General features: G+C 58.7%; 60 protein-coding genes (2 of these 60 only partly in view). 27 read left to right on the top strand and 33 right to left on the bottom strand.

Translation table 11 applies throughout. From position 1 onward, the window contains the following. Positions 1-603, top strand: the 3' portion of a protein-coding gene (locus CR254_RS06460) for a J domain-containing protein (protein WP_097929032.1). The gene continues 57 nt to the left of window position 1, outside the view; the window shows 603 of its 660 coding nt (coding positions 58-660); the start codon falls outside the window, past its left edge; it ends in the stop codon at positions 601-603. Between the two features lie 75 nt (positions 604-678). On the opposite strand, the gene CR254_RS06455 is transcribed toward CR254_RS06460, so the two are convergent. Then, positions 679-1,971 (bottom strand): adenylosuccinate synthase, encoded by a 1,293-nt coding sequence (locus CR254_RS06455; protein WP_097929031.1) that lies wholly within the window; start codon positions 1,969-1,971, stop codon positions 679-681. A 115-nt stretch (positions 1,972-2,086) separates the two neighbouring features. On the opposite strand from CR254_RS06455, the gene CR254_RS06450 reads away from it, so the two are divergent. The 3 genes from CR254_RS06450 to CR254_RS18300 all read left to right on the top strand — a co-directional run bounded on the left by CR254_RS06450 (position 2,087) and on the right by CR254_RS18300 (position 4,315). Continuing rightward, positions 2,087-3,550: a DNA recombination protein RmuC gene (locus CR254_RS06450; protein ID WP_180955909.1), complete on the top strand. Its 1,464-nt coding sequence runs from the start codon at positions 2,087-2,089 to the stop codon at positions 3,548-3,550. A gap of 137 nt (positions 3,551-3,687) precedes the next feature. Further along, positions 3,688-4,125 carry an FKBP-type peptidyl-prolyl cis-trans isomerase gene (locus CR254_RS06445; protein ID WP_097929029.1) on the top strand — a complete coding sequence of 146 codons (438 nt, stop codon included), beginning with the start codon at positions 3,688-3,690 and terminating at the stop codon, positions 4,123-4,125. 64 nt (positions 4,126-4,189) lie between these two features. Further along, positions 4,190-4,315, top strand: a complete 126-nt coding sequence (locus CR254_RS18300) for a hypothetical protein (RefSeq protein ID WP_281252976.1) — start codon at positions 4,190-4,192, stop codon at positions 4,313-4,315. 86 nt (positions 4,316-4,401) lie between these two features. Here CR254_RS18300 and serA read toward each other — a convergent pair whose 3' ends face one another. From serA to CR254_RS18015, 3 genes are all read right to left on the bottom strand, one after another. After that, positions 4,402-5,994, bottom strand: a complete 1,593-nt coding sequence (gene serA, locus CR254_RS06440; protein WP_097929028.1) for a phosphoglycerate dehydrogenase — start codon at positions 5,992-5,994, stop codon at positions 4,402-4,404. Between the two features lie 84 nt (positions 5,995-6,078). Further along, positions 6,079-7,245 (bottom strand): phosphoserine transaminase, encoded by a 1,167-nt coding sequence (locus CR254_RS06435; protein ID WP_097929027.1) that lies wholly within the window; start codon positions 7,243-7,245, stop codon positions 6,079-6,081. A 177-nt stretch (positions 7,246-7,422) separates the two neighbouring features. Next, the gene (locus CR254_RS18015; protein WP_180955908.1) at positions 7,423-7,596 is read right to left on the bottom strand and encodes a hypothetical protein; all 174 of its coding nucleotides are present in this window, start codon (positions 7,594-7,596) and stop codon (positions 7,423-7,425) included. Between the two features lie 67 nt (positions 7,597-7,663). Between CR254_RS18015 and soxR the strand changes: the two genes are divergently transcribed. Beyond that, positions 7,664-8,110: a redox-sensitive transcriptional activator SoxR gene (soxR, locus tag CR254_RS06430; protein ID WP_219617992.1), complete on the top strand. Its 447-nt coding sequence runs from the start codon at positions 7,664-7,666 to the stop codon at positions 8,108-8,110. Between the two features lie 86 nt (positions 8,111-8,196). Here soxR and CR254_RS06425 read toward each other — a convergent pair whose 3' ends face one another. Then, entirely contained in the window at positions 8,197-8,409 is a 213-nt protein-coding gene (locus CR254_RS06425) for a DUF1127 domain-containing protein (RefSeq protein ID WP_097929025.1), read from the bottom strand. A gap of 101 nt (positions 8,410-8,510) precedes the next feature. Here CR254_RS06425 and CR254_RS06420 point away from each other — a divergent pair, with 101 nt between their 5' ends. From CR254_RS06420 to CR254_RS06410, 3 genes are read left to right on the top strand one after another with little or no spacing between them, the layout of a single operon-like run. Then, on the top strand, positions 8,511-9,917 hold the full coding sequence (locus CR254_RS06420) for an aminotransferase-like domain-containing protein (protein WP_097929024.1): 1,407 nt from the start codon (positions 8,511-8,513) through the stop codon (positions 9,915-9,917). Continuing rightward, positions 9,914-10,822, top strand: a complete 909-nt coding sequence (locus CR254_RS06415) for a DMT family transporter (RefSeq protein ID WP_097929023.1) — start codon at positions 9,914-9,916, stop codon at positions 10,820-10,822. The genes CR254_RS06420 and CR254_RS06415 overlap by 4 nt, the downstream gene beginning before the upstream one ends. Next, positions 10,819-12,126, top strand: a complete 1,308-nt coding sequence (locus CR254_RS06410) for an MATE family efflux transporter (RefSeq protein WP_097929022.1) — start codon at positions 10,819-10,821, stop codon at positions 12,124-12,126. The genes CR254_RS06415 and CR254_RS06410 overlap by 4 nt, the downstream gene beginning before the upstream one ends. Here CR254_RS06410 and CR254_RS06405 read toward each other — a convergent pair. From CR254_RS06405 to CR254_RS06395, 3 genes are all read right to left on the bottom strand, one after another. Continuing rightward, on the bottom strand, positions 12,093-12,998 hold the full coding sequence (locus tag CR254_RS06405; protein WP_219617991.1) for a DMT family transporter: 906 nt from the start codon (positions 12,996-12,998) through the stop codon (positions 12,093-12,095). The two genes, CR254_RS06410 and CR254_RS06405, sit on opposite strands and share 34 nt — an antisense overlap. Before the next feature lie 77 nt (positions 12,999-13,075). Next, on the bottom strand, positions 13,076-13,582 hold the full coding sequence (locus CR254_RS06400; RefSeq protein ID WP_097929020.1) for a PaaI family thioesterase: 507 nt from the start codon (positions 13,580-13,582) through the stop codon (positions 13,076-13,078). Continuing rightward, on the bottom strand, positions 13,579-14,028 hold the full coding sequence (locus CR254_RS06395) for a PaaI family thioesterase (RefSeq protein ID WP_425440249.1): 450 nt from the start codon (positions 14,026-14,028) through the stop codon (positions 13,579-13,581). The genes CR254_RS06400 and CR254_RS06395 overlap by 4 nt, the downstream gene beginning before the upstream one ends. A gap of 184 nt (positions 14,029-14,212) precedes the next feature. On the opposite strand from CR254_RS06395, the gene CR254_RS06390 reads away from it, so the two are divergent. After that, a complete protein-coding gene (locus CR254_RS06390; RefSeq protein ID WP_097929018.1) occupies positions 14,213-14,587 on the top strand; it encodes a MerR family transcriptional regulator in 375 nt (124 codons plus the stop codon). Between the two features lie 4 nt (positions 14,588-14,591). Here the strand turns inward: CR254_RS06390 and CR254_RS06385 are convergent, their stop codons facing one another. Both CR254_RS06385 and CR254_RS06380 read right to left on the bottom strand, forming a co-directional pair. Further along, complete coding sequence (locus CR254_RS06385; protein WP_097929017.1) at positions 14,592-15,404, bottom strand: glutamate racemase; 813 nt, start codon at positions 15,402-15,404, stop codon at positions 14,592-14,594. Continuing rightward, positions 15,401-16,315 (bottom strand): LysR substrate-binding domain-containing protein, encoded by a 915-nt coding sequence (locus CR254_RS06380; RefSeq protein WP_097929016.1) that lies wholly within the window; start codon positions 16,313-16,315, stop codon positions 15,401-15,403. Before CR254_RS06380 ends, CR254_RS06385 begins: the two co-directional genes overlap by 4 nt. 89 nt (positions 16,316-16,404) lie before the next feature. Here CR254_RS06380 and CR254_RS18010 point away from each other — a divergent pair, with 89 nt between their 5' ends. The 10 genes from CR254_RS18010 to CR254_RS06335 all read left to right on the top strand — a co-directional run bounded on the left by CR254_RS18010 (position 16,405) and on the right by CR254_RS06335 (position 25,679). Next, the gene (locus tag CR254_RS18010) at positions 16,405-16,548 is read left to right on the top strand and encodes a hypothetical protein (protein WP_180955907.1); all 144 of its coding nucleotides are present in this window, start codon (positions 16,405-16,407) and stop codon (positions 16,546-16,548) included. Between the two features lie 117 nt (positions 16,549-16,665). Next, positions 16,666-17,064 (top strand): MerR family transcriptional regulator, encoded by a 399-nt coding sequence (locus CR254_RS06375; RefSeq protein ID WP_245851461.1) that lies wholly within the window; start codon positions 16,666-16,668, stop codon positions 17,062-17,064. Between the two features lie 60 nt (positions 17,065-17,124). Next, positions 17,125-18,897 carry an acyl-CoA dehydrogenase C-terminal domain-containing protein gene (locus CR254_RS06370; protein WP_097929015.1) on the top strand — a complete coding sequence of 591 codons (1,773 nt, stop codon included), beginning with the start codon at positions 17,125-17,127 and terminating at the stop codon, positions 18,895-18,897. Positions 18,898-18,987: 90 nt separating this feature from the next. Beyond that, positions 18,988-20,142: an acyl-CoA dehydrogenase family protein gene (locus CR254_RS06365; RefSeq protein WP_097929014.1), complete on the top strand. Its 1,155-nt coding sequence runs from the start codon at positions 18,988-18,990 to the stop codon at positions 20,140-20,142. Between the two features lie 129 nt (positions 20,143-20,271). Further along, positions 20,272-20,910 (top strand): glutathione S-transferase family protein, encoded by a 639-nt coding sequence (locus tag CR254_RS06360; protein ID WP_097929013.1) that lies wholly within the window; start codon positions 20,272-20,274, stop codon positions 20,908-20,910. Between the two features lie 34 nt (positions 20,911-20,944). Continuing rightward, on the top strand, positions 20,945-21,286 hold the full coding sequence (locus CR254_RS06355) for a hypothetical protein (protein ID WP_097929012.1): 342 nt from the start codon (positions 20,945-20,947) through the stop codon (positions 21,284-21,286). Positions 21,287-21,301: 15 nt separating this feature from the next. Next, on the top strand, positions 21,302-22,513 hold the full coding sequence (locus tag CR254_RS06350) for an acetyl-CoA C-acetyltransferase (RefSeq protein ID WP_097929011.1): 1,212 nt from the start codon (positions 21,302-21,304) through the stop codon (positions 22,511-22,513). Between the two features lie 3 nt (positions 22,514-22,516). Next, positions 22,517-22,960, top strand: coding sequence for a DUF6841 family protein (locus CR254_RS06345; protein ID WP_097929010.1), 444 nt, complete (start codon positions 22,517-22,519; stop codon positions 22,958-22,960). Positions 22,961-22,998: 38 nt separating this feature from the next. After that, entirely contained in the window at positions 22,999-25,206 is a 2,208-nt protein-coding gene (locus CR254_RS06340) for a 3-hydroxyacyl-CoA dehydrogenase NAD-binding domain-containing protein (RefSeq protein ID WP_097929009.1), read from the top strand. Between the two features lie 71 nt (positions 25,207-25,277). Further along, on the top strand, positions 25,278-25,679 hold the full coding sequence (locus CR254_RS06335; protein ID WP_097929008.1) for a GNAT family N-acetyltransferase: 402 nt from the start codon (positions 25,278-25,280) through the stop codon (positions 25,677-25,679). A gap of 93 nt (positions 25,680-25,772) precedes the next feature. Here the strand turns inward: CR254_RS06335 and CR254_RS06330 are convergent, their stop codons facing one another. Beyond that, a complete protein-coding gene (locus tag CR254_RS06330) occupies positions 25,773-26,555 on the bottom strand; it encodes an alpha/beta fold hydrolase (RefSeq protein ID WP_097929007.1) in 783 nt (260 codons plus the stop codon). A 111-nt stretch (positions 26,556-26,666) separates the two neighbouring features. Here CR254_RS06330 and CR254_RS06325 point away from each other — a divergent pair, with 111 nt between their 5' ends. Continuing rightward, positions 26,667-28,469, top strand: coding sequence for a 5'-nucleotidase C-terminal domain-containing protein (locus CR254_RS06325; RefSeq protein WP_097929006.1), 1,803 nt, complete (start codon positions 26,667-26,669; stop codon positions 28,467-28,469). Here CR254_RS06325 and CR254_RS06320 read toward each other — a convergent pair. From CR254_RS06320 to CR254_RS06265, 12 genes are all read right to left on the bottom strand, one after another. Further along, the gene (locus CR254_RS06320) at positions 28,466-29,668 is read right to left on the bottom strand and encodes a pyridoxal-phosphate-dependent aminotransferase family protein (protein ID WP_097929005.1); all 1,203 of its coding nucleotides are present in this window, start codon (positions 29,666-29,668) and stop codon (positions 28,466-28,468) included. The two genes, CR254_RS06325 and CR254_RS06320, sit on opposite strands and share 4 nt — an antisense overlap. A gap of 105 nt (positions 29,669-29,773) precedes the next feature. Continuing rightward, positions 29,774-30,925: a succinyl-diaminopimelate desuccinylase gene (gene dapE / locus CR254_RS06315; RefSeq protein ID WP_097929004.1), complete on the bottom strand. Its 1,152-nt coding sequence runs from the start codon at positions 30,923-30,925 to the stop codon at positions 29,774-29,776. A gap of 42 nt (positions 30,926-30,967) precedes the next feature. Beyond that, complete coding sequence (locus CR254_RS06310) at positions 30,968-31,426, bottom strand: M14 family metallopeptidase (RefSeq protein ID WP_097929003.1); 459 nt, start codon at positions 31,424-31,426, stop codon at positions 30,968-30,970. Beyond that, on the bottom strand, positions 31,423-32,082 hold the full coding sequence (locus tag CR254_RS06305; protein ID WP_097929002.1) for an HAD hydrolase-like protein: 660 nt from the start codon (positions 32,080-32,082) through the stop codon (positions 31,423-31,425). The genes CR254_RS06310 and CR254_RS06305 overlap by 4 nt, the downstream gene beginning before the upstream one ends. A 71-nt stretch (positions 32,083-32,153) precedes the next feature. Next, the gene (locus CR254_RS06300; RefSeq protein WP_097929001.1) at positions 32,154-33,200 is read right to left on the bottom strand and encodes an aldo/keto reductase; all 1,047 of its coding nucleotides are present in this window, start codon (positions 33,198-33,200) and stop codon (positions 32,154-32,156) included. An 18-nt stretch (positions 33,201-33,218) separates the two neighbouring features. Further along, complete coding sequence (locus CR254_RS06295; RefSeq protein WP_097929000.1) at positions 33,219-34,106, bottom strand: NAD-dependent epimerase/dehydratase family protein; 888 nt, start codon at positions 34,104-34,106, stop codon at positions 33,219-33,221. A 7-nt stretch (positions 34,107-34,113) separates the two neighbouring features. Further along, positions 34,114-34,437 (bottom strand): DUF8846 family protein, encoded by a 324-nt coding sequence (locus CR254_RS06290; RefSeq protein WP_097928999.1) that lies wholly within the window; start codon positions 34,435-34,437, stop codon positions 34,114-34,116. A gap of 32 nt (positions 34,438-34,469) precedes the next feature. Then, positions 34,470-35,291, bottom strand: coding sequence for a 2,3,4,5-tetrahydropyridine-2,6-dicarboxylate N-succinyltransferase (gene dapD, locus CR254_RS06285; protein WP_097928998.1), 822 nt, complete (start codon positions 35,289-35,291; stop codon positions 34,470-34,472). A 60-nt stretch (positions 35,292-35,351) separates the two neighbouring features. After that, on the bottom strand, positions 35,352-36,224 hold the full coding sequence (locus tag CR254_RS06280) for an esterase-like activity of phytase family protein (RefSeq protein WP_180955906.1): 873 nt from the start codon (positions 36,222-36,224) through the stop codon (positions 35,352-35,354). Then, entirely contained in the window at positions 36,221-37,099 is an 879-nt protein-coding gene (gene mepA / locus CR254_RS06275; RefSeq protein WP_097928996.1) for a penicillin-insensitive murein endopeptidase, read from the bottom strand. Before mepA ends, CR254_RS06280 begins: the two co-directional genes overlap by 4 nt. Beyond that, on the bottom strand, positions 37,096-38,433 hold the full coding sequence (locus tag CR254_RS06270; RefSeq protein ID WP_425440248.1) for an MFS transporter: 1,338 nt from the start codon (positions 38,431-38,433) through the stop codon (positions 37,096-37,098). The genes mepA and CR254_RS06270 overlap by 4 nt, the downstream gene beginning before the upstream one ends. 65 nt (positions 38,434-38,498) lie before the next feature. Next, entirely contained in the window at positions 38,499-39,029 is a 531-nt protein-coding gene (locus CR254_RS06265; RefSeq protein WP_097928994.1) for a thioesterase family protein, read from the bottom strand. Between the two features lie 122 nt (positions 39,030-39,151). Here CR254_RS06265 and CR254_RS06260 point away from each other — a divergent pair, with 122 nt between their 5' ends. Further along, the gene (locus CR254_RS06260; RefSeq protein WP_097928993.1) at positions 39,152-39,436 is read left to right on the top strand and encodes a YggT family protein; all 285 of its coding nucleotides are present in this window, start codon (positions 39,152-39,154) and stop codon (positions 39,434-39,436) included. Here the strand turns inward: CR254_RS06260 and CR254_RS06255 are convergent. Further along, positions 39,433-40,050 (bottom strand): VOC family protein, encoded by a 618-nt coding sequence (locus tag CR254_RS06255; protein WP_097928992.1) that lies wholly within the window; start codon positions 40,048-40,050, stop codon positions 39,433-39,435. The two genes, CR254_RS06260 and CR254_RS06255, sit on opposite strands and share 4 nt — an antisense overlap. Positions 40,051-40,198: 148 nt before the next feature. Between CR254_RS06255 and CR254_RS06250 the strand changes: the two genes are divergently transcribed. The 3 genes from CR254_RS06250 to CR254_RS06240 are packed head-to-tail and all read left to right on the top strand — an operon-like array spanning position 40,199 to position 42,368. Continuing rightward, positions 40,199-40,531, top strand: coding sequence for a rhodanese-like domain-containing protein (locus CR254_RS06250; RefSeq protein ID WP_097928991.1), 333 nt, complete (start codon positions 40,199-40,201; stop codon positions 40,529-40,531). Beyond that, positions 40,528-41,745 carry a chromate efflux transporter gene (gene chrA / locus CR254_RS06245; RefSeq protein WP_097928990.1) on the top strand — a complete coding sequence of 406 codons (1,218 nt, stop codon included), beginning with the start codon at positions 40,528-40,530 and terminating at the stop codon, positions 41,743-41,745. The genes CR254_RS06250 and chrA overlap by 4 nt, the downstream gene beginning before the upstream one ends. Positions 41,746-41,804: 59 nt before the next feature. Beyond that, on the top strand, positions 41,805-42,368 hold the full coding sequence (locus CR254_RS06240) for a deaminase (protein WP_097928989.1): 564 nt from the start codon (positions 41,805-41,807) through the stop codon (positions 42,366-42,368). Here CR254_RS06240 and msrA read toward each other — a convergent pair. Next, complete coding sequence (gene msrA / locus CR254_RS06235; protein ID WP_097928988.1) at positions 42,361-42,960, bottom strand: peptide-methionine (S)-S-oxide reductase MsrA; 600 nt, start codon at positions 42,958-42,960, stop codon at positions 42,361-42,363. The genes CR254_RS06240 and msrA overlap by 8 nt on opposite strands. A gap of 151 nt (positions 42,961-43,111) precedes the next feature. Between msrA and CR254_RS06230 the strand changes: the two genes are divergently transcribed. After that, positions 43,112-43,387: a hypothetical protein gene (locus CR254_RS06230; protein WP_097928987.1), complete on the top strand. Its 276-nt coding sequence runs from the start codon at positions 43,112-43,114 to the stop codon at positions 43,385-43,387. Further along, positions 43,384-45,144, top strand: coding sequence for a methyl-accepting chemotaxis protein (locus tag CR254_RS06225; RefSeq protein WP_180955905.1), 1,761 nt, complete (start codon positions 43,384-43,386; stop codon positions 45,142-45,144). Before CR254_RS06230 ends, CR254_RS06225 begins: the two co-directional genes overlap by 4 nt. Positions 45,145-45,146: 2 nt before the next feature. Here CR254_RS06225 and CR254_RS06220 read toward each other — a convergent pair whose 3' ends face one another. The 8 genes from CR254_RS06220 to CR254_RS06185 all read right to left on the bottom strand — a co-directional run bounded on the left by CR254_RS06220 (position 45,147) and on the right by CR254_RS06185 (position 55,714). Next, the gene (locus CR254_RS06220; protein WP_097928985.1) at positions 45,147-46,364 is read right to left on the bottom strand and encodes an argininosuccinate synthase; all 1,218 of its coding nucleotides are present in this window, start codon (positions 46,362-46,364) and stop codon (positions 45,147-45,149) included. A 451-nt stretch (positions 46,365-46,815) separates the two neighbouring features. After that, positions 46,816-47,931, bottom strand: coding sequence for a pyridoxal phosphate-dependent aminotransferase (locus CR254_RS06215; protein ID WP_097928984.1), 1,116 nt, complete (start codon positions 47,929-47,931; stop codon positions 46,816-46,818). Continuing rightward, positions 47,928-48,485 carry a hypothetical protein gene (locus CR254_RS06210; RefSeq protein WP_097928983.1) on the bottom strand — a complete coding sequence of 186 codons (558 nt, stop codon included), beginning with the start codon at positions 48,483-48,485 and terminating at the stop codon, positions 47,928-47,930. The genes CR254_RS06215 and CR254_RS06210 overlap by 4 nt, the downstream gene beginning before the upstream one ends. Beyond that, complete coding sequence (locus CR254_RS06205; protein WP_097928982.1) at positions 48,482-51,337, bottom strand: valine--tRNA ligase; 2,856 nt, start codon at positions 51,335-51,337, stop codon at positions 48,482-48,484. Before CR254_RS06205 ends, CR254_RS06210 begins: the two co-directional genes overlap by 4 nt. A gap of 63 nt (positions 51,338-51,400) precedes the next feature. After that, positions 51,401-52,135 (bottom strand): hypothetical protein, encoded by a 735-nt coding sequence (locus CR254_RS06200; RefSeq protein WP_097928981.1) that lies wholly within the window; start codon positions 52,133-52,135, stop codon positions 51,401-51,403. A gap of 12 nt (positions 52,136-52,147) precedes the next feature. Further along, positions 52,148-53,554, bottom strand: a complete 1,407-nt coding sequence (locus tag CR254_RS06195; protein WP_097928980.1) for a TolC family outer membrane protein — start codon at positions 53,552-53,554, stop codon at positions 52,148-52,150. A 75-nt stretch (positions 53,555-53,629) separates the two neighbouring features. Beyond that, positions 53,630-54,283 carry a protein-L-isoaspartate O-methyltransferase family protein gene (locus CR254_RS06190; protein WP_097928979.1) on the bottom strand — a complete coding sequence of 218 codons (654 nt, stop codon included), beginning with the start codon at positions 54,281-54,283 and terminating at the stop codon, positions 53,630-53,632. Between the two features lie 387 nt (positions 54,284-54,670). Next, positions 54,671-55,714, bottom strand: coding sequence for a phospholipase D-like domain-containing protein (locus CR254_RS06185; protein WP_245851458.1), 1,044 nt, complete (start codon positions 55,712-55,714; stop codon positions 54,671-54,673). Here CR254_RS06185 and CR254_RS18195 point away from each other — a divergent pair. After that, a protein-coding gene (locus tag CR254_RS18195) for a hypothetical protein (RefSeq protein WP_245851455.1) crosses the window boundary here: on the top strand, positions 55,688-55,734 show its start. It continues 502 nt past the right edge of the window; only the first 47 of its 549 coding nucleotides appear in the window; the start codon lies at positions 55,688-55,690; its stop codon lies off the right edge, out of view. The two genes, CR254_RS06185 and CR254_RS18195, sit on opposite strands and share 27 nt — an antisense overlap.

Below are 55,734 nucleotides of genomic sequence, written 5' to 3'. Positions count from 1 at the left end.
CGTGCTAAATCGCGCGGCCAGTCCGGTGCCGTAACCTCATCAACCAAACAGTGCGACCATGAGGGCTGCAATGAACGCGGCCTGTATCGTGCACCTAAGTCACGGGACAAACTCGAAGATTTCTACTGGTTTTGTAAGGAGCACATCCGCGCCTATAACCAGAAATGGAATTTCTTCGAGTATCATTCCGAGGAAGAATTCGACGAACAGCTTGAGAAGGATCGCGTTGGCGAACGCCCGACGTGGTCATTCAAAACCGGTGCGGAGAAGGCAAAAACCTCATCCCATACGGAGGGCCGCGCATGGGCACGCTTCGGATTCGATGATCCGATGCAGGTTCTGGGTGAAAACGCGACAATGAACCCCGCCAGCGCCCCCAACCGCCCGCGCAAGCGTAAGCTGCCCCCGACAGAGCGTAAGGCCCTGACCATCCTCGCGGCGGAGGATACGCTGACCAAATCGGAATTGCGTAAGGTTTACAAAAGCCTCGTCAAGGATCTGCACCCCGACATGAATGGCGGAAAGCGCGACGACGAGGATAAGTTGCAGGAGGTCGTTTGGGCGTGGGATCAGATCAAGGGATCGCGATCCTTCCCCGATTAACGGGTTCTCAATCTCTACAACGTAAAAGGGGCACCGAACGGCGCCCCTTTTTTATGTCTGATTGTTCGGTAGAACTCAGTCCTCGAACGGGTCCGTGACCAAGATCGTGTCTTCCCGCTCAGGCGAGGTGGACAGCAACGCAACCGGACAACCGATCAGCTCCTCGATACGGCGCACATATTTAATCGCTTCAGCGGGCAATTCGGCCCAAGTGCGCGCACCAACCGTGGACCCCTGCCAACCCGGCATGGTTTCGTAAATCGGCTCAACACGTGCCTGCTGCGCGGCGGCAGTTGGCAGATGGTCCAGAACTTCACCGTCCAGCTTGTAGCCGGTACAGATTTTCAGCTCCTCCAGCCCGTCCAGCACGTCCAGCTTGGTCAAGGCAATCCCCTTAACGCCGCTTGTCGTGCAGGTCTGACGCACCAGAACGGAATCGAACCAGCCACAACGGCGGTCGCGGCCAGTGACTGTACCCTTTTCACGCCCAACGGTCGCCAGATGCACACCAACGGCATCATCCAGCTCACACGGGAATGGTCCCGCACCAACGCGCGTGGTGTAAGCCTTTACGATCCCTAGAACAAATCCAACCGATCCCGGCCCCATGCCCGAACCCGTCGCAGCCATTCCGGCCAGTGTGTTCGACGAGGTAACATAGGGGTAGGTTCCGAAATCAACGTCGAGCAATGCGCCCTGCGCACCCTCAAACAGGATCCGGTTGCCCGCCTTGCGCTTCTCCGCCAGCACTTTCCAGACTGGAGCGGCGAATTGCAGGATGCTTGGTGCGATTTCAAGCAGCTTTGCCTTCAACGCGGCGCGATCAATCGCCTCCGCGCCCAGACCCTTACGCAACGCATCGTGATGCGCCAGCAGACGGTCCAAACGATCGTCGAGCGTTGTTTCATCCGCAAGATCAGCAACGCGGATCGAGCGGCGGCCAACCTTATCCTCATATGCTGGTCCGATACCGCGACCGGTCGTGCCGATTTTGGACTTTCCGGCAGCTTCTTCGCGCATCTGATCTAGGTCTTGATGCACGGGCAGGATCAGTGGAGTGTTCTCAGCAATCATCAGGTTATGCGGACCAACGGTCACGCCCTGCCCTGCGATCTTCTCGATTTCGGACATCAGGGACCATGGGTCCAGAACAACGCCGTTACCGATCACGCCCAGCTTTCCATCGCGCAAAATGCCCGAGGGCAGCAGCGACAGTTTGTAGACCGTGCCGTCAATGACGAGCGTATGGCCGGCATTGTGCCCACCCTGAAAGCGCACGATCACGTCTGCTCGCTCACTGAGCCAGTCCACGATCTTGCCCTTGCCCTCATCGCCCCATTGGGCGCCTACGACGACGACATTGGCCATATCATTCTCCTTGGCTGTTACGGACGCGGTATAGCCTTCATATCTGCGGTGTGAAACCATAAATAGCGAGTGTCATTGGCGGATGTTCCCTGTACGGTCCTGTTCAGGAGGCCAAATGGACCAGATTCACGAAATGCTCGCGCAATATCCTGTCTTGCAGGAATGGTATGTTGTTGCTCTGATCGCTCTGATTTCGGGCTGGTTGCTGCGGGGACTGTTCAGCATACGCGCCCTGCGCAGTGAAATATCCACTTTGCGCACCGATGCAGAATCACATCGCGCCGCGGCACAGGATGCCGCCCAAGCGCAAACCGAACTGGCGCGAATGCAAGAACGCGCGACGCTAGCGCAGGACTATAAGGACCGCCTGCTCGACACGACGGATGAGTTGCGCGACGCCGAGCGCCTGATCGCAACCCTGAATTCCGAGCTGAAATCCGAGAAGCAAAACCACGTCGCACGGGTTGAGGAATTGCGCGGTGCGCAGGAAATGCTGGAACGCCGCTTTGACGAACTGGCCCGTAAAGCATTGGACGGAAACGCCGAACGCTTCCTGACATCCGTGACGGAACGATTTGAGAAGCATAAACAGGCCGCCGATGCCGATCTGGGCGCCCGGCAAAAGGGGATTGAGACCCTGCTCGGCCCTATCCGCGAAAACCTGACAAAGTTTGAACGTCAGACGCAAGAACTGGAAAAGGCGCGTGAGGGGGCCTATCAGCAAATCCGCCAGCAGGTCGTCAGCCTCGCCCAAGGGCAGGAAAAGCTGACCAGCGAAACCCATCGCTTGGTGAGCGCCCTGCGTGCGCCAAAGACTCGCGGAAACTGGGGTGAATTCCAACTGCGCCAAGTGGTTGAGATGGCAGGCATGGTCGATCACGTCGACTTCCACATGGAAAAATCCGTCAACGTGGACGGGCAACGCCAACGGCCAGATGCCACGATCAACATGCCCGGTGGCAAGAAGCTGGTGATCGACGCGAAAACTTCGCTCGACGCCTATCTAACTGCTGCGGGCATGGATGATGGGCCTGAGAAGCAGACCACCCTCGGCAATCACGCACGGCAATTGCGCACACAGATGAGGGGGTTAGCCGCGAAAAGCTATTTCGATGCCATCGCGGGCTCCCCCGATTTCGTCATTATGTTCATTCCGGGCGAGGCATTTTATTCCGCCGCGCTCAGCGAAGATCCGTCGCTGTTCGAGGATGCAATCGCCAACAAGGTGATTATCGCAACCCCCACCACATTGATCGCGTTGATGAAATCAGTGGCCTATGGCTGGCAGCAGGATCGGATGAGCGCAAATGCGCAGGAGGCAACAGATCTCGCGCGCGAGTTGTACAAGCGCCTATCAGGCTTGGCCGGTAAGTTGGAGAAGCTGGGCAGCTCAATCTCAAACACCGTGCGCGACTATAATGGCACGATTGCCACAGTTGAAACGCGGGTGCTCAGCCAAGCGCGCAAGTTTGAAAACCTGTCCATCGCTCCGCAGGGTGAAACGCTGGGCGACTTGCCAATTGTTGATACAGAAGTCCGCTCCCTAGATGGCCGGAAATACGCGGATGATACGGAATAATCCGATTTTCAGGGGTTTTTCGGCCAAAAGAAGCACCTAGCTGCGGTTTACAAATGGCACTCATCCGTTAGACACGCCAACGCAACCGGCCCCTTTACTCCCTTTGGTAAGGCGGCAAAAAAGCAGGAGGTCACGACATGACCACAGCAACAGCAGGCGATATCGTCTCGATCCACTACACCGGCACCCTTGCCGATGGTACGCAGTTCGACAGCTCCGAGGGCCGCGATCCGTTGAGCTTCACACTGGGCTCCGGTCAGATCATCAAAGGTCTGGACGACGCAATCACCGGTCTGGAAGAGGGTGCAGAATCCACCGTCACCATTCCAGCCGCAGATGCATATGGCGATCACGATCCAGCGCAAATCCAGCAGGTCGCCCGCGACACGATCCCTGCGGAAATCCCGCTGGAGGTTGGTTTGCAATTGCAGGCGCAAACCCAGCAGGGTGGCACAATTGGTCTGATCGTTACCGATATTCAGGACGGCATGGTCACACTGGATGCGAACCATCCGCTGGCCGGTAAAGAGCTTACCTTCAACTTTAACTTAATTTCGGTCGGCCGCCCCGAGTAAGGGAACTGAATCGTTCCCCCCTGCGTTCTTGTAACTAACGGAATGCAAATGTGGGAGCAAAATCATGGACGGGATCATTTTTCTGGCCGTCGCGATTGTGGCCGCAGCTTTGGTTATCTTTGCTGTCACCGCCCGTAAAGAATTGGATGACAACGTCGATTCCGACGATCACTCTAATAATAATAAATAAGGGACCCCCGATATATTCGGGGGTCCCTTTTATTCCACACAGGTTTGTCCAAATGGCCCCGCACGAGACGGGGCCTTTTTATTGGATCAAAAAACCAGCGCTTTAGCCTGCGTAACCTGTGGCAGCGCGCGGATTTCAGCCAGCGTCTCATCTGACAGCTTCTCATCCACACCCAGCAGCGCAATCGCCTCGCCTTCCTTCTGGGACCGGCCCAGTGCGAAGGTCGCGATATTTACGCCCAGATCACCCAGCTTCATACCCAGTGCGCCGATATAACCCGGCGTATCGTTGTTGGTTGTGTACAGCATGAACTGCTGCGGCTCTGCCTCCAGCCCGATGCCCTTAATCTGGATGAAACGAGGTTTACCGTCGGAGAAGACAGCACCAGCAACCGAGCGGGTTTGCTTTTCCGTCGTCACAACAACGCGAATGTAGGAGCCATATGCGCCCTGCTCATCCTTGCGCGTTTCCGCGATTTTCACGCCACGCTCACGCGCAACGATCGGGGCGGAAACCATGTTAACGCCACCCTCACCGACCAGAGGCTTCATCAGCGATGCAGTCAACGCGCTGGTCAGCGGCTTTAGATTCAGATCGCCAACCTTGCCGACATACTCAATCTCAATCTCTTTGATTGCGTTCTCGGTCACCTGACCCGCGAAGCCACCCAGCATTTCAGCCAGAGCGATCCAGGGCTTCAGAACCGGTGCTTCCTCAGCCGTGACGGATGGGGCGTTGATTGCGTTCGAGATGGCGCCCTTCATCAGGTAATCGGACATCTGCTCCGCAACCTGAAGCGCCACGTTTTCCTGAGCCTCGGACGTTGCAGCGCCAAGGTGCGGTGTGCAAACGACATTCGGTGCTGTGAACAGTGGGTTATCCGTTGCGGGCTCCTGCGCGAAGACGTCAAAGGCAGCGCCAGCCAGATGACCGTCATGCAGTGCCTGCGCGACTGCGGCCTCGTCAACCAGACCACCGCGGGCACAGTTCACAAGGTAAGCCCCCTTTTTCATCAGCTTAACGCGCTCGGCGCTCAGCAAGTTCGCGGTTTTTTCGGTTTTGGGCAGGTGCAAGGTCACGAAATCAGCGAGGGGCAGCAACTCCTCGATTGTATCAACCTTGGTCACGCCCAGCTTTTCAGCGCGCTCTGTGGACAGGAACGGGTCGAAAGCGACAACCTTCATCCGCAGACCCAGTGCGCGATCCGCGACGATCGAACCGATATTGCCGCAGCCGATCAGGCCCAGAGTTTTGCGGGTGATTTCGGTGCCCATAAACTTGGATTTTTCCCACTTACCAGCGCGGGTCGAGGCATCAGCCTCGGGGATTTGACGAGCAACAGCGAACATCATCGCAATGGCGTGCTCTGCCGTGGTGATCGAGTTGCCGAACGGCGTGTTCATCACAACAACACCACGTGCCGAAGCTGCGGCGATGTCTACGTTATCAACACCGATACCGGCGCGGCCAATAACCTTGAGGTTGTCCGCCTTGGCGATCAGATCAGCCGTGGCTTTGGTCGCCGAACGAATGGCCAGACCGTCATATTGACCGATGATTTCAGCCAGCTTTGCCGGATCCTTGCCCAACGAAGGCTGAAAATCGACCTCAACGCCGTTATCCTTGAAGATCTGAACGGCGGCTTCCGAGAGTTTGTCGGAGATAAGTACTTTAGGCATTTGGGTAATCCTGTAGCGGTCGCCTGCCCTATATGGGGCGGCGTGAATGAGAGGATGCCCCCGGCGCGTGGCCGGGGCGCGAGATCACATGTCAGCTTTGGCAGTCGCAAAGGCCCAGTCGAGCCAAGGGGTTAGCGCGGTAACATCGGCTGTATCCACCGTGGCACCACACCAAATGCGCAGACCCGCAGGCGCGTCGCGATAGCCGTTAATGTCGAGGGCGGCATTTTCAGCCTCCAACATCTTGACCATCTTTTTGACGAAGGCCTTTTGCCCCGCATCATCCAGCGCCGCGATATCAGCATCCACAATTTTCAGGCAAACCGAGGTATTGGACCGCTCCGCCGCATTTGGCACGAGGTTCTCGACCCAATCCGTCGCATCAACCCAGGTCTGGATCGCTGCGGCGTTGTCATCTGCGCGTGCCTTGGATGCTGTCAGGCCACCGATTTCGGTGATCCAGTCCAGCGCGTCCTCGGCATCGGCAACGGCCCACATGGACGGCGTGTTGATCGTTGCACCGGTAAAGATGCCGTCGATCAGTTTTCCGCCCTTGGTCATGCGGAAGATTTTCGGCAGCGGGCGTGGCGGTGTGTAACTCTCCAACCGCTCAACAGCGCGGGGCGACAGGAACAGAACGCCGTGCGCGCCCTCACCACCCAGAACCTTTTGCCACGAGAATGTCAGCACATCGACCTTGGCCCAATCAACATCCTGCGCGAAGACAGCGGAGGTTGCGTCCACGAAGGTCAGTCCCTGACGATCATCGGCGATCCAGTCGAAATTCGGGATGCGCGCGCCGGATGTCGTGCCGTTTTGCGTGAAGCAAATATCGGCATCCATGCGCACAGTGCTAAGGTCGGGCAGCGTGCCGTAATCAGCCTCGATCACGCGGCAATCGTCCAAACCGAGCTGTTTCGTGGCGTCAGTCGCCCAGCCCTTGCCGAAGCTTTCCCAGACCAGCATGTCCACGGGGCGTGCGCCCAGCATGGACCACATCGCCATTTCATAGGCACCCGTGTCGGATGCGGGCACGATGCCAACCTTGTAATCAGACGGAACGCCGAGCAGTTCGGCGGTTTTATCGATAACGGATTTGATCTGAGCCTTGGCACCAGCGGCGCGGTGCGAGCGCCCTAGAAAGGCGCGTTCAGCGACCGAAGCGGCGGACCAGCCGGGGCGCTTGGGACAAGGACCAGACGAGAATTCAGGGCGCGCAGGCTTAACCTGCGGCTGGATAGCGAAGCTCATGGACGGCTCCTTCGTCAGGGTGAAATTCCTGAGTACACCGCCGCTCACCCTTAGTCCGGCTGTGCACCCACAGACCGGATATGCGGCGGCGGCGGCGGCGTCAATCGGGCAAATGAGGGGTTTAGGACAAAAAGAACCCCGACTCAGCTGCGACTGTTTCCGATCCGAAACCGACACTCAGAAACGACGTAGCCCTCTCCTTGGCGCACTGGGGCGTATTCCGATATCGCGCTGGATGTGGTCGCTGAGAGTATCAGAGCAGTTGCGCGCCTGACCACAAAACAGGTCGTACAGGAACTTTCGTCCTGCGCGGCGCAAACGATTTCGGTCAATCAGGGGGTGGCGGGACATGGCGTTCTCCTTGCCTTGTTTTCGATTCGCTGCCACTATCGAACCTCAAGCTAACTTGAGGTCAAGCATGGCAAAGGTCCCCATCGAATTAAGCGTTGGCCAACTGTCAAAGCGCAGCGGGCTGCCCGTCTCCACCCTGCATTACTACGAGGCGGAGGGTCTGATTGCCGCCAATCGCACCGCCGCCAATCATCGCCGATATCCCCGCGCTGTGCTGCGACGGGTCGCGATTATTAAAGCGGCGCAACGATTGGGTTTACCGTTGAGCGCGATACGACAGGCAATGGCCACCCTGCCCGATGGTCGCACCCCCAATGCGCGGGATTGGGAGGCGATGTCGCAAATCTGGCGTGACGAATTAAACGAGCGCATTGCCCGCCTAACCGTGCTGCGTGACGATCTGGGCCGCTGCATCGGCTGCGGCTGCCTGTCCGTGGATCGCTGTCCGTTGATAAATGACGGTGATAAATTGGGGGATGAGGGCGCGGGTCCGCGAACGCTCGACCCGTTGTGAGGCATTTTACATAAAAAAAGCCCCCGATAAATCGGGGGCTAGTCAAAACCAACCGTCGGGAAGAGGATTGGTTATCATCGTGTGAGTTAGTCCCAGAAGGGACGCTCCGCCTCGCGCTGCGCGTTCCATTCCGTAACACCGATATCGCGCAACAGATGCGCATCAAGGTGTTTCAGGTGACGCCGACTGCGCGAACGACGGGTCCAGATCGCCACAAGCGCCACGTAACCGCGACGCGGTGCGCCTGCGATGCTGGTGCGAACGCTACCGGCAAAATTCGTGAGTGTGAGATCGGACATAGCTGCCTCCATTTGTATCAATACAATATGCGGTTTGTGCCTCCTTAGGTCACGAGGTACAGGTACAAACACACGCCAAGCTTTTCCACCGGAGTTTTGTTATGGGTACAAGATTTGACACAAGCTGGGTTCCCGACTTCAACACAGATGCCGGCCCCAAATATCGCGCACTTTCAGGCGCTATTGAGGATGCAATCCGCTCGGGCGCGCTTGCCTCTGGCGCGAAACTGCCGCCGGTCAGGGAATTGGCGTGGGAAATTGGTGTAACCCCTGGAACTGTGGCCCGCGCCTACCGTGAGGCAACCGAGGCTGGTGCCCTGCGCGCCACCGTGGGTCAGGGTACATTTGTGCGGGAACGTCGTGAGACGGGTACATTTATCCCCCTGCATCCGTTAACTAATTTACCGGCAGAGGGGCAGGTTGACCTGCGCAACTCGCGTTCCCCTATGGTCGGACAGGAGCACATGATTAATGAGGCGATCACCCGCGTCATCTCTCGTGGCTCCGTCGTTCTGGATGATTATACCCGTGCGACAAATGACTACTCGACACGCACTGCACTGGCGAATTGGCTGGGTAAGGGCGGTGTGGTCGCGGATGAGGATTCCATTGTACCAACCTATGGCGCCCAGCAGGCTGTATTGGTGGCAATGATGGCTTGTACCTCTGGCCCGCACCCGGTTGTAGCCGTGTCTGACCTGATCTATCCGGGTTTTCAGCAGGCGGCAAAGCTGGCGGGCATCACTTTGTACCCCATCAAATCTGATGAACACGGCTTGTGTATCAATGCATTAGCCGAGGCGTGCCGTGTTGCCCGCCCGCAGGCCATGCTGGTCACGCCGAACCTGCACAACCCCACCTTGGTCACGATGCCGGAAAGCCGCCGCGCAGAAATCGCCGAGCTGGCCCGCGCCCACGATCTGCAAATCATCGAGGACGATGTCTATGGCTGGTTGATGTCCAGCCGCCCGCCCTCGTTCCCGTCTTTCGCGCCGGAACGGACGTGGTACGCGACCTCCATGTCGAAATGTATCGCTGCCGGATTGCGGTTTGGCTGCCTTGTGACTCCTCCTGGGCGCGGGCCGATTGGTCAGGGCATCATTCAGGCGATGAACTATCGTGTGTCGTCACTGATCGGCCAGATTGTTGTGGAGTTGATCGAGAGCGGCATCGCGGACGAGATACGCGTTTCCGCCCGTGAGCATCTGGAGGCCCGCGCAGCCCTGTTGCGCCGCCACCTTGCCCCATGGGGTGTTCGCACGGCGGAGGGCGCGAATTTCGCGTGGCTTTCCCTGCCCGAGGGCTGGCACCTCGCCGCCTTTGACCGTGCCTGTGCGGAGGCAGGCGTGCGCGTCGCCACGGCGGGTGCCTATGTCCTGCCCGGTGCTGATGTCCCGAACAAGATCCGCATCGCCCTTGGCATGGGGTTGAGCGACGAGGTCTTCTCCGACTGCCTGACCCGCATCAGCCGCATCCTCGCCCACCCACCGGTGGAGTTGATGGCATGAGCGTCGCCAGCGCGGCATCTAATGCCAGCCTGCGTGACTGGGCCATGCTGGGCCTGCTCGGGCTGATCTGGGGCGGATCATTTCTAGGGGTGGAGCTGGGACTGACAGGCTTTGGCCCTGTCACCTTGGCAGCATTCCGTATTGCGCTGGCGGCGGTCCTGTTGGTCGCGCTGGCCATGCGGTCAGGTGGTTTGCCGCGTTGGACCACGCCGGAAGGGCCGCGCATTTGGGCGCATATCGCGGGCATGGCGCTGTTTACCAATGCGATCCCCTTTGCCCTGCTGAGCTGGGCGCAGGGCTCTGTTACGTCAGGTTTTGCGGGCATCACGATGGCTGTGGTTCCGCTGTTCGTCCTGCCCCTCGCACATTTCATGGTTCCGGGTGAGCGGATGAGCCCGCGCAAGGTTGCAGGCTTCGCCATCGGCTTTGCCGGCGTGGTCGTGCTGATCGGCTTGCCACAGGGTGAGGGCGCAAACCTGCCCCGTCTTGCCTGTGTTGGCGCATCGGCTTGCTATGCCATCGGGTCAATCAATACACGGCTATGTCCGCCGATCGGTCTGATTGCCTATTCAGCAGCGGGATTGATGCTGGCGACAATTGTGATAGTTCCTGCCGCACTATTGGTTGAGGGTATCCCCGCGATGCCATCCGCGACAGCATTGGGCGGAGCGCTATATTTGGGCCTGCTGCCCACGGCACTGGCCACGGTGATGTTGGTCAGCGTAACGCGCAGCGCAGGTCCGTCCTTCCTGAGCCTCGTGAACTATCAGGTGCCAGTCTGGGCGGTCGTTTTGGGTGTTGTCGTTCTGGGGGAAAGCCTGCCGGGGGCATTCCTGTTCGCGTTGATCCTCATCGTGACCGGCATGTTGGTCAGCCGCACCCGCGCGCAAAGGTTACGCCCATGACCCCCATCACAAACCGGCGCGTTCTGGCGATTGCGCTGCCTATCGTGCTGTCCAATGCGACGATCCCCCTGATGGGCTTGGTGGATACATATGCTGTTGGTCAGTTGGGTGCGGCAGCTCCGATCGGCGGCGTGGCGATTGGGGCCGTTATCCTTAGCGCGGTGTACTGGATTTTCGGTTTTCTGCGCATGGGAACTACCGGAATGGTCGCGCAGGCCGCAGGCCGTGGTGACATACCGGAGCGGGACGCCCACCTGACCCGCGCCCTGATGATTGCCGCGATTGCGGGGGCCGCGCTGATTGTTCTGCAAATACCGATCACGCGGCTGGCCTTCTGGATATCCAAGGGCAGTGAGGAGGTCGAAGCCCTCGCCCGGACCTATATCGCGGTTCGCATCTGGGGCGCGCCCTTTGCCATTGCGGTTTATGCCCTAACCGGCTGGCTGATCGCAGTGGAGCGGACGCGCAGTGTGTTGATCCTGCAAATGACGATGAACGCGCTGAACATCGTTTTGTCGCTATGGTTCGTGCTGGGGCTGGATATGGGTGTTGGTGGCGTCGCGCTGGCCACGCTGATCGCTGAAATTGCAGGCGCGACTGTTGGCATTGTGTTGTGCCGCGATGTGTTTCGCGCCAATCACTGGCGCGACCGTGCGCGTGTGGGCGATATGGCAATGCTCAAGCCGATGATCGCAGTAAATACCGACATCATGATCCGGTCTGTGCTGCTGCAAGTCTGCTTTATGTCCGTTACCTTTCGCGCCGCTGGGTTGAGCGACGTAACGCTGGCCGCGAACCAGATCCTGCTGCAATTCCTGAACCTGACGGCATATGCGCTAGACGGATTTGCCTTTGCTGCGGAGGCACTGGTCGGGGCTGCATTTGGCGTGGGCAACCGCCCTGCCCTGCGTCGTGCGGCGCGGTTGACCAGTATTTGGGGGATCGGCGCGGTGTGCCTGATGTCCCTGCTCTTCCTGATCGCCGGGGATTTCGTGATCGGGCAGATGACAACCGCCGAAAACGTGCAAGCGGTTGCGCGTGATTACCTGCCGTGGATGGTGTTGGCGCCGATTGTGGGGCTGCCCTGCTTTATGCTCGACGGGATATTCATCGGGGCGACCCGTACGCGGGATATGCGCAATATGATGGTGATCTCCGCCCTTGGATATTTCGCCATGATGCCGCTGCTGGTTTCGCTGATGGGCAATCACGGATTGTGGGCGGCGCTAATGCTGTTCTTTGTCCTGCGGGGGGTAACGCTTGGCTGGCGTTATCCCGCACTGGAGGCAGCGGCGGTGCGCTGACCCTCGGGCCGGTTTCCCGCGACCAGCAGGCCAGACACGATCAGGCCGAAGCCGATCACAAGCTGCCATGTGATCGGCTCACCCAACAGGGTTACACCCAGCATGCCCGCCCAGATCGGGATCAGATAACCAACAGTGGAGGCGAACACCGCCCCCGACCGCTTTACTGTCCAGTAACGTAGCAATTGCGCGCCACCGGTTTGCACCAGCCCCAGCACAGCAAGCGCGATGAGCGGCGTGCCCAGCGTCAGGTCGGAAACCAAGCCAACTGCCCCGAACGGCACCAAAACCACCGCCGCGGATAGTTGACTGGCCGCTGTTGCCTGCACCGGTGGCAATTCCGGCATACGCCGCACCAACACCGCGGACATCGCGTAGCAGAACGCCGTCCCCAGACAGGCAAGCTGTGGTAGCAGCGGCGCATCCACGGCGCGCAAAATGCCCGGTCCGATCAACACCCCTAGCCCGACAAAGCCAATACTGAACCCCAGCCATTTACGAGGACCAACCTGCGTGCCCAAAATGAACTTTGACAGCAGCAGAACAAATAGCGGCGAGGAGGAGATCAGCACTGCTGCCACCGCTGAATCAATGGTTAGCTGCGCCCATGTCAGCAGCGTGAATGGCAGTGCCAGCGAGTTGATCCCGAACAGCGCGCACCACATCCAGTGGTTCAGGCTGCGCGGCAATCCCTGCCCCGAAATATAGGCAACGCTGACCAGTACCAGTGCGGCCAGACCAGCACGCGCGGTCACGACCTGCATCGGGCCATATCCCTGCAAGGCAACCGTGGTGAGAGCAAAGGCCGAGCCCCATACAATTGTTAGCAATCCGATCGCAGCATAGGACAGCTTGTCAGGGCTCGACTTCATCATGCCACCTTCTTGTTGGTATGGCTGTATCGCATGTTGGCGCGGGCAGATGCTTCGGCCCGAACCGTATTATCCGGCTATCGATCCTGCGGCATCAGCAGGTGCACCATCGCCTCGGCAAAGGGGCGTTCGCGGTTATCCTGCCATGCCTCAACCCGAACCGAGGCATAGCGGCGCCCCGCCCGCGTGATCGTGGTGCGTGCATAGGCGTCGCGCGGCAAACCGCTGCGCAGGTAATCGACGGTTATATCGATCACCTTGGGCCAGTCAGGGAAATCGCCGTTCTCGATGGCGTCTGCCTCGGGCCCGCTGGCCTCCATCCGGTCCCAGACCTGATGCCACATCACCTCGACCAAGGCAGCGGATTCCAGGAACGCGCCAATCGCCCCACCATGCAATGCGGGCAACATAGGGTTGCCGATCAGGTGGTCGGAATAGCTGAGCACTGCTGTCAGCTCATCCCCGCGCCGGTCAAAGCTGATCCCCAGAAATTGCATATACGGCACAGATTTGGTCAAACGGGCCAGCGCGGCATCGCGGCGGGCCTTTACCTCCTGCACGGGTTCGTTGCGACCGCGGCTCATGGCTTAGCTCCGATTTTGGTTCCGCGCGGCTCAACAGTGAAGGCACCATTGGCCTGCGCGACGGGATCGTCGGGATCGCCATCATCGGCAACAGCCCGCACAAACGCGACGGAACGTGTGACACGGTAGCATTCAGCCCGCGCCGTAATCGCCTGCCCCGGCTTTGCCGCGCGCATATAATCAATCCGCAGATCGATTGTCGCCGTGCCCCCGGGGGATTTGGGATGCGTCATCACCGCAGTGCCGCAACATCCGTCCAGCAATGTCGTAATCACGCCGCCATGCAATACGCCCGTAACCGGATCCCCGACCAAGCGGTCATCATAGGGAACGGTCATAACGGCGGTGCCGGGCCCGACATCCTTGATCTCCATCCCCAATGCTGCCGAGAGGGGAATCGCCTGCGCCATTCTACGTGCAAGCGCCAGCATCTCTGTTTTTTCCATAATGTGGTGCTCCTTCGCGCCGGTCCGAACCAGCCTGCGGACAATATGTGCCCCGTGGTGGATTTGAAAAGAGGCGTTTATCGTACCACTCAGAAGAGTAGTTCGTGCAACAACCCTTGATTTTCCGTCACGTAAGCCGACTATGTAATGTAACGGTGGAAAGACCGAAATAGGGGGTCGGCGGATGACGGAAACGAAACAATCACTTCAGCAAATGTGCGTGGAATTCGACGTCACACCACGGACCCTGCGATATTATGAGTATATCGAGCTACTTACCCCCGAACGTGAGGGAAGAAAGCGGCTATACGGTGCGCGTGAACGCGCGCGGCTGACGCTGATCCTGCGAGGTCGCCGCTTTGGTTTTAGCTTGGAGGAAATACGCCAGTGGCTGGAGCTGTACGACATCGAGGATAACCAGACCACGCAGTTCCGTGAGTGGATTGAGCTAAGCACACGCCAGATCGACGAGCTTGAGTCGCGCAAGGTTGAGCTTGAAGGCGCGATAGACGAGCTGAAGCGTCTGCGCGAAGTCGCCGAAAGTGCGCTGGACAAATAGCGCCTCATATCTGGCGAAATGGCAGGGTGCGCCCTGTCAGCGCCTGCGCCGCGCGCGTTACCTGTTCCGGATTGCCCGTTGTCAGATATGCCGTACCAGCCCCACCGCCCGCATGTTGGCGGTGACGGGTCAGGTAATTTTGCAAGCTGGCCGCAACGCATTCCGGCTGTGACAGGATTTCCGTGCCGTCGGGTAATCCACTGGCAAAGGCACCGGCAACCATCGGGTAATGCGTACAGCCCAGAAATACACGGTCGGGGATGAAATCACCGAGTTGCCCCGCAAAACCGTGGGCCAAATCGCGAGCGCGGTGCATGTCGCCTGCCTCCAACGCATCAACCAGACCGGGGCACGCGACCTGCCGGATTTGCACATTGCGCGCGCGAAAGGCCATCTCTCGCGGAAAGGCCTCACTTTCCACTGTCGCCTGCGTCGCAAATATCGCGATGCGTTGACCGTGCAGATCAAGCGGAGGGCCAATTTGCGCCCAATCCCGACCTGACAGCGCCTCGATCACCGGAACGAATACGCCAAGCGCACGATGGTCTGGATGGTGCTGCGCCAGCCATCCCTGCTGTAAATCGCGCAGCGCCACCGCTGCCGCCGTATTACAGGCGATTATAACCAACGTGCATCCGCGGTCGAATAATCGTTGCAGGGCGGCCTGCGTCAATGCCGTGATATCTGCCGCATCGCGTGGGCCATAGGGGGCCATCGCATGATCACCCAAATAGGTGAACGATTGCTGTGGCATATGTTGCTGCAAGGCTGCCAAGGTTGTCAGCCCACCATGACCACTATCAAACACGCCGATCATTCTGTCCCCACCTCAATATCCAGCGCGCTGTAGCTGCGTTCTAACTCCACCGCCAACCAATCGGCAAAAGCGCGGATATTCGGGGACAGGCGTGCGCCCTGCGTCACAAACCAATAGGCATTCGCCGTGCGCAATGTCCCGTCAACCGGCCGCACCAACTGCCCCCGCGCAATCGCATCACCAGCCAGCGCAGGCCATGCTAAAAACACGCCCTGCCCCGCAATTGCCGCATCCAGACACAGCGCGGCATCGGAATAGGACGGACCGGGGCGCGATGGGGGATCGCCCGCCCCCCCATTTAGGCGCCACCAATCCGGCCAGAAATCTGGGCTGTTAATATCGCGCAACACAGGTAGCTCGTGCAGCGCCTGCACCGATGATATATTCGCGGCCAATGCCGGACTGCACACGGGAAACGCCACCTGATCGGCCAGCTTACGGGTAGCGACCCCGCTCCAACCGCCCCGCCCGACACGGATTGCCACATCTGCACCACTCAATCGGGGCGAGACCAGATCCATCGTCGCCTCAATCCGTAGTCGCAGTTCAGGATGGGCCTGCGCGAAATCGTTCATGCGCCAGACCAGCCATTTCGATGCAAGAACCGGCGCGACCGAAACGGTTAGCGCGTCAACCTCACGCGCGCTGGCGGTTGCGACGGCTTGCTCCAGCAAAGCGAATCCACGGCTGAGGTCCACACTCATCACCCGACCCAGCTCAGTCAATTCCAGCCCCTGCGCGCCGCGTGTGAACAGGTTCGCGCCCAGCAGCTCCTCGGCCCGCCGTAAATGTTGGCTGATCGCGCCCTGTGTCACGCCCAGCGCCTGTGCAGCTGCGCGCAGGTTTCCCAGACGGGCGACTGCCTCAACCGCGCGCAGGGCATTCAGGGGGATGTTTCTAAGTTGTGCCATATAGTTTTTCTAATATAGCTGCGCGGCTTTCTCCACTTTTTTATTAGGTTTTGCATCCCTATCTGGAACTTACAGAAAGGAAAACTGATATGAGCAATATGTTAAACCGCCTGTTCACCAAGGCACGCAAGGGATTGAGCCAATGCTCCGCCCCCTTTGACCACCCCGAGATCGCACGCATGAATCAAAGAATGCGCGACGACCTGCCGACACCAACCACCCCGCGCGGCTGATCCGCGCGGCTTTGCATTTGTGACGCTGCGTTCGACCTTACGTTCGCGTCAACTTCACTGTTGAAGCTGCCCCCAACACTGCGTCAGACTTGATGCAGACAAGAGGGGGCAACCGCTGTGACCGAAGACACATTCAGCACGATCGGACAGATGTGTGAGGAGTTTGACGTAACTCCACGCACCTTGCGCTTTTACGAATCCAAGGAACTATTGTTCCCCAAACGCGAAGGGTCGCGGCGGCTGTTCACCCGCTCTGACCGTGGGCGTCTGGTGTTGATCCTGCGCGGCAAACGCTTTGGCTTTAGCCTCGAAGAAATCCGCCAGCTACTCGACCTATACGACATTGGCGACCAGCAGCAGACGCAGATTGCGCGGACCTATTCCGTTGCATTGGAGCGGCTGGAGGCCATGCGTGCCCAGCGCGCAGAGCTGGACGACGCCATAAGTGAGCTTGAGGCCCAAATGGACCACGCTCGGACAATCCTGAAATCCCGCGGGGTCGGCGCAGCAGCCTAACCCCCGAGAATATCCCAAAACGCGCGGCGCATACGCCGCCATATGACGACGGAGAGAAACATGCCCTTTTACGAGCCAACCACCAAAGATATCGATTTCGTCCTGCATGACGTTCTAAAGGTCAGCGAGCAGGACATCCCCGGCTTTGACGAACTCGACCGTGACTTCACCGGTGCCGTGCTGGAGGAAGCAGGCAAGATCGCGCGTGACGTGCTGGCCCCTCTGAACACAGTCGGTGACCATCAGGGATGTAAACTGGATAACGGCGTCGTCCGCGTGCCTGAGGGCTTCGAGGATGCGGTAAACGTCCTACGCGATGGCGGCTGGACCGGTTTTGACTGTGATCCCGAATATGGCGGTCAGGGCATGCCCTATACGCTGTCCATCGCAGTTGGTGAAATGCATTCCTCCGCCAATATGGCGCTGATGATGTATCCCGGCCTGACACACGGCTGCTACGCCGCTATCCACGCGCATGGCACGGAGGAGCAGAAGGCGAAGTATCTGCCTAACTTGGTCAGCTTCAAATGGGGCGGCACCATGAACCTGACGGAGCCCCAGTGCGGCACCGATCTGGGCCTGATCCGTACCAAGGCGGAACCACAGGAGGACGGCACCTACAAGCTGTCCGGTCAGAAGATCTGGATCTCTGCTGGTGAGCATGAGATGGCGGAAAACATCATCCACCTCGTTCTGGCGAAAATCCCCGGTGGTCCTGACGGTATCAAGGGTATCTCGCTGTTCATCGTGCCCAAGTTCATGGTCAACGACGATGGCTCATTGGGTGAGCGGAATGCAGTGTCCTGTGGCGGTCTGGAATCCAAGATGGGTATCCACGGCAACGCGACCTGCGTGATGAACTATGACGGTGCGACCGGTTACCTGATCGGTGATCTGCACAAGGGCATGCGCGCCATGTTCACCATGATGAACGAGGCCCGTCTGGGCGTCGGTATGCAGGGTCTGGCTCAGGCATCGGTTGCGTATCAGAACGCGCTGGCCTTCGCCAAGGACCGCATTCAGGGCCGTGCTGTTACCGGCACCAAGGAGCCTGAGAAAGCAGCCGACAGCATCATCCACTTCCCCGATGTGCGTCGCATGCTGATGGATCAGAAAAGCTTCGTTGAGGGTGGTCGTGCCTTCATGCTGTGGGCTGCCACCATGATCGACCGCTCGCGTCGCAATGATGACGCAGATGCGGAGGGCATGGTTTCGCTGCTGATCCCCGTGCTTAAGGGCTTCCTGACGGATAAGGGTCTGGACGCGACCATCTCCTCGCAGCAGGTCTATGGCGGTTCCGGCTTTACCACCGAATGGGGTGCAGAACAGTTCGTGCGCGATTGCCGCATTGCGCTGATCTATGAGGGCACTAACGGCATTCAGGCGCTGGACCTTGTTGGGCGTAAGCTGGCCTCGGATAACGGCAAGCACGTCATGGCGTTCTTTGAACTGGTGAAAACCTTCATCAAGGAAAACGCAGATGATGAGCGTATGGCGGAGTTCATTACCCCCCTGAAAGCTGCCTCCAAGGATCTGCAAGCGGCTGGCATGTATTTCATGCAGAACGCGGGCAAGCCGGATGATGCGCTGTCAGGTGCTGCGGACTTTATGCACCTGTTCGGCCATGTATGTCTGGGCCTGATGTGGGGCCAGATTGCCAAGGCGTCCTATGCCGCGCTGGATGCTGGTAACTGCGACACCGCGTTCTACGAGAGCAAGCTGGTCACAGGCCGCTATTACATGACCCGCAAGCTGCCAGAGACAGCGTTCCTGCTGCAAAAGGTTCAGGCAGGTGGCGCCAACGTCATGGGTCTGGACGTCGCGAACTTCTAAGACCGCGATTGAATACCGCCGTTCCGAGGGTCTCTCGGGACGGCATCCAAGACACGGCCCGCCAAAGAGGCCGCGCAAAGGGAGAGAGCTATGACATTCCAGAACCTGAAATCCGGCTGGATGACGGACGAGCACGTGATGCTTGAGGACCTGACGCGCGACTTCATCGCTGAAAAGTGGGCCCCCCGTATGGAGAAGTGGCGCCACGATGGCATCATGGAGCGTGAGACCTGGCAGGAGGCCGGTGAGATCGGTCTGCTCGGCTCCTCCATCCCCGAGGAATATGGCGGATCGGGCGGTGATTTCAGCCATGATGCGGTAATCCTGATGGAGGGGTCGCGCGCGAACCTCGCCAGTTGGGGCTTTGGCATCCACACCCCTATCGTGGCACATTACATCATCGCCTTTGGCACGGACGAACAAAAGCAACGCTGGCTGCCCCGCATGGTAACGGGCGATCTGGTCGGCGCACTGGCAATGACCGAGCCCTCTACCGGGTCCGATGTACAGGCGATCCGCACCCGTGCGACGCTACAGGGCAATGCGTACCGCATGAACGGGTCCAAGATTTTCATCACCAACGGCCAACACGCAAACCTGATCCTCGTCGCATGTAAGACGGACCCGAGCGAGGGGTCCAAGGGCGTATCCCTGATCGCGATCGAAACGGATGATGCCGAGGGGTTCCGTCGTGGCCGTAACCTCGACAAGGTCGGGTTAAAGGCGGCGGATACCTCTGAGCTGTTTTTCGACGATGTGGAAATCCCGCCTGAAAACCTGCTGGGCGGGGTAGAGGGGCAAGGCTTCTACCAGATGATGCAGCAGTTGCCGCAGGAACGTCTGGTCATCGGCACCGGCGCAGTTGGCGCGATGGAGGGCGCGGTACAGCGCACCATCCAATATTGCCACGAACGCGAAGCCTTTGGCGGCAACCTGCTGCAATTCCAGAACACACGGTTCAAGCTGGCGGAGTGCAAGACAAATACCATCGCCGCCCGCGCCTTTAACGACGCCTGTATCACCGCCCATATCAAGGGTGAGCTAAGCGTCGAAACAGCCGCGATGAACAAATACTGGCTGGCCGATATGCAGAACAAAGTCATTGACGAGTGCCTGCAACTGTTCGGCGGCTATGGCTACATGATGGAATATTCCATCGCCGAAATGTGGGCCGATGCCCGCGTGCAAAAGATCTATGGCGGCACAAACGAGATCATGAAGGAGATCATCGGACGCGGGTTGTGATCGCGCGCGCGTTCGGCAGGGGTTGACCCTGCCCCGCGAACAGCGCCGGATACGCCCGAACCCCGGTTTGGCCCAAAACAGGCAAAACCAACTTCTCCCTGCCCGCTGACGGGCACGAAAGGATATCGAATGGCCGATTACGAACTTCACTGCTTTGGCGAAAGCGGACATTCCTACAAGGCTGCATTGATGTTGCAACTGGCCGGTTGTGACTGGAAACCGGTTTTCCTCGATTTCTTTAACGGAGAGGTCCGCAGCGAGGAGTTTCGTGAGCTGAATGAAATGGGAGAGGCCCCCGTCCTGCGTCACTCTGCACGCACGGGTGAGGTTATCCTGAGCCAATCGGGCGTTATCCTCGACTACCTCGCCACAGCGACGGGCAAATTTGCCGCCGGTTCCGCGGTTGAGCGGCGTGAGGTGCTGCGCTGGATCCTGTGGGACAATCATAAGATGTCGTCGCAGGCTGGTGTGCTGCGGTTCATGATGAACTTCGTGCCTGAGGAGAAACGCTCCGCTGACGTGATCGGCTTCTTGCAAGGGCGCGTTAAGGGTGCGCTGACCGTGCTTGAGGCGCATTTGCAGGATGAGGATTGGCTGGTTGGTGACAAGCCGACAATTGCCGATTTCTCCTGCTGCTCATACCTGTATTACCCCGAGCCGTTCGGATTTGACCGCGCGGAATGGCCGAACATTTCGGATTGGCTGGACCGGATTGCGGCGATTGACGGGTGGAAACATCCCTATGACCTAATGCCGAGGACAGCGTGAATTTACGTTCCTACATAACAGAACGGGGGCAGCCATGATCTTTTGGTGGCTGTTCGCCCTCGCCCTGCCCGCCCTGTCGCTGGTGATACAGCCAGCGCGCGAGGTGCGGCCGGATGATGATGATATGGAACCGGAAAACCCGCTGAGCCATGCCGCTGCGCAAGTTATCGCCGGCATCGCGTTCACCTCAATCACGCTGTTGCTGTTGGTTCAGCACGGCGTGCTTTGGCCCGTTATCGCCGTAGGCGCATTGTTTGCGGCGTATAAGGCGGCTCCACGCACCGGAGCGCTAAAAGTTTTCTACCGATGGCAGCTGGCCATCGCGGTGTTCGGCACAATCGCTGCCGCGCGCCTCTGGTATTCCTACATCAGCTAACGAAAGGGCGGATAAATGACCGAAGCTTATATTTATGACAGCGTTCGCACCCCTCGGGGAAAGGGCCGCAAAGACGGCTCGCTGCACGAAGTCACATCAGCGCGTCTCTCAGCCGAAGTGCTGAACGAGCTGAAGCGTCGCAACAATCTGGCAACGGATGAGATTGAGGACGTGATCTGGGGCAACGTCACACAGGTCGGTGAGCAAGGCGGATGTCTGGCACGAACCGCCGTCCTGTATTCCGATTTCGACGAGCGCGCACCCGGTCTGTCGATCAACCGTTTCTGCGCATCCGGCATGGAGGCTGTAAACCTCGCCGGTAATCAGGTTCGGGGCCGCGCCGGTCACGCCTATATCGCGGGTGGTGTGGAAATGATGGGCCGCGTGCCGATGGGTTCGGATGGGGCCGCAATCGCCGTGGACCCCTCGGTCGCGATGAAAACCTATTTCGTGCCGCAGGGTATCTCCGCTGACATTATCGCGACGGAATACGGGTTTTCCCGCGATGACGTTGACGCATATGCAGTGGAAAGCCAGCGCCGTGCCGCCGTGGCATGGGATGAAAACCGCTTTGCCAAATCGATCATGACTGTGCGCGACCAGAACGGCCTGACCATTCTGGACCGTGACGAATACATGCGCCCCGGCACCGATATGCAATCACTTGGCGGGCTAAAGCCAGCGTTCAAGGATATGGGCGAGTCCATGCCCGGCTTTGACGCGGTGGCCCTGCTGAAATACCCGCATCTGGAGAAGATCAACCACGTACACCACGCGGGCAACTCCTCGGGCATCGTGGATGGCGCTGCTGGCCTGCTGGTCGGAACCAAGGAGTTCGGAGAAAAGCACGGGCTAAAAGCACGCGCACGCATCCGCGCCACGGCCAAGATCGGAACCGATCCGACCATCATGCTGACCGGTCCCGTCCCCGTGACGGAGAAAATCCTCGCCGATAACGGTATGAACATTTCCGACATCGATCTGTTCGAAGTTAACGAAGCATTCGCAGCTGTCGTCCTACGCTTTATGCAGGCGTTCGATGTTGACCACGATAAGGTCAACGTGAACGGCGGTGCTATCGCGATGGGTCACCCGCTGGGAGCGACCGGCGCAATGATTATCGGCACCGCATTGGATGAGCTGGAGCGCACGGGCAAGGGAACCGCATTGGCGACCCTGTGTGTTGCCTCCGGCATGGGTGCAGCAACGATCATTGAACGGATCTAGGCAATGATGCTTTCGGGTGTAACAGAAGTTCTAGAAACTTTCCGCGCGGCCTTTCAGGACGCGCGGCACGATGAGTGGTCAAAACTATATGACACCAACGTCGTGCTGATGCGCCCGCACCAGACAGTCATGGTCGACGGCCCAGCCGAGATGCTGGAAATCGGTCGTAACGTGCATGAAAGCTATACGAAGCTTGGCCTAGCCAATGTCGCGGTCGAAATTCACGAGGTTCGTGGTTTTGATCCGGGCATTGTCATGGCGGATGTCACATGGCGATACGCCACTGCGACGGATGAGGAGCTGATCCAGCATGATTGCACATACGGCCTGCGCCGTCGCGCCAACGGTTACCGGATCTGTCTGCACATAACCCACAACGAGGCAGTGCGCCGCCCGATGTTCCTGGAGAGCTCGGCGCCGGAACTGCTGATCGGGGGCATCATATGATGCCCTCCACCCCATTTTCCTCCAACGGGAGACAGTAAATGACCATCTTTAACTACGACGTCGATGCTGATGGCATCGCAACGCTGACCTGGGATCTGCCGGGGAAATCCATGAATGTCATGACTCTTGAGGGTCTGGCAGAGCTGAACGGCGCCTTGGATAAGGCGATTGAGGATGAAGCCGTTAAGGGCATCGTCATCACCTCGGCCAAGAAGGACTTCGCCGGCGGCATGGACCTGAACATCCTCGCCAAAATGCGTGAGGATGCAGGCGATGAACCTGCGCGCGGTCTGTTTGAGGGCACGATGAAAATGCACCATCTGCTGCGCAAAATTGAGCGCAACACGATGGACAAGAAAACCAATAAGGGCGGCAAGCCTGTTGCATGGGCCAGCCCCGGCACGGCGGCGGGCATTGGCCTTGAAATCGGTCTGGCGTGCCACCGTCGCTTCGTTGCAGACAATCCAAAGGCCAAGATCGGCCTGCCTGAAATCATGGTCGGCATTTTCCCCGGCGCGGGCGGTACAACTCGTCTGATCCACATGATGGGCGTCATGGCTGCCTCTCCCCTGCTGCTGGAGGGCAAGATGCTGGCCCCCGCAAAATCCAAGAGCGCAGGCGTGATTGATGAGGTTGTACCGGCGGATGAGCTGCTGACCCGTGCCAAGGAATGGGTCAAGGGCGCAACCGATGCGGATATCGTGAAACCCTGGGATGCCAAGGGATACAAAATGCCCGGCGGCGCGGCCTATCATCCGTCCGGCTTCCAGACCTTTGTCGGCGCGAACGCGATGATCCATGGCAAAACGCAGGGTGCTTTCCCCGCGGCCAAGGCATTGCTGTCCGCCGCCTATGAAATGACCATGGTGCCATTCGATACCGCGCTGAAGATCGAGGCCCGTTGGTTCACCAAGGTTCTGATGAACCCCTCCTCCGCCGCGATGATCCGGTCGCTGTTCCTGAACAAGGAAGCACTGGAAAAGGGCGCTGTGCGTCCCGCAGATGTGCCCGATCAATCGGTTAAGAAGGTTGGCATCCTCGGCGCAGGCATGATGGGGGCCGGCATCGCCTATGTCTCCGCCATGGCGGGGATCGAGGTTGTTCTGATCGACCAGAAACAGGAAAGCGCGGATAAGGGTAAAGCCTATTCCGAGAGCATTCTGGACAAGGGCATCAGCCGTAAAAAGGTCACGGCGGAAAAGAAGGAAGCCGTTCTGGGGCAAATCACCGCAACAACCGATCTGAACGCGCTGGCCGGTGCGGACCTGATCGTTGAGGCTGTGTTCGAGGATGTCGGGGTTAAAGCCGAGATCACCAAAAAGGTTGAGGCCATCGTGGGTGAGGATTGCATCTTTGCCACCAACACCTCCACCCTGCCCATCACCGAGCTGGCCAAGGCATCGGTGCGGCCCGAGCAGTTCATCGGCATCCACTTCTTCTCCCCCGTGGACAAGATGTTGCTGGTTGAGATCATCAAGGGTGAGCAGTCCGGCGACCGTGCCGTTGCCAAATCGCTCGATTTCGTGCGCCAGATCCGCAAGACGCCAATCGTGGTGAATGATGCGCGCTTCTTCTACGCGAACCGCTGCATCATCCCCTATGTGAACGAGGGCGCGCGCATGGTCGCGGAGGGTGTTGAGCCTGCCTTGGTTGAGGGTGCTGCAAAGCAATTGGGCATGCCGCTTGGCCCGCTACAGCTGACGGATGAGACCTCGATCGATCTGGGCTACAAGATCATGAAGGCGACAAAGGCCGCTATGGGCAATGCCTATCCAGCCTCCGGCGCGGATGAGGTCATCACCAAGCTGTATGAGGGTGAGCGTCTGGGCCGTAAGTCCAATGCCGGCTTCTACAACTACGATGAAAAGGGCAAGCGCGGGATGCTCTGGGCGGGTCTGCGCGACACGTGGGAACCTTCGGCAGAGCAGCCGGAGCTGACAACGGTTCAGCATCGTCTCGCCATGTCGCAAGTGCTGGAGGCAGTTCGTGCGCTGGAGGAAGGCGTGCTGATGGATATCCGTGAGGGCGACGTGGGCGCGATCCTCGGCTGGGGCTTTATGCCTTGGTCCGGCGGTCCGTTCAGCTGGCTCGACATTCTGGGTGCCGAGCGTGCCGTGGAAATCTGCGACGATCTGACCGCGCGCTACGGCGAGCGTTTTGAAACGCCTGCCCTGCTGCGCGATATGGCTGCCAAGGGTGAGAGCTTCTACGGCCGTTTCGGGCCTGAGGCAAAAGCAGCCGCATAAGACGTGCGGTTCATCTCAATATAAAGTGGGGCGGGGCCGGTTGGCCTCGCCCTTTTTTGATCGGAGACCAAATGGACATACGCGAAGTTACCGCCGCCGATGTGCTCGCCCTACGGCAGATGGTTCTACGCCCCGGTCAGGGGATCAGCGCAGCCATGGTTCGGGGCGACGATAGCGCCCTGCATCTGGGCACGTATGAGGGTGATTTGATCGGCGTTGCATCCCTGTTCATCACAGATGATACGGCCCGATTGCGCAAGTTTGCCGTCCACCCCGACCATCAGGGGCGCGGAATTGGAAGCGAAATGCTACGCCACATGCAAAACCTGCTGCGCGCCCGTGGCGTTACCCAGATGTGGTGCGACGCACGGGTAGCAGCAACATCGCTCTATGCACGACATGGCTTGCAGGTCGTCGGTGAGGTTTTCGACAAGGGTGGACGCGATTATTTGCGTATGGAGGGGCGGCTATAGCACCGCCCTCTCCCTACGAATACGCGCATAAGGCGAATAGGCCTGTGTGGAAAATGCGTTGACAGAAAACCCGCATCACACAGGCATTACCCGTTATTCCTCGGTCAAAAACTCCGAAACCAGATCGACAAAGGCCCGAGGTTGTTCCGCATGCAACCAATGACCGGCGCCCTCGATTGTCTGAAACGTTGCGTCAGTAAATAACGTCTGAATTTTGGCGTGATGGTCCGCCGTCAGATAGTCAGACGCGCCACCCGCAACGAATAAGGCGGGTCCGTCAAAGGTGCCGTCCAGATCAGGCCACCCAACCGTGGCGGGCATTCCCTCCTCCAGCGCATCCAAATCCAGCTTCCACGAGGCACCATCGGTCAGATCAAGGCTTTGCAGGAAAAATGCCCGCAACTGTGGATCAGACAGGCTGGAGGCAAGGCGGGCGTCAGCCTCGGATCGGCGAGTGATGCCGCTCAAATCCAGATGACGCATGATATCTATATGGTTGGAATGACTATGCGAATAGGCAATGGGTGCAATATCCGCCACAATCAGGTTCCGCACCAATTCGGGATGCATCAGGGCCAATGCCATAGATGCCTTGCCACCCATCGAATGGCCCAGTACGTCCGCCTGCCCGCCTAAATCAGCAATCACATCAGCAAGATCGGCCGCCATTCCGGCATAGTCATGTGGTCGCGCGCGGGGGCTGTCGCCATGGTTGCGCATGTCCACCGCGATAACATCACGGGTCGCGGATAGACGCTTGGCGATCGCGCCCCAATTCCGCCCCGATCCGAACAATCCATGCGCAATTAACAGCGGTTTAGTGTTGGTGGATGACGATCCGTGATGGACAATCCGGTTCAACTTGACGGATAGCATGACCTGTCCTTCTGAAGATTCTAGTACCATCGCAACCTATCGATCAACCTAAGGTCACACCAGCCACACAGCACATGCTTTCGCCGTCCAGCCAAGCCTAAAGAGGAAATTATGACCAGCAGTAGCGTCCCGCCAAACACCCTCAGGTTGATTTGCACCACGGACCTGCATATGGCGATAGATGGCACGCGCCTGTTGACCGCTGAGGTTGAGGAGGCTGGATTGGCAGCACTGTCGCCCGCAATCGCAACCGCGCGGGCGGAGGTGGCGCACAGCCTGCTATTTGACATCGGCGACGCTTTTCAAGGCTCACCGCTAACCGATGATCTGGAGGATGTTGCGACGCATCCGATGCAGGATGCCTTTAACCTGATCGGCTATGACGGGCAGACGATTGGCAATCACGACTTGGATTTCGGCATAGACGCGCTGCGGCAGATGCAAAAAACCGCAGTAGCGCCGATGGTTTGCGCCAATCTTCTCAGCCTTGAGGGGGAGCCGTTCTTTGATCCCTACCGCATTCTGACCATTCCATTTGGTGATGATGTTCTGCGCGTCGGCATAACTGGCATCCTGCCGCCGCGTGTCATGCGCTGGAACAACCATCACCTGCATAAGCATGCCCAAATGCGTGACAGTACGGATGCTGTTCGCGCAGTTCTACCCGAGATGCGTGCCGGAGGAGCCGATATCGTCATCGTCTTGGCCCATTGCGGGATTGTACCACTAGGCCATGATGATCTGGACGAGCAGGCCGCGTTACCTATCGCAATGCTTGACGGTGTGGATGCTGTTTTGTGCGGGCACCAGCATCGGGTTTTTCCGGGCGCTGATTTTCCACATGCTGACGGGATCGATCCTATCCACGGAACTCTGGCCGGCACGCCCGCCATTATGGCCGGTTGGGCGGGACAGCGGATCGGGGTGCTTGACCTGAGCCTGAAACAGGATCGGAACGGGTGGTCTGTGGACAGTCACAGGGCCAGTTTTCGCCTGCCCCAAACAGAACCTGATACGCGGATTTCTGCCCTCGTTGCGCCGCACATCATCCGCGCACGTGTTCGGCTGGATGCCCAGATCAGCCACACGGATCGTCCAATAAACACGAAATTCGCGGCCATCGCGCACAGCCCCGCCGTGCGACTGGTTCAGGCCGCATTATTGGCAGCAGGGCGCAGAACCGTGACGACCGATCTGCCGATGCTGGCCGTTGCATCACCCCTGCGATGTGGAGGGCGGGCTGGGCCTAGCGGGTATACCAGCATAGAATCCGGCCCGCTGAAAAACCGCGCTGTTGCGGATTTATGTCCGTATCCCAACCGCATTATCGCGGCGGAAGTCACGGGTGCTCAGATGATTGACTGGCTGGAAATGGCCAGTCTGCATCTGGCCCATCTTTCACCGCAGCGGGCGGGACAGCCATTGGTGAACCCCGATATGCCCGCCTATAATTTCGATGCGGTGCTCGGTCTGAACTACGTGATTGATCCGACGCAACCCTATCGCTTTTCCGTTTCTGGCAGATTGGTAAACCCAGAGGCGCGGCGGATTACGCAAATCACGCATAATGGTGCGGCTCTGAAGCCAACGGACAAGTTTGTTGTGATTGCAAACAGCTATCGCATCGCTGGGGGCGGCAATTTCCCCAGCATGTCTGACCTGAACATCATCAATGAAAATATCGGCGGAATGGGTGAGTTGATAGCGGAATGGCTGCGCGACCACCCGAATGGCATCACCTTGCCACCATCCGCATGGCAAATCCGGCCTGCCGTACCTGTCGAGGTAAGTTATCGCACGGGATCAGGTGATCCTGACCCCGCAGAGATCTTTCCGCATGTTTTCCGACCAGCGGGAAAAACCGCTGATGGATGGTTTGACTGGGATGTTTCGTTGAGTGCGGCAGGGGTTTAGGCCCCGACCGCCTCCGCAATTGCCGTCACGGCTGCCTCGATCCCGCCGGAACCATGTGGAATGCCGAGCGCCTTTAGTCCAGCCTCAACACATGCCAGTGTTCCAAGGATCGAATGCGCGTTCAGGTGCCCCATATGGCCGATACGGAACAGACCGGTTCCGCGTGCCTGTGTAAAATCGAGCCCCAACCCAACTCCCAAGGTTACACCTGCCTTGGTCTCACACCATTGGCGCAATGCTTCGACGTCATATCCCTCAAGCTGTAAGGTCGTCACAGCAAGGGACCGGTGCGCCCGATCCGGTACGTTTGGCCGCAATGCGCCCCCCTCAGCCCAGCGATCGGCGGCAGCCCAAACTGCGCTGGCCAAAACGGCGTGGCGCGCCCATGCGGCCTGCACGCCCTCCTCATGCACCAGCATGGTCAGCGCCTCACGCAGGCCGAACAGGTGGTGCGTGGGTGCGGTGCCGCAGAAGCGTTGATAGAACATTGCCGGATCGGCCCGGGGCGTCCAGTTCCAGTAACCTGTGCGGCAATCCGCGGTTTCGGCCCGTGCCTTTGCCCGAGGACCAAAAAACACGAATGACATGCCCGCTGGCGTCATCAAACCCTTTTGGCAGCCAGTGACCATGACATCGACGCCCCATGCGTCCATCTCAAACGGTTCACAGCCCAAGCTGGCGATGCAGTCCACCATGAACAATGCGTCATGGCCTGTGGACTGGATCGCCTTGCCCAACGCCGCGATGTCATTACGGACGGAGGACGCAGTGTCGGTATGCACGCAAAGTACAGCCTTGATCCGGCCATTATCCGCATTCAGCGCCTCAACCACGCGGGCAGGATCAATCGGGCAATCTGTGCCGAAATCAATCATGTCGGTGGTGATGCCCATCTGCTCCGTCATTTCACGCCAACCCTGCGCGAAGCGACCGGTTGCCAGAACCAGAACATGATCACCACGGCTGAACACATTGCTCAGCGCGGCCTCCCACGCACCGTGCCCGTTGGAAATATACAGCGCTACATCGTGCTTGGTGCGCGCAACGGTCCGTAGATCATCCATCAGGTCCGGCATCATATCGACCAACTCACCATCATAGATGTTCGGAGACCCGCGATGCATCGCGCGCAACACGCGCTCCGGTGCCGGGCTGGGGCCGGGAATTGCGAGCATCTGCTGTCCGAAGGCAAGGGTCATGGTGCGGTCTCCTGAGGGTTGGCAAATCTGATGACGACGTGGCGTCACTGTCCAGCCCAGACGGGATGAATTCTCGTGATTTAAATGATCAATTGTTTGCGACAATCAGCCCGCGTTCGGAAAATATCCGTGCAGGATGCGGGTGTAGATCGCCTTGAGCTGTTCAATTTGCTCGACCTTTACGCATTCATCCACCTGATGCATGGACTGCCCGACCAAGCCGAATTCCACCACCGGACAGTGATTTTTAACGAAGCGCGCATCGGACGTGCCACCCGTGGTGGACAATTCCGGCGTGCGGCCCGTTTCTGCCTGCGCGGCAGCAGCGATCAGATCGCTCAGTTCACCGGGTGGGGTGACGAAGCTTTCACCCGACACCTTGATCCGCATATCGACAGTAACACCGGTTTCACGGCTGATCTGCTGTGCCTCACGCTGCAACCAATCGGTCAGTTCACCACTGTTATGGGCATCGTTGAAGCGGATGTTCACGCAGGCGGTCGCCTTGGCCGGAATGACGTTATTCGCCGGATTGCCGGTGTCGATGGTGACGATGGCCAAGGTAGAGGGATCGAAATGATCGGTTCCCTGATCCAGCTCACGGCTAGCCAACCGGTCCAAAAACTTCACCAAGGGCGGCAGCGGATTCAGCGCGCGATGCGGATAGGCCGAATGCCCCTGACAGCCCGTTGCGGTAATCCACGCCGACATGGACCCACGGCGACCGATTTTCATCATCTCGCCCATGTTTTCGGGGCTAGTCGGTTCGCCCACCAAACAATGGTCCATCCGTTCCCCATTGGCCTGCATCCAGTCGAGGATTGCGTCGGTGCCGTCAACGCCGTCGCCCTCCTCGTCACCGGTAATCGCAATCGCAATGGAGCCATCGGGCGGAGTGTCGCGGACAAAATCGATAGCAGCGGCGGCAAAGGCCGCAACGCCCGACTTCATGTCGCACGCGCCACGGCCATACATCACGCCGTCCACGATCTCGGCTGAAAATGGCGGATAGGTCCAATCCGCAGGGTCGCCCACAGGCACCACATCCGTATGACCGTTAAAGCCGAAAGTACGCCCGTTTCGCCCCTGCCCCCACCGCGCGAACAAGTTGGCGATACCATTGCGATCACAGCGTTGCGTCACAAAACCAGCCTCGCTGAGCAACTGATCCATCAGCTCAATCGCGCCCCCCTCCTGCGGTGTGACGGAGGGGCAGCGGATCAGGGCTTGGGTCAGTGCTACAGCATCGGTGGTCATGTCGGCTCCATCAGTGTGGCCCCTCGCAGGCGGGTCGCCAAATTATTGCGCGTCGCGCAGGTCGGTCGTGTCCAGTCGCAGCAGGCCGAATGTGCCATCATCCAGCAATTGCCAGATCAGATACCCGCCGCCCAGCAGCGTATCGCCATCACGCACCTGCCAATCAACGGCCAGTGCGGTGCCCGGATAATTCGGCTGCTCATGATGCCAAGTCAGGCGCATTACCCGACGCGGCACCCCGAAATCGGCTGTTGGCGCGACGGCGTCGGTGAATTCCTGCAATGTGACTGCATCACGCAATGCAGGTGCCGTCAGACCGTAGCTGAGCGACAGATCACCCCGATCCAACGCGGCCCAGAATGCTGCCGTCGCACCGAGTGCGGCGCTGGTCATGTCGCGTGTCGGTGTAAATTCACCAATGACGCGCTGATCAATACCGGTTTGCGCCTGTGCAGCAGGGGCGAGCGCCAGCATCGCCGCGAAAACTATCTTGCGTATCATTCTAGCTCCAATCCCATCAGGTCTGCGGCGATTTCGACAACATCCTCGGGCGAACCGGCCAGGCCGTCCGCCTCTGCCATGTGCAGTTCCTCAGGCTCCGCAAAGCCCCACAGCGCGCCGATGGTCGGGATGTCATTATTGCGGGCACCATCAATGTCATGACGTCGGTCAGCAAGGACGATACAGCGCGACGGGTCGTGACCGGTTTCGCCCAGAACATAGGCAAAGAGCGAGGTCTTGTCGGAGTTTTCGCCGCTAATCTCGGACCCGAAAATCCGGTCAACATGGGCGTCCAGCCCCATCGCCTCGGCCTGCCGCTCCGCCACGGGGGTGGGCAAAACCGAGGTGATGTAGATCGCCACCTCCAGATCACGGAAGGTGTCGATCATCTCACCAACCTCATCGTGCAGGATCGCGTCCTCAACCCCGCCAACCATATAGGCGGCGTAGAAATCGGTGACTGCGTCGCCAATATCCGCGCCCTGCCCCAGCAGAACCTCCAGCACCTCAACAATCGGCAATCCGATCGTCCAGCCCAGCTCGGCGCGCGCAGGCGCATCAACGCCCTGCGATTTCAGCGCGAGGCTCAGCGCCGGAAACCACCCGTCCGAGGGGTCCGTCAATGTGCCGTCTAGATCGATAAAAATGGCCTGCATGTGATACTCCGTAACGCTGAAACTGACCTAAGCCCCGGTGCCTGTATCCACAAGCCCGGGGCGTGTTCCGCCTAGTAAGGAAACGGCCATTTGCGGTGCAGTTTGTCGATACCGTCCAGCACCTCATCACTGAGCGTAACATCAGCAGATCCCAGCGCGATGTCCAACTGCTCCAGCGAAGTTGCACCAATGATCGTGGAGGCCATGAACGGGCGACCCAGACAGAATGCCAGCGCCATTTGTACCGGATCCAAGCAATGCGCACGCGCTAAGGCAACGTAATCATCCGCCGCCTGTAGACACGTTTCCGACATCCGACCACCCAGATCGGGCGAGGACACATCGCGGCGCGACCCCTTCGGGATGGCATTGCCGGAATATTTACCGCTCAGCAATCCGCAGGCGATGGGAGAATAGGATAACAGCCCCACCTGCTCATGATGCGACAATTCAGCAAGGTCGGTATCGTGGTGACGATACATCAGGGAGTATTCGTTTTGCGTGCTGACAACGCGGGGGAAGCCCTCCTCACGCGCGATTTCCAGCATCTTGGCAATACCCCACGTCGTGTCGTTCGAAACACCGATATAGCGGATATTACCCTTTTCCACCTGATTGCTCAGTGCCTCCAGCGTGCGTCGCAGATCGTCGCGCACCTCGGCCCGATCCTGACCCGTCGGGTCATAGCGCCACTGACGGCGGAAATGGAAATGGCCGCGATTTGGCCAGTGCAACTGGTACAGGTCGATCGTATCTGCGTGCAGCCGTTTGCGCGAACCATCCACCGCCAGATCGATCAGCTCGGGCGTGATCGCACCCGCATCACGCATTTTGTCAAAACCCTTGCCCACGATTTTCGTCGCGAGGATCACGTCGTCACGACGGCCGGATTTTGCCACCCACGAGCCGATAATCTGCTCGGTGCGGGTGCAAGTCTCCGCGCTCAGCGGTGTGGTCGGGTACATCTCGGCGGTGTCGATGAAGTTGACGCCCCGCTCCAACGCACGGTCGATCTGCGCGTGACCCTCCGCCTCAGTATTTTGAGTGCCCCATGTCATGGAGCCGAGACAGATTTCGCTAACGTCCAGATCGGACGTGCCAAGGCGATTACGCTTCATAGAAAAATCCTTGATTTGTTAGCCCTGCACGTAGCGCCGCCAGTTATGTTCTTCAACAAAACCGAGCTCATCGCGGATGCGAGCATTTGAAAATAGCGCTTCATCCCCCTCAACCGGATCGAGCGGGACATCGGGAAAATAGGTCGCGGCAAGTCGCGCCGCAGGAATATTTGCAGAATTGGTGTCATTAGCCGCGTTAAACACACAGTAGCCCAAACCGTCCACCTGCACCCCACGATGCACAATCTGGCCCAGATCACGGGCATCGACATAGTTGAAGATGTTACGTTTTCGCATTTCCGGCTGCGCGAAAAATGCGGGAAACTGATCGTATTCATGGGGTTCGATCACGTTGCCGATACGCAGCACATAAATATCGGCACCGCTGCGCGCCTGAAAACTGCGGGCGGTAACCTCGTTACAAACCTTGGACATGGCGTAGCTGTCATGCGGGGCAACGTCCTGATCCTCGGTCACGGGCAGGCGCGCCGGGGGCAAATACCCCTCAGCAAAGCAGGTGCCATAAACGGTTTCGGAGGACGCAATGATGACCTTACGAATGCCCAGTTTTACCGCCGCCTCGATCACATTATAGGTGCCGATGGTGTTCACGCGGTAGCATTCCGCGTCAGAGGTCAACAGCACACGCGGAACGGCGGCGAAATGCACTACCGCGTCAAAGGGTTGCGCCGCACCACCCTCAAACTCCGACATATTGGCATGCTGTAACAGCGCGCCAAAAACTTGCCCGCTATCGGTCACATCAACATAACGATCATCGATCCCCTGCGCACCGAGCGGCGTCAGATCCGCGTTGACGACATGATGTCCTGCATCGCGCAACCATGGCGCAACATGCCGCCCTGCCTTGCCCGAACCACCGGTGAACAGAATGCGTTTGGCCATGGTATCCTCAGTCGTAATAGGGGGTCATCTGCGCAATCACGACCGCGTTTTCGGCCAGGGCACGATCCATCAACTCACGCTCCGCCGCGTCAATCTCATGACCGTCGGCTTCACGCTCATCAGGGGTGCCGTAACCGGTGACATCCAGCGGGGACAGGCCAGCTTGTTTCAGGATCGCGACAGCTTCACGCACGGCCTCAGCCTCATCCACGCCGGTGGAGTATAGCATCATCGCGCCACCCGTGGCCTTTTTCGGCAAATCATCCTCGGGCGAGCGTCCGATTTCCACCAGCAGGGTATAAACCTGCTGGCGGCTTTCTTTCTTACTCATCGCATTCTCCAAATATCCCCGCCGGAGGCACCTTAGTCGCGCAGCAGGTCGTTGACGGATGTTTTCGAGCGGGTCTTCTCATCCACACGCTTTACGATCACCGCGCAGTAAAGGTGAACGCCGTTTTTGGAGGGCATCGAGCCGGAAACAACGACGGAGTAAGGTGGCACTTCGCCGTAGAAAACCTCACCACTGTCGCGGTCCACAATCTTGGTCGACTGGCCGATGTAAACGCCCATGCCCAGAACGGAACCCTCACGCACGATCACGCCCTCAACCACCTCGGAGCGCGCGCCGATAAAGCAGTTATCCTCGATGATCGTCGGGTTCGCCTGCATCGGCTCCAGCACGCCGCCAATGCCAACGCCGCCGGACAGGTGCACATTTTTGCCGATCTGTGCGCAGGAACCGACCGTTGCCCATCCGTCAACCATCGTGCCCTCATCAACATAGGCTCCGATATTCACGAACGAAGGCATCAGAACCACGCCCTTTGCCACATAGGCGGAGCGTCGCACGATCGAACCGGGAACTGCGCGGAAACCTGCATCGCGCCACTGGTTGTCGCCCCAGCCTTCAAACTTGGACGGGATCTTGTCCCACCATGTTGAGTTGCCATTTCCGCCAGCAATGGTTTCCATGTCGTTCAGACGGAAGGACAGCAGAACCGCCTTTTTCGCCCACTGGTTCACATGCCAGCCACCGTCGCGCGGCTCGGCCACGCGCAGCGATCCATTGTCCAGCGCGTTCAGCGTTTCATCTACGGCATCGCGAACTTCGCCGGTGGTGGTCAGCGAAATCTCTGCACGGTTTTCCCATGCGGCGTCGATTGCGGTTTCAAGCTGAGCGGTCATGTCGGTCCCTTTCGGAAAAAATCTCTCCTGCCCTATAGGCGAGGCCGCGTCACGGTGCAATCAATCGGCAGCGTTCAGCACGTATTCTGTCAGCAATGTGCGTTGCAGGAACAGGAAGTTGTCATCGGAGATGATTGTCATGCGCAATTGCCCAGCGGGGTCGCGCCAGATGTCCATCCCCTCGGCATTATCCATATCCGTGGTCGGGCTTAGCACGCGCTGCATATCGGTGATCTGATCCCCGATGGCAAAGCTGCGGACCTGCACCCGAAAGCCTAATCCGGTAAAGTCCCGCTCCAACACATATAACCGCCCATCCGGCCCGATATCGGCGGCCGTTGGCAGATAGGGCGGTTCGCGAGGGATTTGCAGGTCGGAATCCCAAACACCATCGCGCAGGCGAAACACGGGGAAAGGGCGATCCAACGCACCTGATCGTTCGGGAATAGCCAGCACGGTGCCGTCCGGCAGGTTGGCCATCGCCTCCACCCCCGAATTGAATTGTAGCGCGGTAATCCCCTGTGGCACCGGCACCTCAACCGGTGTGCCGCCTAGCGCATCATATGCCCAGATAGCGTTGCGCCGCTCCAGCGAGATCAGCAGGCGATCCCCCTGCCATGCCAAGGATTCCGCGTCGGCGTCCTTGTCGAACATCACCTGACCGGCGGGTGAGATCAGGCGGTGACGCTCCTGCTCCACCACGCCACGCAGCGTGCCATCAGCATCCCGTTGCAGGGCCGCCGTGATCAGCAGCCCCTTATCACTCACCGCGATCAGGGATTGACCGTCCGGCCCTATCAACAAGCCGGACAGGCCGCCAAATTCAGCGCCCTGCCCGTTCCATTCAATCTGTGACACACGTTGCGCAGTATCGGCCTGCGCCGCGACGCAACCGCCCAGCAGGGCCATTACCAGCAGTAGGCTGCGGCTCAATTCGCAAGCACCGTGGCGCATTGCTGTGGCAAGTCTGCCATCGTTAGCTGCCTGCGCGGTGTCGGCGCGGGGGTACCGGGCGCGGCTGGCGGTGGGTTCAACGCTTCCTCTGACGTCCACCACGCTAATGTTTCATCGCATCCATCGCCTGCGGGAATGGCCGCTTGGTTCTGGCAATTGGTCGCGCCCTCGGGGCAATTCAGCCGCACGTGGAAATGATAGTTATGCCCCCACCATGGTCGGATTTTACGCAGCCAAGCGCGATCCTCACCCGCGGTGCGGCACATCTCCTGCTTGGCCGCCGCAGTCACGAAAATCCGCGCAACAGCAGGGTCGGATGCCGCCGCTCGCAAAACCGCCATATGGCCCGCGGTCCAGTTGGCATTAACGCTGCGCTGATCCTCGGACCGGATCGAAATGGAGCTGAGGTTTTCACGCTCCAGCTCCGTCAGATCCAGCCGTTCAGGTGGCAGCATCCAGATATCCGCGTCCAACCCCATTTGGTGCGAGGCATGGCCGCTGAGCATCGGCCCACCACGCGGTTGACTGATATCGCCCACATAAATCCCGTTCCAGCCGGCATCCGTGACCACCTGTTGGCTGAACCGCCAGATAAAGCTGATCATGTCCGGATGGCCCCAGTTCCGGTTTCGGCTAAGGCGCATCGCCTGCCAGGTCGGCCCCGTTTCCGGCAATTGCACCGCCCCCGCCACACATCCGCGCGCATAGGAACCTAGCGGCTGCGCCACCTGCGCCGACGAGTCCCGCGCCGCGCCGAACAACTGCCGCGCCTCGGTTTGTGCCTGTGCGGTTCCGGTCCATGTAGCCAGCGTCAGGCCCAAGGCCAGCGTTACCTTCGTCAAATATCGAGTCATTGTTTTTCATCCCCCTGCGGCCGAACATAGTATAGCAACAGCAGCCCTAGCACGAACAATCCCACCACCGGCGTCACGCCCAGCCGCTGCGATTCCGTGATGTCGGTCACGAAACCGATCAGGAACAGGCCCAGAAACGCCGTTGCCTTGCCCGCCAGCCCGTATAGGCCAAAGCTCTGCGTCATAATCGCCGGATCGCTGGCCTGACGCACCATCAGTGAGCGTGACGACGCCTGCAAGGCACCGCCCGCCGCGCCAATCAAGCCGCCGAGAATGAAAAAGATCAGCTTTGGCACTTCACTGCCCTCACCCAGATCAAAGCCAATGAAACTGGTCGCGGTTGTCAGCGTCAGGATCAGTGAGAACAGCGCCAATGCGGCCACACTGATCGTCACCACTGGTTTGGGCCCGAAACGACTGTCAAACTTGCCGCCAATCCACGCACCCAGCGCGCCGGTGAAATTCGCGAGGATGCCGAAAATGCCCAGTTCGATCACGCCAATGCCCAACACCCCTGCCGCATAGATACCGGCAAAGGCATATAGAGCCGCCAACGCATCGCGGTAGAACATCGACGACAGCAGGAACGACATCAGCGATGGCCGCGATGGCAGGTTGCGAACCATGCGCCCCAACTCTTGCAGGCCAAGCCGTGCAGAGACCGCAACCGGCTTACGCTTGGTATCCGCTGTGAACAAAAACAGCGGGATGATGAACACTGCATACCATAGGGCCGAAAACGGACCGGCGGCGCGGTTTCCCTCAGCTGTGATCGGATCAAGGCCGAGGATCGGAGTGCCCCCCAGCATCGTCAGCCCCGTTTCCGCATCGCCAACCATCAGGCCCAGCACCAGAATAAGCGAGGCCAGCCCGCCCAGATAGCCCATCGCCCATGCCGAGCCTGAAATCCGGCCAATCTGATCCTGTGGCCCCAGATCAGGCAGCATCGCGTTGAGAAAGATAAACGCCAGTTCCGTCGTGATGATCGCCACGGCAAAGGCAATCAAAATTATCGTTGGGTCGCTCATCGCGGGTATGCCGAACCATAGCGCGGCCACAGCAATCACATGCAGCGCAGATAGTGCCGCAATCCACGGCTTGCGCGGGCCGGATACATCAGCCATCGCGCCTAATATCGGCGCGAAAATCGCAACGATCAACGCCGCAGTGCCGGTCATATAGCCCCATGTCGCCTGCGCCTGATCGCCACCACCCAGCCCGAATTCAACGAAGTAGGGCGCGAACACAAAGGTAATGCACAAGGTGTGGAACGGCTGCCCCGCCCAATCAGCAAGCATCCATGCAAAGACGCCACGTTTTTTGACTTCGGCCACCTGCATTCCTCTCGATTCAATTTGCACAATAGGACAGTGCCGCGTGGTTCAGATCAAGGGCGCAATCAGCTTTCAGGAGGCCATGGGCGCGCGGCCTCGACATCGATCCATTGCTGGACCCATTCGGGCAATTCGGGGCACCAGTCAGGATCGCCCATCTCCTCCAGCACCTCGGCAATTGGCACCATTCGCCGCGCGCCGGTGGTCGCTATCCTGTAGACGACATGGGCGTGGCAATCGTCGCCCCGCCAAATGCTTTGATGCAGATAGATGAACCGCTCATCGTGCCCTAATGCGCGCGACCGCATCACATAACGACGGAGCGGCAGGATACGCCGACGATAGCGAACATTGGCACCCGCTGTTGTCAGCCCCCAACCGCGACGGCGTAGCGCACGGGCAAGGCCGGTGCGAAAACCCCATGGGATACGCCCCAGATCATAAATGCTCAGCACGCGGCCATTGTTCATTTCGCCGAACATGTCGATGTCCCACGGCCAACAGATATGCGTGGATTCGTGCAATCCGCCGGTCGGCAAGTCCGGTTTGCGGCCAGCCTGAAACATATGCCATGCGAGCCTTACGAACGGATACATGCTCTCTCTCCCATGCGAGTATGACGGCTACTCTTGCAGGATTTGCCGGTGGCGACTACCTCTTGCGAACGATTTTCGACGCTCCGACCCGTGAGCGATGACCACCTGAAAGGCCCGCGCTCATGACATCCATCCTGATGATCCTACTTTATGCCATTAAGATTTTTTACTACATCGTCATCGCACATGTGGTGATGAGCTGGCTGATTACGTTCAACGTGCTGAACCTGCATCAACCGCTGGTTTATCAAATCTGGTCGGGCCTGAACCGCTTGCTGGAGCCGATCTATGGCCGCATCCGGAATTTCCTGCCCAATATGGGCGGATTGGACCTTGCCCCGCTGGTGGTGTTTTTCGGGCTTTATGCGCTGCAAACCATAATCATCAACAACCTGTACTCGTTCTAGGACGTTAGCGTGACGGACCCGCGTGGCGTGGCAAAGGTCGCGCGCAACGCGGGTCCACTGGCGATGTGCTGAACCTTTGGCACATCAGCCACCGCTGTTAACAACGGCGCGGAAGCGTCAGAAATGGCTATGTTTTCCAAACTCACACCGCCATCAGGCAGGCTGATTTCCGGTGTAACGACATCGGCCGGCCATTCAATCAGGGTTGGCACACGGCCACCCTGCAAAAGCGCCCCATCATCGCGAACACTCAGATCCCAATGTAACCCTGCCCGTGTTACACGCACCGCTGGCCCAACCGGCAGCGCGATCTCGTGCAAGCGTTGATGCAAGTCATTCACCCTAGCAACCCATGTTAACAGGCGCGGGCCATCTGCCAGCGATTTTTGCACCGCCGGATCATCCAGCCCGAACCATCGGGTTCGCTGTGCGGTAACCGCTGGGTCAACCGCAATAACCTCCAGATAACAATCGCCCAAGGACCACAGCGCGTTATGCGTGCCCATCAGCGGGTGCTGCCCCGCGCCGCCCGGCGGCACGCCCAACATACGTGTCATCCATTCACGGCCCGTCTGCAAATCCGCAGCGGCAAAAACCAGGTGGTCGATCTGCATGGTCGCCTCGCGTCATCATAGCTTCACACTTGCCCGACATTGGCATAAGAACGTCCTGCGGGACATGGCGATCTCCCGGACTTCGGCCCCGCCTTTCAGGTATTCGGGCCCAAGCATCGCGCGGCCCCACAGAAAGGGAGCGTGAAACGTGACCAATTACCAACTGCCCAATATCAGTGCCGAGGATGCAATCGCAGCCCTCAACACCAGCCAACCGCCTGTCTTGATTGACGTACGCAAGGAGCAGGCCCGTGGCGCTATCGGCGTACAGGGTGCGATCTGGATCAACCCCATGACCCTGGACCACCAGCAGGCAAGCGCGATGCCCAGGGGATCAACGCTAATCTATTGCGTTCATGGGCATGAGGTCAGCCAATTCGCCTGCGCCCTCGCCCGTATTCACGGGGTTGATGCCAAATATGTCATAGGCGGATTCGCGGCACTGGCTGCTACTGGCGCTCGCATGGAGGATTTCGCATGAGCACCGTCAAACTTTCCCAAGCGCTCGGCGTTTATCTGCGGATTGGCCTGCTGTCCTTTGGCGGTCCTGCGGGCCAGATCGCGTTGATGCAGGAGGAGCTGGTGACACGTCGCGGCTGGATCGATGCAGCCGCATTTCAGCGCGGTCTGAATGTCGCGATGCTGCTGCCGGGACCAGAGGCGCAGCAGTTGGCCACATGGCTGGGCTGGCGCCTGCATGGCATCTGGGGCGGATTGGCCGCAGGGCTGGCGTTTATTCTACCAGGAACGGCGCTGATGATAGCCTTGGCATGGATCGCCGCGACCAAGGGGGATAGCGGGCCAGTTGCCGCACTCTTTTACGGAATTCAACCAGCCGTGCTGGTGATCGTGGCAAAGGCGGTGATGTCGCTATCTGGGCGGTCGCTGAAGGGTGCGCGGCATTGGGCGCTGGCAGCCCTCGCCTTTGGTGCATTGGCCATTCTGGGGCTGAGCTTTCCGATTGTAATGCTGGTTGCGGCCCTCGCAGGATTTTTGCTGCCCCCTGTCCCGCAGCCTGACATCCCCGCAACACCGCCTGCCCGTGGATCGACCGCGCGGATAATTGTGGTCAGCATCCTTGCGGTCGCTCTGGTGTATTGGGCTGTGCGTCTGTGTTTCGGTGTCGATCCGTTTGACGGCGTGGCGGAGTTGTTTCTGAGCGCGGCATTTGTCAGCTTTGGCGGCGCATATGCCCTGCTGCCCTATGTGGCGGAACGTGCGGTGGACAGTTATGGCTGGCTGTCGCCCGAGCAGATGCTGAACGGCCTGGCCATTGCCGAGGCAACACCCGGCCCACTGATCCTTGTAAACGTCTATGCAGGGTTCTTTGCGGGGCATTCGGCGACAGGGTTCGGGGTGCTGACCGCGGCGCTTGCGTGTTTTTACACCTTTGCGCCCAGCTTTATGTTGATCCTCGCCGCCGCGCCGCATGTGGAAAGCATCCAGCGGCGGCGTTGGATCCGGCAGGCGCTGGCCGGTGTTTCGGCGGCTGTGGTCGGTGTTGTCCTGAACCTCGCCTTTTATCTGGCACAGGCGGCGTTGTGGCCGGATTTCATCGGACAGCCGGATTGGTTGAAACTGGCCCTAGTGGTTGTGTTTGCACTGATGACGTGGCGCCTGAAACCATCGGTTCTGGTGTTGATCGGCAGCGGTGCCGCCATCGGTTTGGCGCTGCATTTAGGCGGCGCGATCTGATCGGGCTTTCCAACTGACCCTAGCTGCTGCATCGTAAGCTGAACGAATTGGAGAGCCCCATGACCCTAGCCGCGCGCCTGCTTGATGTGATCGAGAATGACATCATCCCTCTCACCAAAACCGGTGTGGCGCGCGGTGATAAGGTGTTCGGCGCGGCGATCCTGCGCAAATCGGATCTGTCGCTGGTGATTGCGGGAACCAATGCCGAAACCGACAACCCGCTTTGGCATGGTGAGGTTCACACCCTCAAGCAGTTCTACGAGATGGCAGGAACCCCACCCACCGATGGCCTGATTTTCCTATCGACGCATGAGCCGTGCACGATGTGTATGTCCGCCATCACATGGGCCGGTTTTGACAATTACGCCTACTTCTTCAGCCACGAGGACAGCCGCGACGGTTTTGGCATTCCCCATGACCTCCAAATCATGAAGGAGCTTTATGATTTGGAGGCTGGTGAATACCGGCGCGACAATGCCTTTTTCAAGGCAAGCGCGATTGCAGATCTGATCGGGGATGACCCCGAATTGATCGCACAGGCGGCGCGCATTACTGCCGCATATGCTGAATTGTCGGATGCCTATCAGGCAGGAAAATCGGGGAATGAAATTCCGCTCAATTAATCTTGGCGGCGTGCTCACCCCAGATGCGCTCTACCTGCCGATCTCGCCCGCAGCTGGCACGGTAATAGCGATAGCGCAGCGGGTTTTTCAGGTAGTAATCCTGATGATATTCCTCGGCCGGGTAAAAGGTGCCACCCTCGACCACCTCGGTCACAATGGGCTGACCCAACTCGGCTGATAATTCGGCAATCACTGCGGTGGATGCTACGAATTGTGCGTCGGTTTGGGCATAGATCCCCGAGGAATAGCCGAACCCGCGATCACAAAATTGCCCACCTGCATCCGTCACATCGATCGTGCGCAGCAGATATTCGGCAAGCGTCTCAAAATCCACGATATTACCGTCATAGACGATCTCAACAACCTCGCGATGCCCTGTGCCACCCGCAGTGACCTGCCGATAGGTCGGGTTAACAACTGTGCCGCCGGCAAAACCGGACGTGGTTTCCAGAACGCCCTCCAGCTTGTCGAAATCGCTTTCGACGCACCAAAAACATCCCCCCGCAAACACGGCCCGCTGCCGATCCTCGGCGTAGGCAGCGGATGTTGTCAAAGCGGCGAGCGTGGCAGCAACAAGCGTAAGGCGGATCATGGTAGCTCCTATAAACGTGTCTGCTGAAATTGGCGCACGCAATCCAACGGCGCAAGCCACGCAACATAGACGTGATCGCAATGTGAGCTGGAAACGAAGTTTTAAATCTTTGCCCGCATCTAGGGAGGGAGAATTGTCGAAAGGACTCCTGATGTCGCTACCAGCCATCATGTTACAGGGATTGACCCTTTTGGGCCTGACCCTTTTTTTGCTCGTGCCCACGGACACGCAAATCGGCAGCTTGCTGGTTTGGTCACGACTGGATCCACAGGTCCTGTCTAAGCAATCAGGTGGACATTGGGGCGGCCTGAACGGGCCCATGGGCACCTATGTTGTGACCGGAACGGCTGGAACGCTGCGCGATCAGGATGCCCTCGTCCTACTCAACTTAGATCAATTGGCAACATGGTGCGGAGTGCAGGTGTGAGCAATATCAAGAAACGTCCTTCAACAGCTGAGTTGATTGCTTGGTTTGCAGCGGCGCATGCCCTGCCAATCGCAATCATCGCATGGCTTCTGGATCAGCCTATTTTAGTGGCCGTGATCTTCTCACTGATCTTGGCCGCCCCTGCCGTCATCCTGACCAAGCGTAAGGAATACGGCGCGCCTGTATCCGTCGCAATCGCGCTGGCCGGTCAGCCAATGATCTTGCTGGGGCTATTCAACGGCCATGTGCTGCAAATCGACATACACATGTATTTCTTTGTTGTTCTCGCAATTATCGGCACATTGGACAGTCGGCCCGCCATTATTGCAGGTGGCATCGCGATTGCTGCCCATCACGTTGCGCTAAGCTATTTCCTGCCATTCCTGCTATATTCCGGCAGCAGTGGCATCGCCCGCACCAGCCTGCATGCGCTATTTGTATCCATGGAATGTGGTGCGTTGATCCTAGCATACCACGCCCGCCAGCACCTGACCGAGCTGCGAAACATCTCACGGTATGAGGCGGAGCAAGAGGCTGCATCGGCGCTTTCTGCACAAAGCCAGCTCTCCGAATTGACCGCCCGCGCCAGTAATGAGCGCAGTCGGATCATCGAGCAGTTCGATCAATCCTTCTCTGATCTAATTGCACAGGGCGCAGCCGGTGAATTTTCGGCCCGCATTCCGATCGCATTTGAGGATGAGGTATTTGCCCGCATTGCGGGGCAACTCAACCACCTATTCGTTTCGGTGGAGCAGAGCGTCGATCAGGTCGAGCAACATTTCCGCGCGCTATCCGATGGCAAATTGCAGCACCGCATGTCCACTGATGGCGTAGGACGCTTTGCTGATATTAGCGCGGCTGCCAACCAGGCAACCCAAGCGCTAGAGGATGTGTTGAGCGAAACCGACCGTGCCGTGCAGATGACACGTGAGACCGTGACAAAGGTTCTGTTCGACACTGACACAGTCTCGGAACGCGCCTCGCAACAGGCCGCCGCGATTGAGGAAACCGCTGCAACCACACAACAATTCACGGAGTCGCTGGAGGTTGGCCAAACCTTGCTGCGCGATGTAGGCAGCAAGGCAACTCAACTATCTAATCGGGCGAGCGAAGGCTCGGAAGTGACCGCAGCGGCTGTTGCCTCAGTTGGAAAAATCTCGCGTGGCTCTGGCGAAATGCGTGAAATCTTGGGGGTTATTGAGGCGATTTCGTTCCAAACCAATCTGCTCGCCCTAAATGCCGCGGTTGAGGCCGCGCGCGCTGGCGATGCAGGTCGTGGCTTTGCCGTCGTCGCGACGGAGGTTCGCCGCCTGGCACAACGTAGCGCCGATGCAGCAAGCGGAATCGCCACGTTGATTGAAGATTCAAAGGGAAATATGGAAAGCGGTGTTGAAATGGTTGAGCGCGCTGGCAGCATGCTCTCCGAAATCACCGATAAAACGAAAACGGTCGCCAGCCAAGTTTCGCAAGTCACCCGCACCGCAGAGGAACAAATGCTAGGACTGCGTGAGATTGACGCCGCAATCACTGCTATGGAAAGCAGTGTGCAATCCACGGCGAGCATTGCTGAACGCACAACACGTTCCATGGGCAAGCTCGCGGAGCAAATTGCGTCGGTCGAGTCCAACCTCAGTCGTTTTAGTATCGTTCGTGTCGCTGCGGCGCCCGTAGCTCAGGCACCGCAACCAATTGCTCTCCATCCACAAGTAGATGGATCATCCGCCCTAGCCTATCACGAGGACTGGTCTGAGCTTTAAGCTCAGCGCCGGTTCCGTGCTGCAAGCAGCTTCAGACGCAGTGCGTTGATCTTGATGAAGCCGGCGGCGTCCTTCTGATCATAGGCGCCCGCATCTTCCTCAAAGGTCACGTGCTGCTCGGAATACAGGCTGTCCTCGGACCAACGACCAACGGTTTGTGCGCTACCCTTGTACAACTTCATACGGACCGTGCCGTTCACATGCTCTTGGCTGTGATCGATTGCGGCTTGCAGCATCTCACGCTCGGGGCTGTACCAGTAGCCGTTATAGATCAGCTCTGCGTATCGCGGCATCAGCTCATCCTTGAGGTGCGCAGCGCCGCGATCCAGCGTGATCGACTCGATACCACGATGCGCCTCTAGCAGCAGGGTGCCGCCGGGCGTCTCATATACACCGCGCGACTTCATACCGACATAACGTCCCTCAACCAAATCGAGACGACCGCAGCCATGCTTTCCGCCCAACTCGTTCAGCTTGGTCAGAATGGTCGCTGGGCTCATCTCTTCGCCGTTGATCGCGACTGCGTCACCCTTTGCGAAGGTAACCTCGATATATTCCGGTGTATCTGGCGCGTCCTCCGGGTGGACCGTACGCTGATAAACGTAATCAGGTGCCTCAACCGCAGGATCCTCAAGCACTTTGCCCTCGGAGGAAGTGTGCAGCAGGTTTGCATCGACGGAGAACGGAGCCTCGCCGCGCTTATCTTTGGCAATCGGGATCTGGTTCGCCTCAGCAAATTCCAGAAGCCGTGTGCGCGAGGTCAGATCCCATTCACGCCACGGCGCGATGACCTGAATGTCGGGGTTCAGGGCGTATGCGCTCAGCTCGAACCGAACCTGATCGTTGCCCTTGCCCGTTGCGCCGTGCGCGACAGCATCAGCACCGGTTTCGGCTGCGATCTCGACCAGACGCTTGGAAATTAGCGGGCGCGCAATCGAGGTGCCCAGCAGATACAGCCCCTCATAAACCGCATTTGCGCGGAACATCGGGAAGACGAAGTCGCGCACGAATTCCTCACGAACATCCTCGATGAAGATGTTCTCAGGCTTGATGCCCAGTAGCTCGGCTTTTTTCCGAGCTGGCTCCAGCTCTTCACCCTGCCCCAAATCGGCGGTGAAGGTGACAACCTCGCAGCCATATTCGGTCTGCAACCACTTGAGGATGATGGACGTGTCGAGACCGCCTGAATAGGCCAGGACAACCTTTTTGGGTGCGCTCATATCGATCTCCTCACATGGGCTAACGCGTTTAGGTGATCGCCTATCCGATCACAGGTTTCTGTTCAAGCGACCGCCGGTAATCAGCGCGCAGGAATTCCGTGCCAATTCGATCAGTCGGGGCAGTAGTCACATCCAGACCAAGTGTGAAATTACCCATAACGGCAGGCAAAACCTGCGTAAAATTGCGCCCAAAAGTCGGAGCAAAGTGGATCAACCAAGAGTTGTTTTCCCACCGGTACAAAACTCACCCCCTCATCGGAACATTCATGCGCAGCGCGAAAAATATCGCATACAGGGGCTTTACAAAAATCGGGGCGCCCCAAAACAGGGCGCCCCTAATGAATTGAAAAATCAAAAAATATATGCTTCGGTATCTATAAATTGGTCGTAAAATCTTATTGCACCCAAACTGGCCCGCAATAGTTAACGAGGTCTTTAAGGAGGCGAGTGATTAGCGCGCTTTACTACCTAGAGATGAAAGTGCGGCCGTTAACTCCGCCTTAAGAAGATTAAGTTCTCGTTCTTTTCCTGCCGAAACACGCACACACCGATTCTGCGGACTGACAAATGGCATCCGAACGAAGCATCCCGCCTGAACAAGCGAATCAAGAATCGCTTTCGCGCGCTCCACACCTTTACCGCAATCAATTGTCACAAAGTTCGTTGCGGAGGGGATCGGCTGTAGCCCGAGGCCAGTTGCGATCGCCGCCAATGCGTCACGCGCGGCAGCGGTTTGCGCCACCACATCGGCCAACCACGCCTGATCCTGCAAGGCAGCTAACGCACCTGCTTGAGCAACGCGGTTCACGCCAAAATGGTTCCGCACCTTACCAAAGGCGGAAACCAGCTCAGGGTGCCCTATAGCATAGCCAACTCGCGCACCGGCCAGCCCGTATGCCTTGGAAAAAGTACGCATGCGGATAACATTTGGGTTCGCGACATCTATCACAGGCAAGGCTCCCTCTGGCGCAAACTCGCCATAGGCCTCATCCAGACACAGCACGCATCCATCCGGCAGGCCGTCAATCAGTCGCTGTACCGTGGCCGCATCGTGCCATGTGCCCATTGGATTGTCGGGATTTGCGAAATAGATCAGCTTGGCATCAACCTGCCGTGCCATTTCGAGTAAGGCATCGGGATCCTCGTAATCGCCCTTATAGGGAACCGCGTGCAACTCCCCGCCAAATCCCGCCACATGGTAGTTGAACGTAGGATAGGCGCCCATGGACGTCACAACGGCATCCCCAACACCGATCAGCAGCCGGACGAGATAGCCGAGCAGACCGTCGATCCCCTCACCCACGACAATAGCGTCCATGGGCACGTCGAGGTGAGTGCTTAACGCAGAGCGCAGGTCGTAATTTTCGGGATCCCCGTATTTCCAGCTCTCCGCAGCGGCATCCGCCATTGCCGCGATTGCCTTAGGCGACGGACCGAATGCGCTTTCATTCGCGCCGAGCCGTGCGGCGAATGCACTGCCACGCGCGCGCTCCTGTGTCTCCGGCCCCACAAAGGGGACCGTGGACGGCAGAGACGCGGCAAGTGGTGTGTAGCGTGGGCCGCTCATGCGACGACCTTGCGCAGCTCCGGGTGCATGACCCAGACGAACGCACCGTCCTCACGCTCCGTACCCTTCCAGCCGACCAGACCGATTGCAGCATCAGCGCCCTTATAAGCGAGCGTTTCGGGCAGATCCATGTCGAGCGCATCCGCAATCTCACGCCCCAGCATCCCGTATTGCAGGTTCACACCGGCGGGTGTCGGGTATCCAGCGGCGGCGGCCAGCTCAACTGCCGTCATGCCCTCATCACCTGCGGCCGCATGGGCCAGCGCCATGGCGTGCAGCTTTGGCGCGAGGTCGAGCGTTGCCCAGGCTTCACCGTACTCCTTGGACGTTGGCACGGTGAACTTGCCGATTTTGCGCCGCGCGGCCTCGCGATCACCATCACGACGGTCGAGCATGTCGCACAGCGTTTCGATCGCATCCTCTGGTGTGTCGGCCTCCGCCTGCGCGATGGGGCCCTCGACCCCATCGGCAAAGGCGGTTGCCCGCGCGTGATCACCTATCGTTGCAGTGCGGATGAAATAGCGTCCGTATTGAACGTCTTCGTGCTGGTTCATGCGAGTGCCCTTACCCGAATTTGCGCGGCGCGCAGTTTATCGGCTTCCTCCGCTGCGGCGACGAGGCGTGCGCGCTGTTCAGCGACCACATCCTCTGGCGCCTTGGCGAGGAACTTTTCGTTTTTCAGCTTGCCGTTCAGGCCGCCGATTTCCTTGGCCAATTTGGCGAGGGCCTTGTCCAGCCGCGCCTCCTCCGCCTTAACATCCACCAAGCCAGCAAGTGGCAGGCAAACCGTTGCACCGGCTAGGCCCAGCGTGACCGCGCCCTCTGGCACGGCATCTGCATAGTTTACACCCTCAACCCGGGCCAGACGCTCAACCAGCGTGCGGTTATCCTCGAACCGCTGGCGCGTTTGATCATCAGCCGCCACCAGCACAAGGCCGGTTTTCGCACTGCCCGGCACGTTCATCTCGGACCGCACGGAACGGATTTCCTCGATCAAGGCGCGAACCCAGCCCATTTCCGCCTCAGCATCATCATCGCTAAGGTCCCCATATTCAGGCCAGTCGGTGGTGACGAGCATCTCAGGCCGCTCGGCGATCCCCTTCCACAGCTCCTCGGTGATGAAGGGCATGAACGGGTGCAGCAGGATCAAGCACTGATCGATAACCCACGCCATTGTTGCGCGGGTTTCCTCGGCCTGATCGCCTGCGAAGAGCGGCTTGGCGAACTCAACATACCAATCGCAAACCGTGCCCCAGACAAAAGCGTAAAGCGCGCTGGACGCATCGTTGAAGCGGTATGCGGCCAGAGCTGCGTCTACCTCGTCCTTTGCCTTGGCCGTTTCGGCCATGATCCAACGGTTCACCTTTGCCTGTGGATCGGGCTGGCCGACCGGCTTAGCATCGTTCATTTCGGCAAAGCGGGTGGCGTTCCACAGCTTGGTGCCGAAGTTTCGATAGCCCTCGATCCGCTGGATCGACAGTTTCAGGTCGCGCCCCATTGCCGCCATGGACGACAGGGTAAAGCGCACCGCATCCGCGCCGTACTGATCAATCAGGTCCAGTGGGTCGAGCACGTTACCCTTGGATTTCGACATCTTCTGACCACGCTCATCGCGCACCAACGCGTGCACATAGACAGTGTGGAACGGTGCACGGCTCTGCGGGTCCATCTGCTTGCCCATCATCAGCATCCGGGCAACCCAGAAGAAGATGATGTCAAAGCCGGTGACCAGCACGGAGGTAGGATAGTATTTCTCCAACTCCGCTGTCTGCTCGGGCCAGCCCAGCGTGCCCATTGGCCACAGGCCGGAGGAGAACCATGTATCCAGAACGTCGGGATCACGCGTTAGCTGCACCCCTGCTCCGGCCTTGGCCTGCGCCTCTTCCTCGTTCACGGCGCAATATTGATTGCCATCAGCGTCGAACCAAACCGGCACCTGGTGGCCCCACCATAGCTGGCGGGAAATGCACCACGGCTCGATGTTCTCCATCCAGTGGAAATAGACCTTCGCATCCCGCTCGGGCAGGATTTGCGTCTCACCGGACCGAACCGCCTCCATTGCCGGGCCAGCCAGTTTTGCGGCATCCACGAACCACTGATCGGTCAGCATCGGCTCAATCACCACACCGGAGCGATCGCCAAAGGGCTGCATGATCGGCTTGTTATCCACCAGAGGAATATGGCTGCGAACGGGCTCCGCGTCCTCATCCGCATCAATGGCGGCGGGGTTCGGGACCATTACGGCCAGCCCTTCAGCGGTGATAGCATCCACGATCTTTTTGCGTGCGTCAAACCGGTCCAGACCGCGATACTCGTCCGGTACGAGATTGATCTCGTCCACCTCAGCCTCGGAGGCGGTATCCCCCTCCAGCAAGTGCTGTGCCGCGGTGGCGCTGTCAGCATAGCTGAGGCCATCGTCACGCATCGCGGCAACCGTGTTCATCAGGCGATACAATGGAATGCCGCCCCGCTTGGCCACTTGGTAATCGTTGAAATCGTGCGCGCCGGTAATTTTCACAGCACCCGAACCGAAATCCATGTCGGGATATTCGTCGGTGATGATCGGGATCAGGCGGCGTGTTTCCTTTGGCCCAACGGGGATTTCACAGCGCTTGCCTACGATGGACGCATAGCGCTCATCATCCGGATGCACAGCAACCGCACCGTCGCCCAGCATGGTTTCAGGGCGTGTTGTCGCGATCGAGATATAGTCCCGTGTTTCGCGCAGCGTGACGTTACCGTCCTCGTCCTTTTCGACATATTCATATGTCTCACCACCTGCGAGGGGGTATTTAAAGTGCCACATGTGGCCGTTAACGTCGCGGTTTTCGACCTCCAGGTCCGAAATCGCAGTCTCGAATTTCGGATCCCAGTTAACCAATCGTTTACCGCGATAGATCAAACCTGCTTCGTACATCTCAACGAAGGTTTTGATGACCGCATCGGGGAAAGTACCGGACATGGTGAACGCATTACGATCCCAATCACAGGATGCGCCCAGGCGTTTTAGCTGCCCGATGATCGTGTCGCCGGATTCTTCTTTCCAGTCCCAGACCTTTTCGAGGAATTTTTCACGGCCCAGATCGCGCCGACCCGGTTCATTCCGCTCGGCCAATTGCCGCTCGACAACCATCTGCGTGGCGATGCCGGCATGATCCTGCCCCGGCTGCCACAGCGTATCGAACCCGCGCATCCGGTGCCAACGCACCAGGATATCCTGCAACGTGTTGTTGAATGCGTGGCCCATATGCAATGAGCCTGTAACATTCGGTGGCGGGATCATGATGCAGAACGGGTCCGCACCTGGTTTTGCGTTGGCCCCTGCCCGAAAGGCCCCCGCCTGTTCCCAAGCAGTTGCGATTGCAGCTTCGCTGGTGCTCGCGTCGAAATTTTTATCCATCGCCATGCGTAAATTCCCTCATCCGGTCTCGGATGCGGTTTAGCGGGCGACGGCGCTAAGGGAAAGCAGTCAGTTTAAACCACGATCCTTGAACGCCCGAACAATGTCCTTTCGGATCGTCTTGCGTATGGATCGCGCGATTTCATCGCCGAGCGCACCGCGCAACTCCTCGGCAACGATTGCGCGGATTTCGGCGCGCAATTCCTCATGCGTACCGATATCCACACCGACCAGAACCTCGCGCACGATCGCGCGAATCTCTGTTTCATCAATTGCTGATGTTTCTACCTCAACAGGGGCAGTTACCTCAGCAATTGGTTCGGCATAGGCCTGTGGGGTCCAGACATCGTATTCACTGGGCGGCGTGTCAGGTTTGGGCGTCCAAACGTCATATTCGGGATTCGCCACGCTCTCGACTTCATCCTCGACAGTCGCTTCCGGTTCTACAGGCCGCTTGCCGAATAGGGGCGTAACTGTGGCTGAGGGCTGCTGATCCGCGTCATCCTCAATCTCGACATGAGGAGCCTCTGGCACCTCCTCGATTTCCACGACCTCGTTTGGCTCGCTAACTGGCGTGTCCAGCCGAAGGCTGGCCACAGCAACGGGTGCATCCAGCCGCAGTGGGGTGACATCACCACCACTGTCGGCATCTTCGACCTGTTGCTCAGCCCCCAAACGCATGGGTGCTGCATCGCCCGCCTGCGGGCGCGCCGAAAAACCGGCCTCTTCCGCCTGCACGCGTGCACGAATTGCCGCAAGCACGTCACTGACGCTGCGCTCCACGCCGTCATCGCCGTTGGTCATACTTGCGTTTCCTCAGTTACGGCCCAGAACCCGATCGAGCACAGCGCCGCGATTGGGTGCGAAGGGGCCATCCTCAACATCGTTAAAGTAGATGTTGGGATCGTAGGCGTCCACCGGCAAACCCAAGTGATCTACCGTCAACAGCCCAAGGGCAGATAGCAGCGTGTAGGCTGCAACATATTCGTCGCGCTGTGCGGAAACCAGATTGGACTGCGCGTTCAGCAAATCCTGTTCCGTATCAAGCACATCGAGTGTGGTCCGTGCACCGAGACGCGCCTCCTCCACGATACCCTCAAACGCAACGCGCGCTGCGGTGATCTGCTGGCGGCTGGAGGTGATCGAGGATCGTGCGACGGTCAGACTGGTCCATGCGGTCGAAACCTGCTGCTGGATCAGGCGTGCTGTATCGTTCAGTTCAGCCTGCGCTTGCTCTAGCTGCGCAACCCGCTGACGCACTGCGCTCGACAAGGCACCGCCCTGATACAATGGCACCACGACGCTCGCGCCAACCTGCGTAGAACGGCCACTGACCTGCCCGCCGCCAGATGTGCTGTCAAAGCTGTTATCGAGCGATACGTTACCGTTCAAGGCAACGGTCGGGCGGAAATTTGCACGCGCCTGCGTTACGCGAAACTCTGCCGCAGCAACCTCGGCCCGATCAGAGGTCAGCAATGGATGATTCGCGTTTGCGATCTCCATTGCCTCTGCCTCGCTACCGGGCAGTTCAGGCAAGCTGGGTGGAGGGGCGAGGTCGGACGGGTCAACACCGACCACAGCAGTATAGGAGTTGCGCGATAATTCTAGTGCACCCAAATTCGAAACCAGATTGGTTTGCGCGGCGGCCAAAGCGGCCTGCGCTTGGCTGACATCGGTTCGCGTCACCTCACCCACCTCAAACCGGTCGGACGCGGCCTGAAGCTGACGGGTAATCACACGCACGTTGTTCTGCGCGAGGGATACAAATTGCAGATCGCGGCGCACATCTAGATAGGCCGTAACCGTATCCAGCAGAACCGATTGCTCCTGCACCATCAACAAGGCGCGCAAGCTATCAACCGTTGCCAAGGCCGCATCGACAGCCGCTGCTGTTTCGCCACCGTCAAAAATCGTCCAGTCGCCGTTAAGGTCGAGACTTTGCGAATCTGCGTAATCGTTGCTACCCGCAAAAAACCGGTCGTTGCTCGTGGTCAGAGTTGCGCTGGCAGATGCCGAAACGCTGGGTCGCAAACCCGCACGCGCCTGCGGAACGCTTTCATCAGCGGAGCGCAATGCAGCGCGCGAAACATCTAGTGTAGGCGAGCTGTTATAGGCCTGAACCATCGCATCAGTCAGCGTTTCCGCCTGCGCGACGCCCAGCGTCCCCACCATCAATGCTGCTACCGAAAGTGTAGATGCAAACCGTGTTGCAATACGCTTCATTGCGAAATCCTTATACTATCCAGCCGAGTTTAGTGATCTCGGTTCACTTAACTCCGAACTCAACCCCACGCTGGCTCAGAAAACAAATGCTTTCTCGGCAGAAAATCCAGGAAGCACCGGCGCGGTTGCATCAAAGCTGCGCCGCCACGTGATACCGTTAGCGCCCTTAACACCCAGCTTTGCAACGCCAAGCGCACCATCCATCTGGATCATGGCGATCCGGCCATTCGGGCGTAATTGGTCCACGATATCAGTGGGTAAGGACTCTACTCCACCCTGAAAGACAATCACATCATAGGGGCCATGCGACGCGGCACCAGCGGCCAGCGGCCCACGCTCCACAACGGCATTATCAACACCCTGCGCGGCGAGAGTAGACGACGCCGCATCCGCCAGAGATTCATCTTCCTCCAGCGCGACAACAGCCTCAGCAATGCGTGCGATAATCGCTGTGGAGTAGCCATGACCACATCCGATATCGAGCACCAAATCATGGGGCTGAATCGCCAGAGCGTCGATCAGTTTCGCCAGTACGCGCGGGTCCAAGCATACGCGCCCTGCCCCGATATCGACATGCTCACCCATATAGGCAATCGCCTGCGCCTCGCTCGGCAGGTATTCCTCACGTGGTACGGTCAACATGGCTTGAATAATCGGAAAGCGTGTCACATCGGATGGGCGGATCTGGCAATCAACCATTGCGGTTCGGGCGGCCTTGAAATCGGTCATGGGCTCGGAGTCCTTGCGAGGGGCATATGTCTGAACTCTGATGTGCCACAGCAGGACGATTTGAGCAACGGTACAAGAACCCTTGGGGCGCAGCCAGCATCATTCGTTACCCTCACCCCACACTACGCAGAAATGCAAAGGCGGAGTGGTGGCGTAGCGGATTGCAAATCCATTTCGGAAACCACAAACAAAGAACTATCAGCCGTAACCACCAGCGGACCTTTGTCGAACAAAGACGGAACTTCGTAACAGTGGCGGCTGCTCTGCCATCCAATTTAGCGGTTCAACAATTTGATATTAATGACCTCGGGGGGGAGCGCTACTGATGTTTTGCGTCTCTCAGCCCGAATCTATCTGCCATTATAATTTTGAAAATTGAGCGGCGCGTTACTTAAGACGCCAGTGCATCCACAGTCTGACCGCGACATAGGCAGCGGCAACTCCCGCCGCTCCAATAGCAATATGACGAGGGCGAATGCCCTGCCCCGCATTGCTATTGTCGTGCGCGAAATATCGCTGGTCCATCAGACGAGTGTCCGCGAGGAGCTTACCCATCCAGCTTTCCGGCAATGCCACGATGGGCCGCAAGCCACGGCTGTGCAGATCGTTCAAATGCTCGATCGCTGTTATGACGGATCCTTCGCGGCGCAATGTTTCCGCAAATTTCTCCTGCGATACGCCCAGATGCTCGGATAGCAGCCGATCCCGAAAACCGGAGATCAGCTCAGCATGACCATGAAGCGCGACGTTGCATTCCGTGTCGAAGCCCATCGACCTGTCATTCAGGTTGCTGGACCCGATGATCAGGATTGCATCATCCACAACCATGACCTTGGCGTGGACATAGATCGGCTCGCCTGCGCTGTTTTCAGGGTGATAAATGCGGAACCGGTCCGAGCGATCTGCCCCTCGCAGGCGGTTAATGGCGCGCGCACGCAGGACGTGCATTGACTGATCTTCGAATTCGGACAGGGCCGCTTCTGGGTTGATGCAGATGATCTCGGGCGGATTGTCATCCGTTAACCGCTCGTGCAGCGCATCACAGATCGTCTTGGTCGTCAGGTATTGTGACTCGATATAGATCGTGTCGCGAGCGGCGCGGATGCTATCCAGAAACAGGCACTCGATCTCATTGATAAGCGGCTCGCCGTCGTAGGGCGGCTCGGTGCGGGCGATCGCAACATCGACTTGGGTTGCCTCGATCGGGAGACTGTCGGGCCATATTTCATGTGCGGCCATGTTAGGCGCTATCAGAGTCTCACCGGTTGCCCGGAACCAGCGCGCACGAGACAGGTCACCAAGCGCTTCGGCAACCGGGCCCGTCAGCGCAGTTGTTGCATCATGCCATGGGCCCAGCTTTTCCCCGTCCTTGCCAACACGGCGCGGATCATCAGGGAGATGGCCGTGCGTATCCCACCGATTCTCCGTCACATCGATGCCGCCGCAAAACG

It is taken from the genome of Pontivivens marinum (assembly GCF_900231835.1).
Classification (GTDB): Bacteria; Pseudomonadota; Alphaproteobacteria; order Rhodobacterales; family Rhodobacteraceae; genus Pontivivens; species Pontivivens marinum.
The sequence above is the reverse complement of the archived record's forward strand: the minus strand, read 5'-3'. Positions and strand labels throughout refer to the sequence as shown.

What these genes read in the sequence shown, in the direction of transcription:
- CR254_RS06395 (WP_425440249.1), bottom strand. Translation starts at nt 14,028, where the DNA reads ATGGAAAAAACAGAGATGCTGGCGCTTGCACGTAGAATGGCGCAGGCG.
- msrA (WP_097928988.1), bottom strand. Translation starts at nt 42,960, where the DNA reads ATGATCCGCCTTACGCTTGTTGCTGCCACGCTCGCCGCTTTGACAACA.
- CR254_RS06300 (WP_097929001.1), bottom strand. Translation starts at nt 33,200, where the DNA reads ATGAAGCGTAATCGCCTTGGCACGTCCGATCTGGACGTTAGCGAAATC.
- CR254_RS06230 (WP_097928987.1), top strand. Translation starts at nt 43,112, where the DNA reads ATGTCGCTACCAGCCATCATGTTACAGGGATTGACCCTTTTGGGCCTG.
- CR254_RS06370 (WP_097929015.1), top strand. Translation starts at nt 17,125, where the DNA reads ATGCCCTTTTACGAGCCAACCACCAAAGATATCGATTTCGTCCTGCAT.
- CR254_RS06420 (WP_097929024.1), top strand. Translation starts at nt 8,511, where the DNA reads ATGGGTACAAGATTTGACACAAGCTGGGTTCCCGACTTCAACACAGAT.
- CR254_RS06220 (WP_097928985.1), bottom strand. Translation starts at nt 46,364, where the DNA reads ATGAGCGCACCCAAAAAGGTTGTCCTGGCCTATTCAGGCGGTCTCGAC.
- CR254_RS06355 (WP_097929012.1), top strand. Translation starts at nt 20,945, where the DNA reads ATGATCTTTTGGTGGCTGTTCGCCCTCGCCCTGCCCGCCCTGTCGCTG.
- CR254_RS06240 (WP_097928989.1), top strand. Translation starts at nt 41,805, where the DNA reads ATGACCCTAGCCGCGCGCCTGCTTGATGTGATCGAGAATGACATCATC.
- CR254_RS06445 (WP_097929029.1), top strand. Translation starts at nt 3,688, where the DNA reads ATGACCACAGCAACAGCAGGCGATATCGTCTCGATCCACTACACCGGC.
- CR254_RS18010 (WP_180955907.1), top strand. Translation starts at nt 16,405, where the DNA reads ATGAGCAATATGTTAAACCGCCTGTTCACCAAGGCACGCAAGGGATTG.
- CR254_RS06210 (WP_097928983.1), bottom strand. Translation starts at nt 48,485, where the DNA reads ATGAACCAGCACGAAGACGTTCAATACGGACGCTATTTCATCCGCACT.
- CR254_RS06455 (WP_097929031.1), bottom strand. Translation starts at nt 1,971, where the DNA reads ATGGCCAATGTCGTCGTCGTAGGCGCCCAATGGGGCGATGAGGGCAAG.
- CR254_RS18300 (WP_281252976.1), top strand. Translation starts at nt 4,190, where the DNA reads ATGGACGGGATCATTTTTCTGGCCGTCGCGATTGTGGCCGCAGCTTTG.
- CR254_RS06255 (WP_097928992.1), bottom strand. Translation starts at nt 40,050, where the DNA reads ATGCAGATCGACCACCTGGTTTTTGCCGCTGCGGATTTGCAGACGGGC.
- CR254_RS06360 (WP_097929013.1), top strand. Translation starts at nt 20,272, where the DNA reads ATGGCCGATTACGAACTTCACTGCTTTGGCGAAAGCGGACATTCCTAC.
- CR254_RS06265 (WP_097928994.1), bottom strand. Translation starts at nt 39,029, where the DNA reads ATGTATCCGTTCGTAAGGCTCGCATGGCATATGTTTCAGGCTGGCCGC.
- CR254_RS06215 (WP_097928984.1), bottom strand. Translation starts at nt 47,931, where the DNA reads ATGAGCGGCCCACGCTACACACCACTTGCCGCGTCTCTGCCGTCCACG.
- CR254_RS06325 (WP_097929006.1), top strand. Translation starts at nt 26,667, where the DNA reads ATGACCAGCAGTAGCGTCCCGCCAAACACCCTCAGGTTGATTTGCACC.
- dapE (WP_097929004.1), bottom strand. Translation starts at nt 30,925, where the DNA reads ATGACCACCGATGCTGTAGCACTGACCCAAGCCCTGATCCGCTGCCCC.
- CR254_RS06290 (WP_097928999.1), bottom strand. Translation starts at nt 34,437, where the DNA reads ATGAGTAAGAAAGAAAGCCGCCAGCAGGTTTATACCCTGCTGGTGGAA.
- CR254_RS18015 (WP_180955908.1), bottom strand. Translation starts at nt 7,596, where the DNA reads ATGTCCCGCCACCCCCTGATTGACCGAAATCGTTTGCGCCGCGCAGGA.
- CR254_RS06305 (WP_097929002.1), bottom strand. Translation starts at nt 32,082, where the DNA reads ATGCAGGCCATTTTTATCGATCTAGACGGCACATTGACGGACCCCTCG.
- CR254_RS06200 (WP_097928981.1), bottom strand. Translation starts at nt 52,135, where the DNA reads ATGACCAACGGCGATGACGGCGTGGAGCGCAGCGTCAGTGACGTGCTT.
- CR254_RS06385 (WP_097929017.1), bottom strand. Translation starts at nt 15,404, where the DNA reads ATGATCGGCGTGTTTGATAGTGGTCATGGTGGGCTGACAACCTTGGCA.
- CR254_RS06435 (WP_097929027.1), bottom strand. Translation starts at nt 7,245, where the DNA reads ATGAGCTTCGCTATCCAGCCGCAGGTTAAGCCTGCGCGCCCTGAATTC.
- CR254_RS06380 (WP_097929016.1), bottom strand. Translation starts at nt 16,315, where the DNA reads ATGGCACAACTTAGAAACATCCCCCTGAATGCCCTGCGCGCGGTTGAG.
- CR254_RS06400 (WP_097929020.1), bottom strand. Translation starts at nt 13,582, where the DNA reads ATGAGCCGCGGTCGCAACGAACCCGTGCAGGAGGTAAAGGCCCGCCGC.
- CR254_RS06405 (WP_219617991.1), bottom strand. Translation starts at nt 12,998, where the DNA reads ATGAAGTCGAGCCCTGACAAGCTGTCCTATGCTGCGATCGGATTGCTA.
- dapD (WP_097928998.1), bottom strand. Translation starts at nt 35,291, where the DNA reads ATGACCGCTCAGCTTGAAACCGCAATCGACGCCGCATGGGAAAACCGT.
- serA (WP_097929028.1), bottom strand. Translation starts at nt 5,994, where the DNA reads ATGCCTAAAGTACTTATCTCCGACAAACTCTCGGAAGCCGCCGTTCAG.
- mepA (WP_097928996.1), bottom strand. Translation starts at nt 37,099, where the DNA reads ATGACTCGATATTTGACGAAGGTAACGCTGGCCTTGGGCCTGACGCTG.
- CR254_RS06410 (WP_097929022.1), top strand. Translation starts at nt 10,819, where the DNA reads ATGACCCCCATCACAAACCGGCGCGTTCTGGCGATTGCGCTGCCTATC.
- CR254_RS06330 (WP_097929007.1), bottom strand. Translation starts at nt 26,555, where the DNA reads ATGCTATCCGTCAAGTTGAACCGGATTGTCCATCACGGATCGTCATCC.
- CR254_RS06195 (WP_097928980.1), bottom strand. Translation starts at nt 53,554, where the DNA reads ATGAAGCGTATTGCAACACGGTTTGCATCTACACTTTCGGTAGCAGCA.
- CR254_RS06365 (WP_097929014.1), top strand. Translation starts at nt 18,988, where the DNA reads ATGACATTCCAGAACCTGAAATCCGGCTGGATGACGGACGAGCACGTG.
- CR254_RS06260 (WP_097928993.1), top strand. Translation starts at nt 39,152, where the DNA reads ATGACATCCATCCTGATGATCCTACTTTATGCCATTAAGATTTTTTAC.
- CR254_RS06340 (WP_097929009.1), top strand. Translation starts at nt 22,999, where the DNA reads ATGACCATCTTTAACTACGACGTCGATGCTGATGGCATCGCAACGCTG.
- CR254_RS06425 (WP_097929025.1), bottom strand. Translation starts at nt 8,409, where the DNA reads ATGTCCGATCTCACACTCACGAATTTTGCCGGTAGCGTTCGCACCAGC.
- CR254_RS06310 (WP_097929003.1), bottom strand. Translation starts at nt 31,426, where the DNA reads ATGATACGCAAGATAGTTTTCGCGGCGATGCTGGCGCTCGCCCCTGCT.
- CR254_RS06390 (WP_097929018.1), top strand. Translation starts at nt 14,213, where the DNA reads ATGACGGAAACGAAACAATCACTTCAGCAAATGTGCGTGGAATTCGAC.
- soxR (WP_219617992.1), top strand. Translation starts at nt 7,664, where the DNA reads ATGGCAAAGGTCCCCATCGAATTAAGCGTTGGCCAACTGTCAAAGCGC.
- CR254_RS06205 (WP_097928982.1), bottom strand. Translation starts at nt 51,337, where the DNA reads ATGGCGATGGATAAAAATTTCGACGCGAGCACCAGCGAAGCTGCAATC.
- CR254_RS06320 (WP_097929005.1), bottom strand. Translation starts at nt 29,668, where the DNA reads ATGACCCTTGCCTTCGGACAGCAGATGCTCGCAATTCCCGGCCCCAGC.
- CR254_RS06450 (WP_180955909.1), top strand. Translation starts at nt 2,087, where the DNA reads ATGGACCAGATTCACGAAATGCTCGCGCAATATCCTGTCTTGCAGGAA.
- CR254_RS06415 (WP_097929023.1), top strand. Translation starts at nt 9,914, where the DNA reads ATGAGCGTCGCCAGCGCGGCATCTAATGCCAGCCTGCGTGACTGGGCC.
- CR254_RS06335 (WP_097929008.1), top strand. Translation starts at nt 25,278, where the DNA reads ATGGACATACGCGAAGTTACCGCCGCCGATGTGCTCGCCCTACGGCAG.
- CR254_RS06345 (WP_097929010.1), top strand. Translation starts at nt 22,517, where the DNA reads ATGATGCTTTCGGGTGTAACAGAAGTTCTAGAAACTTTCCGCGCGGCC.
- chrA (WP_097928990.1), top strand. Translation starts at nt 40,528, where the DNA reads ATGAGCACCGTCAAACTTTCCCAAGCGCTCGGCGTTTATCTGCGGATT.
- CR254_RS06190 (WP_097928979.1), bottom strand. Translation starts at nt 54,283, where the DNA reads ATGACCGATTTCAAGGCCGCCCGAACCGCAATGGTTGATTGCCAGATC.
- CR254_RS06350 (WP_097929011.1), top strand. Translation starts at nt 21,302, where the DNA reads ATGACCGAAGCTTATATTTATGACAGCGTTCGCACCCCTCGGGGAAAG.
- CR254_RS06295 (WP_097929000.1), bottom strand. Translation starts at nt 34,106, where the DNA reads ATGGCCAAACGCATTCTGTTCACCGGTGGTTCGGGCAAGGCAGGGCGG.